At 45.6% G+C, this 57,671-nt stretch carries 48 protein-coding genes (2 of these 48 running past the window's edge); 13 read left to right on the plus strand and 35 right to left on the minus strand.

Annotation, left to right across the window (positions count from 1 at the left end; genetic code table 11):
- On the plus strand, positions 1–2,334 hold the 3' portion of the coding sequence (locus E2I14_RS08490; RefSeq protein WP_133327433.1) for a TonB-dependent receptor plug domain-containing protein. The gene continues 72 nt to the left of window position 1, outside the view; the window shows 2,334 of its 2,406 coding nt (coding positions 73–2,406); the start codon falls outside the window, past its left edge; its stop codon occupies positions 2,332–2,334.
- Positions 2,335–2,431: 97 nt separating this feature from the next.
- Here the strand turns inward: E2I14_RS08490 and E2I14_RS08495 are convergent, their stop codons facing one another.
- The 4 genes from E2I14_RS08495 to E2I14_RS08510 all read right to left on the minus strand — a co-directional run bounded on the left by E2I14_RS08495 (position 2,432) and on the right by E2I14_RS08510 (position 8,929).
- Entirely contained in the window at positions 2,432–3,424 is a 993-nt protein-coding gene (locus E2I14_RS08495; protein WP_133327435.1) for a glucokinase, read from the minus strand.
- A gap of 103 nt (positions 3,425–3,527) precedes the next feature.
- Positions 3,528–4,835 (minus strand): sugar MFS transporter, encoded by a 1,308-nt coding sequence (locus E2I14_RS08500; protein ID WP_133327437.1) that lies wholly within the window; start codon positions 4,833–4,835, stop codon positions 3,528–3,530.
- 208 nt (positions 4,836–5,043) lie between these two features.
- Positions 5,044–7,320 carry a beta-glucosidase family protein gene (locus E2I14_RS08505; protein ID WP_133327439.1) on the minus strand — a complete coding sequence of 759 codons (2,277 nt, stop codon included), beginning with the start codon at positions 7,318–7,320 and terminating at the stop codon, positions 5,044–5,046.
- Positions 7,321–7,912: 592 nt separating this feature from the next.
- Positions 7,913–8,929: a LacI family DNA-binding transcriptional regulator gene (locus tag E2I14_RS08510; protein WP_133327441.1), complete on the minus strand. Its 1,017-nt coding sequence runs from the start codon at positions 8,927–8,929 to the stop codon at positions 7,913–7,915.
- Between the two features lie 842 nt (positions 8,930–9,771).
- Here E2I14_RS08510 and E2I14_RS08515 point away from each other — a divergent pair.
- From E2I14_RS08515 to E2I14_RS08545, 7 genes are all read left to right on the plus strand, one after another.
- Entirely contained in the window at positions 9,772–12,771 is a 3,000-nt protein-coding gene (locus E2I14_RS08515; protein ID WP_133327443.1) for a TonB-dependent receptor, read from the plus strand.
- Positions 12,772–13,136: 365 nt separating this feature from the next.
- Positions 13,137–13,850: a SapC family protein gene (locus E2I14_RS08520; RefSeq protein WP_133327445.1), complete on the plus strand. Its 714-nt coding sequence runs from the start codon at positions 13,137–13,139 to the stop codon at positions 13,848–13,850.
- Positions 13,834–14,850: a cupin-like domain-containing protein gene (locus E2I14_RS08525; protein ID WP_133327447.1), complete on the plus strand. Its 1,017-nt coding sequence runs from the start codon at positions 13,834–13,836 to the stop codon at positions 14,848–14,850. The genes E2I14_RS08520 and E2I14_RS08525 overlap by 17 nt, the downstream gene beginning before the upstream one ends.
- A 56-nt stretch (positions 14,851–14,906) precedes the next feature.
- The gene (locus tag E2I14_RS08530) at positions 14,907–16,424 is read left to right on the plus strand and encodes a tryptophan halogenase family protein (protein WP_133327449.1); all 1,518 of its coding nucleotides are present in this window, start codon (positions 14,907–14,909) and stop codon (positions 16,422–16,424) included.
- A gap of 62 nt (positions 16,425–16,486) precedes the next feature.
- Positions 16,487–17,686, plus strand: a complete 1,200-nt coding sequence (locus E2I14_RS08535) for a cation:proton antiporter (RefSeq protein ID WP_206105607.1) — start codon at positions 16,487–16,489, stop codon at positions 17,684–17,686.
- 72 nt (positions 17,687–17,758) lie between these two features.
- Positions 17,759–18,475, plus strand: coding sequence for a DUF6445 family protein (locus E2I14_RS08540; protein ID WP_133327453.1), 717 nt, complete (start codon positions 17,759–17,761; stop codon positions 18,473–18,475).
- A gap of 33 nt (positions 18,476–18,508) precedes the next feature.
- The gene (locus tag E2I14_RS08545; protein ID WP_165967796.1) at positions 18,509–19,687 is read left to right on the plus strand and encodes a family 16 glycosylhydrolase; all 1,179 of its coding nucleotides are present in this window, start codon (positions 18,509–18,511) and stop codon (positions 19,685–19,687) included.
- On the opposite strand, the gene E2I14_RS08550 is transcribed toward E2I14_RS08545, so the two are convergent.
- Both E2I14_RS08550 and E2I14_RS08555 read right to left on the minus strand, forming a co-directional pair.
- Positions 19,684–19,914 carry a TIGR02450 family Trp-rich protein gene (locus E2I14_RS08550; RefSeq protein ID WP_227544671.1) on the minus strand — a complete coding sequence of 77 codons (231 nt, stop codon included), beginning with the start codon at positions 19,912–19,914 and terminating at the stop codon, positions 19,684–19,686. The two genes, E2I14_RS08545 and E2I14_RS08550, sit on opposite strands and share 4 nt — an antisense overlap.
- Positions 19,907–20,485: a YceI family protein gene (locus E2I14_RS08555; RefSeq protein ID WP_133327457.1), complete on the minus strand. Its 579-nt coding sequence runs from the start codon at positions 20,483–20,485 to the stop codon at positions 19,907–19,909. Before E2I14_RS08555 ends, E2I14_RS08550 begins: the two co-directional genes overlap by 8 nt.
- Positions 20,486–21,045: 560 nt before the next feature.
- Here E2I14_RS08555 and E2I14_RS08560 point away from each other — a divergent pair.
- On the plus strand, positions 21,046–21,423 hold the full coding sequence (locus E2I14_RS08560; protein ID WP_165967797.1) for a hypothetical protein: 378 nt from the start codon (positions 21,046–21,048) through the stop codon (positions 21,421–21,423).
- Between the two features lie 84 nt (positions 21,424–21,507).
- Positions 21,508–22,359, plus strand: a complete 852-nt coding sequence (locus E2I14_RS08565; protein ID WP_133327461.1) for a PA4780 family RIO1-like protein kinase — start codon at positions 21,508–21,510, stop codon at positions 22,357–22,359.
- Between the two features lie 11 nt (positions 22,360–22,370).
- On the opposite strand, the gene E2I14_RS08570 is transcribed toward E2I14_RS08565, so the two are convergent.
- The 12 genes from E2I14_RS08570 to E2I14_RS19970 form a co-directional block, all read right to left on the minus strand.
- A complete protein-coding gene (locus E2I14_RS08570) occupies positions 22,371–22,961 on the minus strand; it encodes a molybdopterin-dependent oxidoreductase (protein WP_133327463.1) in 591 nt (196 codons plus the stop codon).
- 25 nt (positions 22,962–22,986) lie between these two features.
- Positions 22,987–23,547 carry a sugar transferase gene (locus E2I14_RS08575; protein WP_133327465.1) on the minus strand — a complete coding sequence of 187 codons (561 nt, stop codon included), beginning with the start codon at positions 23,545–23,547 and terminating at the stop codon, positions 22,987–22,989.
- Between the two features lie 67 nt (positions 23,548–23,614).
- A complete protein-coding gene (locus E2I14_RS08580; protein WP_133327467.1) occupies positions 23,615–24,772 on the minus strand; it encodes a glycosyltransferase family 4 protein in 1,158 nt (385 codons plus the stop codon).
- Complete coding sequence (locus E2I14_RS08585) at positions 24,769–25,719, minus strand: NAD-dependent epimerase/dehydratase family protein (RefSeq protein WP_133327469.1); 951 nt, start codon at positions 25,717–25,719, stop codon at positions 24,769–24,771. The genes E2I14_RS08580 and E2I14_RS08585 overlap by 4 nt, the downstream gene beginning before the upstream one ends.
- A 76-nt stretch (positions 25,720–25,795) precedes the next feature.
- Complete coding sequence (locus E2I14_RS08590) at positions 25,796–26,710, minus strand: glycosyltransferase family 2 protein (RefSeq protein WP_133327471.1); 915 nt, start codon at positions 26,708–26,710, stop codon at positions 25,796–25,798.
- A 12-nt stretch (positions 26,711–26,722) separates the two neighbouring features.
- The gene (locus E2I14_RS08595; protein ID WP_165967798.1) at positions 26,723–27,991 is read right to left on the minus strand and encodes an O-antigen translocase; all 1,269 of its coding nucleotides are present in this window, start codon (positions 27,989–27,991) and stop codon (positions 26,723–26,725) included.
- A 7-nt stretch (positions 27,992–27,998) separates the two neighbouring features.
- Positions 27,999–29,126 carry a dTDP-4-amino-4,6-dideoxygalactose transaminase gene (rffA, locus tag E2I14_RS08600; RefSeq protein ID WP_133327475.1) on the minus strand — a complete coding sequence of 376 codons (1,128 nt, stop codon included), beginning with the start codon at positions 29,124–29,126 and terminating at the stop codon, positions 27,999–28,001.
- Entirely contained in the window at positions 29,123–29,857 is a 735-nt protein-coding gene (locus tag E2I14_RS08605) for a GNAT family N-acetyltransferase (protein WP_133327477.1), read from the minus strand. The genes rffA and E2I14_RS08605 overlap by 4 nt, the downstream gene beginning before the upstream one ends.
- Before the next feature lie 67 nt (positions 29,858–29,924).
- On the minus strand, positions 29,925–30,818 hold the full coding sequence (locus E2I14_RS08610; RefSeq protein ID WP_133327479.1) for an NAD-dependent epimerase/dehydratase family protein: 894 nt from the start codon (positions 30,816–30,818) through the stop codon (positions 29,925–29,927).
- Positions 30,811–31,722: a glycosyltransferase family 2 protein gene (locus E2I14_RS08615; protein ID WP_133327481.1), complete on the minus strand. Its 912-nt coding sequence runs from the start codon at positions 31,720–31,722 to the stop codon at positions 30,811–30,813. Before E2I14_RS08615 ends, E2I14_RS08610 begins: the two co-directional genes overlap by 8 nt.
- Positions 31,723–32,148: 426 nt before the next feature.
- Complete coding sequence (locus E2I14_RS08620) at positions 32,149–32,556, minus strand: hypothetical protein (protein ID WP_133327483.1); 408 nt, start codon at positions 32,554–32,556, stop codon at positions 32,149–32,151.
- Between the two features lie 44 nt (positions 32,557–32,600).
- Complete coding sequence (locus tag E2I14_RS19970; protein ID WP_133327485.1) at positions 32,601–32,963, minus strand: sulfotransferase family 2 domain-containing protein; 363 nt, start codon at positions 32,961–32,963, stop codon at positions 32,601–32,603.
- Between the two features lie 488 nt (positions 32,964–33,451).
- Between E2I14_RS19970 and E2I14_RS08630 the strand changes: the two genes are divergently transcribed.
- Positions 33,452–35,671, plus strand: a complete 2,220-nt coding sequence (locus E2I14_RS08630) for a glycosyltransferase (protein WP_133327487.1) — start codon at positions 33,452–33,454, stop codon at positions 35,669–35,671.
- Positions 35,672–35,786: 115 nt separating this feature from the next.
- On the opposite strand, the gene E2I14_RS08635 is transcribed toward E2I14_RS08630, so the two are convergent.
- From E2I14_RS08635 to rfbB, 17 genes are all read right to left on the minus strand, one after another.
- Entirely contained in the window at positions 35,787–36,923 is a 1,137-nt protein-coding gene (locus E2I14_RS08635; protein ID WP_133327489.1) for an acyltransferase family protein, read from the minus strand.
- Positions 36,924–37,209: 286 nt separating this feature from the next.
- Positions 37,210–38,250, minus strand: a complete 1,041-nt coding sequence (locus E2I14_RS08640; RefSeq protein ID WP_133327491.1) for an acyltransferase family protein — start codon at positions 38,248–38,250, stop codon at positions 37,210–37,212.
- A gap of 55 nt (positions 38,251–38,305) precedes the next feature.
- Entirely contained in the window at positions 38,306–39,865 is a 1,560-nt protein-coding gene (locus E2I14_RS08645) for a glycoside hydrolase family 130 protein (protein ID WP_165967799.1), read from the minus strand.
- 395 nt (positions 39,866–40,260) lie between these two features.
- Entirely contained in the window at positions 40,261–40,689 is a 429-nt protein-coding gene (locus tag E2I14_RS08650; RefSeq protein ID WP_133327495.1) for a hypothetical protein, read from the minus strand.
- A gap of 111 nt (positions 40,690–40,800) precedes the next feature.
- Positions 40,801–41,982, minus strand: coding sequence for an acyltransferase family protein (locus tag E2I14_RS08655; RefSeq protein WP_165967800.1), 1,182 nt, complete (start codon positions 41,980–41,982; stop codon positions 40,801–40,803).
- Positions 41,982–42,947 carry a GDP-mannose 4,6-dehydratase gene (locus E2I14_RS08660; RefSeq protein ID WP_133327499.1) on the minus strand — a complete coding sequence of 322 codons (966 nt, stop codon included), beginning with the start codon at positions 42,945–42,947 and terminating at the stop codon, positions 41,982–41,984. Before E2I14_RS08660 ends, E2I14_RS08655 begins: the two co-directional genes overlap by 1 nt.
- Before the next feature lie 13 nt (positions 42,948–42,960).
- Positions 42,961–47,004: a glycosyltransferase gene (locus E2I14_RS08665; protein WP_133327501.1), complete on the minus strand. Its 4,044-nt coding sequence runs from the start codon at positions 47,002–47,004 to the stop codon at positions 42,961–42,963.
- A 384-nt stretch (positions 47,005–47,388) separates the two neighbouring features.
- On the minus strand, positions 47,389–47,946 hold the full coding sequence (locus tag E2I14_RS08670) for a D-glycero-alpha-D-manno-heptose-1,7-bisphosphate 7-phosphatase (protein WP_133327503.1): 558 nt from the start codon (positions 47,944–47,946) through the stop codon (positions 47,389–47,391).
- A gap of 2 nt (positions 47,947–47,948) precedes the next feature.
- On the minus strand, positions 47,949–48,635 hold the full coding sequence (locus E2I14_RS08675) for a nucleotidyltransferase family protein (RefSeq protein WP_133327506.1): 687 nt from the start codon (positions 48,633–48,635) through the stop codon (positions 47,949–47,951).
- Positions 48,635–49,219 (minus strand): D-sedoheptulose 7-phosphate isomerase, encoded by a 585-nt coding sequence (locus E2I14_RS08680; protein WP_165967802.1) that lies wholly within the window; start codon positions 49,217–49,219, stop codon positions 48,635–48,637. Before E2I14_RS08680 ends, E2I14_RS08675 begins: the two co-directional genes overlap by 1 nt.
- Positions 49,219–50,244 (minus strand): GHMP family kinase ATP-binding protein, encoded by a 1,026-nt coding sequence (locus E2I14_RS08685; protein ID WP_133327510.1) that lies wholly within the window; start codon positions 50,242–50,244, stop codon positions 49,219–49,221. Before E2I14_RS08685 ends, E2I14_RS08680 begins: the two co-directional genes overlap by 1 nt.
- A gap of 122 nt (positions 50,245–50,366) precedes the next feature.
- A complete protein-coding gene (locus E2I14_RS08690) occupies positions 50,367–51,731 on the minus strand; it encodes an ABC transporter ATP-binding protein (RefSeq protein WP_133327512.1) in 1,365 nt (454 codons plus the stop codon).
- The gene (locus E2I14_RS08695) at positions 51,721–52,575 is read right to left on the minus strand and encodes an ABC transporter permease (RefSeq protein WP_133327514.1); all 855 of its coding nucleotides are present in this window, start codon (positions 52,573–52,575) and stop codon (positions 51,721–51,723) included. The genes E2I14_RS08690 and E2I14_RS08695 overlap by 11 nt, the downstream gene beginning before the upstream one ends.
- The gene (gene rfbC / locus E2I14_RS08700; RefSeq protein WP_133327516.1) at positions 52,572–53,117 is read right to left on the minus strand and encodes a dTDP-4-dehydrorhamnose 3,5-epimerase; all 546 of its coding nucleotides are present in this window, start codon (positions 53,115–53,117) and stop codon (positions 52,572–52,574) included. Before rfbC ends, E2I14_RS08695 begins: the two co-directional genes overlap by 4 nt.
- Positions 53,114–54,001 carry a glucose-1-phosphate thymidylyltransferase RfbA gene (gene rfbA, locus E2I14_RS08705; RefSeq protein WP_133327518.1) on the minus strand — a complete coding sequence of 296 codons (888 nt, stop codon included), beginning with the start codon at positions 53,999–54,001 and terminating at the stop codon, positions 53,114–53,116. The genes rfbC and rfbA overlap by 4 nt, the downstream gene beginning before the upstream one ends.
- Positions 53,998–54,900: a dTDP-4-dehydrorhamnose reductase gene (gene rfbD / locus E2I14_RS08710; protein WP_133327520.1), complete on the minus strand. Its 903-nt coding sequence runs from the start codon at positions 54,898–54,900 to the stop codon at positions 53,998–54,000. The genes rfbA and rfbD overlap by 4 nt, the downstream gene beginning before the upstream one ends.
- The gene (rfbB, locus tag E2I14_RS08715) at positions 54,897–55,964 is read right to left on the minus strand and encodes a dTDP-glucose 4,6-dehydratase (protein ID WP_133327522.1); all 1,068 of its coding nucleotides are present in this window, start codon (positions 55,962–55,964) and stop codon (positions 54,897–54,899) included. Before rfbB ends, rfbD begins: the two co-directional genes overlap by 4 nt.
- Before the next feature lie 537 nt (positions 55,965–56,501).
- Here rfbB and E2I14_RS08720 point away from each other — a divergent pair.
- Entirely contained in the window at positions 56,502–56,936 is a 435-nt protein-coding gene (locus E2I14_RS08720) for an EamA family transporter (RefSeq protein ID WP_133327524.1), read from the plus strand.
- 457 nt (positions 56,937–57,393) lie between these two features.
- A protein-coding gene (locus E2I14_RS08725) for an FmdB family zinc ribbon protein (protein WP_133327526.1) crosses the window boundary here: on the plus strand, positions 57,394–57,671 show its 5' portion. 46 nt of this gene lie beyond the right edge of the window; only the first 278 of its 324 coding nucleotides appear in the window; it begins with the start codon at positions 57,394–57,396; its stop codon lies off the right edge, out of view.

Genomic DNA, 57,671 nt, shown 5'->3' on the forward strand with positions numbered 1-57,671 from the left:
CTGACCCAAGCCGCTGATGAACCAGCAATCGATACGTCGGCCAATCAAGCAGTACAAACCGTTTCCATCATCGGTTCTCGTGCCAAAGTACGTTCGTTGTTTGATACCGACGTGCCGGTGGATGTCTTTAGCGCGCAAGATATTGAACGCGCCGCCAGCACAGGCGAATTGGGCCAGTTGCTGCAAAATTTATCTCCTTCGATCAATATGCCGCGCGCTTCCGCCAGCGGTACGTCTGACACAGTCCGCACGATTCAATTACGCGGCTTGGCGCCAGACGAAGTGCTGATTTTGGTCAATGGCAAACGCTGGCATGCCAATGCCACAATGGATCAAGAAGGTTTATTCCAAGGCACGGTTTCAGTCGATTTAAATACCATTCCAGTCAGCGCGATTGAACGCATCGAAGTCTTACGCGATGGCGCAGGCTCGCAATACGGTAGCGACGCGATTGCCGGTGTGATTAACATCGTGTTAAAGAAAGCCCCGCAAGGCACCGAAACCTATGTGTCCTACGGCGGCAATCACACTAATTTTGCGCCTCTGAACAAGAAGATTACCGATGGTCAAAATTTACAAGTCGGCGCCAATACTGGCCTAAAGATCGGTGAAAAAGGCTATGTGCGTTTTGGTTTTGATTACCAAAATAAAAATGGCACCAACCGCGCCGGACCTTCTGCCGATTCGTCTTATAACAGCACGCCTGCAGATACCGCGTTAGTTGGTCAAGTCTTGTTCAAATCCGGCGACCCGCAGCTCTACAACACCAATTTGTTTTACAACGCGGCGGCGCCGATTTCAAACGACTTAGAACTCTATTCGTTTGCCACATTTAACAACCGCCGCGCGTTCGGTGCAGGATTTTTCCGCTGGCCGGGTGACCCGACTAACGTGTTGTCGGTGTACCCAAATGGATTTGCTCCGGTGAGCGTCAATGAGAGCAAAGACTTTGGCGGCGCCTTGGGTGTACGCGGTGATGTGGGTGAGTGGAATGTGGATTTAAGCTTGCGTTTTGGTCGCAATAAATTCAGCTATGGCCTTGAACACAGCATCAATTCGTCGCTCGATGCAGCGAGTCCAACTTCGTTCCATTTAGCGAATTTCATCTCAGGTCAACAAGGCATTAACGCCGACGCACATCGCAGCTTTGACGATATTTTACCTACGCCATTAAACGTCGCCTTCGGTGCGGAATTGCAGCGTGATACTTACGTTACTGAAGCAGGCGATGCGGCCTCCTATGCCGTAGGTCCAAATACTAACGGCGTACCGGGCGCGCAAGGTGATCCAGGACTGCAGCCGTCTGACTCGGTTAATTTGTCGCGCACCAATAAATCGGTGTACGTCGATATCGACAGCGACTTAACCAAGTCATTGTTGGTCGGCGTGGCAGTGCGGTATTCGGCTATTGGCGATGCAGGCAGCAAGACCACCGGCAAGCTGTCAGCACGCTATAAATTTACGCCAGATTTCTTAATCCGCGGATCGGTGTCCAACAGCTTCCGTGCTCCTGAATTGGCGCAGATCGGTTTCCGTAACACGGTGCTTGGTTTTAATAGTGCCGGTCAATTGGCTAACGTGGCATTAGTTCCTTCGACCGATCCACTGGCGCAGCAACAAGGCGCAAGCAAGCTCAAACCAGAAACATCGACCAATGAAACCTTAGGCTTGGCATATCGCCTGAGCAGCGCTACCAACCTGACCTTAGATACGTATCAGATCAAAATTAAGGATCGCATTTCGCTCTCGAGCGCGATCAACACGACTGATCCAACCAATCCAAATCTATCCGCAGTCAATTTCCTGACCAACGGACTCGACACCACAACGCACGGCGTCGACGCGGTGATTCAACATGAACTGAAATTAGACGGTAGCAAATTAAACTTAACTGCAGCGGCTAATTACAATCACACTGCGTTGGATTATGTGCGCACCGGCGCCGGCGGCGAGGCGTTATTTACGGATACGACTTTGTACAATTTAATCCACGGAACGCCGAGCACCAAACTAGTGTTGTCTGCTGATTGGCACGTCGATCAATGGGATTTAACTAGCCGTGCGACCCGTTATGGTAGCTTCTCGGTCTTGGCTTACGATCCAACACTTCCGTCGTTTGAATTCACGCCAAGCTGGGTTTTGGACGTCGAAGCCAAATACAATTTGACTAAATCAACCTCCATCGTGGTGGGTAGTGGCAACCTTACTAATCGCTATCCAAATCGTCAAACCGACCCAGCGTATAGTTATTCTGGCGCGTTCCCGTATAACTTCGTGTCGCCAGTTGGTATGAATGGCGCTTATTACTACGCTCGTTTAAATTACAATTTCTAAACGTATTAACGTAGTTAGCTCGTAGCAAAAAGCCCGCATAACTGTTCAGTTTAAGCGGGCTTTTTACTTGAAGACTATTAAGCGACTAAATGATGAATCAAGCTCGCGCCAGCATCGCTGACAAGCCAATAAACGCGGGGAATTGTTCGCTAATAACGTAAGTAGGAATTTCCGCCAAATAGTGGGTAAAGCGTCCCTTGTTTTCAAACCGCGCTCTAAACGCTGATTCCGCAAAATAGTGACCCAGACGCGGCACGATTCCACCGCCGATATAAACGCCGCTTTGCGAACCCAGCGTAATGGCCAAATTACCGGCAACAGTTCCCAACATGCCGCAAAACGTATCAATCGCTTCGCGGCATAGGTCGCAGCTTCCGTTAAGTCCGTTTTCAAGAATCTCGGGCGGCGTGATCGGTAACGATGTGCGGCGGCGAATTTGCGTTAGCGCTTCATGAATCAAGACCAAACCCGGGCCGGATAAGAAACGTTCATTCGACACCGAGCTAAAGCGTTGACGGGCGAAATTCAATATCTCGACTTCGATATCGGTCGTCGGCGCAAAGTTGGTATGACCGCCTTCGCTATTCAATGCGACCCATTGCGCGCCACAAGGAATTAAGCCCGAAACACCCAAGCCAGTCCCCGGACCAACTAAGCCAATGGCCGCATTTTTTTGCGCTGCGCCGCCACCAATTTTAATTTTTTGCGTGTCCAATAAATACGGCAAGGAATGCGCTAAGGCAGTGAAGTCGTTAGTCACCGTCAACGCATCCCAACCAAACTGCGCTTGCATTTCTTGGATAGAAAAAGCCCAATGATTATTGGTCATCCGCACAACATCCGAATTAATCGGCGTCGCTACCGCGATTCCCGCGCGCTTAACCACTTCACCGCCGGCGGCAATGGTGGTTGGCAAAGTCAAATAAGTCGAAATCGCCGCACCTATCGTTGGATATTGTCCGCACTCTGCCACCCAAATCGCATCGGTCTTTCCGCTTTCAGTTTCCAGACAAAAACGGGCGTTGGTTCCACCGATATCGGCTAACAAACGAGAATGATTCAATGAAGAATTAGGGAGAGTACTAAACATGATGGAGTAATCGGAAAACGATGAACAAAACGTTGGAATAATACATAAAAAAATTTCCGACCAAGTAGATCACTACTGAGTCGGAAACAAGTGGGAGAAATACTTAAACTGCTTGCGTTACCGCGGCGCCAGCATATTCTTTGGCCGCTTTCTGCTTCGCATAAAAACCGTAGGATGCGATGCCGATATAACAAACTACTGGCACCCACAACGCTGCACTCAAACCGCTCATATCAGCCACGGCACCAGTGACCACCGGCACAATCGCGCCGCCGACGATACATAGGCATAAGAGGCCAGAAGCTTGCGGCGCTTGCTCGTTCAAACCTTCCACCGCCAATGAAAAAATCGTCGGGAACATGATCGAATTGCAAAAACCAACGGCCAACAACGAACCAGCAGCGACCATACCAAACGACATGCTAGAGACACCCGCCAAGGTTGCAGCACCAAGCGCAAACACGCCCAACATCAAGCCTGGATTAATCCGATTCAACAGGCCCGCGCCCAAGAAACGACCTACCATCGCCAAACCCCAATAAACGGCGACTAAGGAACCGGCTTTCTGCGCGCTCAAACCCAATACTGAACTTTGCATTAAATAATTGCTCATCGCGCTGCCTATCGACACTTCTGCCCCGACGTATAAGAAAATCGCCAGCGCGCCAAACATCAAGCGAGTGCGTTTAAATAAACCGGTGAAACTACCACTCGGGCCGTTCGCCTGCGTCGCAGGTGCCCAATGACGGCAAGTCCATGAAACGATCGCTAACAATACCAAAGCGCCGCCTATCATCATGAACGGGAACTGAATCACATGGCCCTCGGATTGACGCAGCGCCGCTAAGGCGTCTGGCGTCAACGTCGCGACATCTGGTGTCACTAAGGTGCCTGACAAAATAAAGGCAGCGCCAAATAGCGGACCAACTGCAGTCGCCAACGAGTTGAACGCTTGCGCCAAGGTCAATCGGCTATGCGCTTTGGCCGGATCGCCAACCACCGTCGCCAAGGGATTAACCGCAACTTGAACAATCGTGACACCCGCAGCCAAGATAAATAAGGCCGCTAAAAATGCGGGATAGCTGCCGTGCTGGGCCGCTGGAGTAAACATCAAGCAACCGCCAGCCATAATCGCCAAACCGAGCGTGACGCTTTGCAGATAACCAAGTCGGCTAACCAAGCGCGCGGCGGGCAACGACACGATGAAATACGCGCCGAAGAAGCAGAATTGAGTCAGCATGACTTCGGTGTACGACAGTGAAAACAACGCTTTGAGTTTCGGGATTAAGGTGTCAACTAACACGGTACAAAATCCGAAGGCAAAAAATAATGCCATCACAAGAATAATGACTTTGTACGCAGGTACTTTTTCAGCAGAACCGCTGACGGATTGGTGGCCGGATTGGGGCATTGTTGTCTCCTACTTTCTTAGTTTTTGTATGGTGCTGCGGATATTACGCTAAATGATTACGGCAAACTCGATGTTGTGCAGCGAACATTATGCTTTTTACTTATCGGTTGGTGCAAAACTTGGGATTTATTGAATTCCTATTTCGCCCTCAAGTTAGCGCACACGACTAGGGCACCCACTAGGGGTGCCCCTACCGATAACTGGCGAACTATTTTTTAGCTTGGCCGCGCACATCCAACGTTTGCTCAGGCAAGGTCACATTAATGCTGTGCAGCTTGGCTTTATTAGTAACTTCACCCGCATGTTCAGCTAACACGACTTTATAGGTTCCTGCCCTGATATGCCATTGCTTGGTTTTGCTATCAAACTTGGCCAACAAGCGCGGATCGACTTGCAAACTAACTTGCTTGCTTTGGCCTGGGTTGAGTTCGACTTTATCCCAACCGCCCAAACGTTTTGGCGCTTCCCACTGACCTTTGCCGTCTTGGACATAGACTTGCGGAACATCTTTACCGCTGACTTTACCGGTATTGGCGACGTTGAAATGGACGTGTAATTTGCCGTCTTTAAATTCGCTGCTTAGATTCGAATAAGCGAATTGGGTATAGGACAAGCCATGCCCGAAGGGAAATAGCGGTTTGAATTTTTTCAAATCAAACCACTTATAGCCAACCGCTGCGCCTTCCAGATAATTGACACTAAAACGTTTTTCTTCGTGCTTAGGATCGCCATCCAATACTGGGCGCGGTAATTGATTTTCAGATACTGGGAAAGTCGTCGGCAAATGGCCTGACGGATTCACAACACCAAACAAAATCCGCGCAATCGCTTCGCCGCCGCTCGTACCTGGATACCAGGCCTCTAAAACTGAGCCAACTTGATTTACCCACGGCATGGTCACCGGACCGCCTGTTTCTAGTACCACGACCGTTGATGGATTGGCTGCTGCCACCGCAGAAATCAAGGCATCTTGTCCGTCAGGCAAAGATAGATTCACTGCATCCAAAGATTCTGCCACCCATTGCGTTGCGAACACGATCACCACATCCGCACCCGCTGCTGCTGCGGCGGCGGCTTTAGGATCGCTACCGTCGTTATAAGTCACCTCAGCTTTTGGCGCTAAAGCACGAATGTGTTGCAGTGGAGACGATGGGAAGTAGTGCTTAGGGCCCGGCCAATCGGTCGGCTCTGCGCCCGGCACAGCGTTGCCGCCAATTGGGTACACCTGCGACGAACCACCGCCAGATAACACGCCCACATCAGAATGCGCGCCAATCACCACAATCTTGCGTGCGCTGTCAGCAATGGGTAACAGGTTCTTGTCGTTTTTGAGCAGAACAGTCGCTTCTTCCGCATCGGCGCGAGTTACTAAAGCATGCGCTGCAAAATCAATCGTGCCACCTTCGGTGACTGGGTGATCGATCACACCTTTGGCAAACATCGAGCACAAAATACGTTTCACCATGTCGTCTAAACGCGCTTGCGGCACAGCGCCATTTTCAACAGCTTCTCTCAACGCGCCCGAGAAATACGGCGTCACATCCAATTCCCAACCCGATTCTTGATCCAAACCATGATTGGCAGAAGCCACAGTGCTATGCACCGCGCCCCAGTCCGACATCACATAACCTTTGTAGCCCCAATCTTTCTTAAGCACTTCATTGAGCAGATAGTTGTTTTCACACGCATACACGCTGTTGACGCGATTGTAGGAGCACATTATCGAACCGGGATTGGCTTGTTCGATCACGAATTGCATCGCCAACAAATCCGACGCGCGCGCACTGGCATCATCAATCCGCGCATCGAGCACAAAGCGACCGGTTTCTTGATCGTTCATTGCGTAATGCTTCATGGTCGAGATGATGTGATTGGATTCAATCCCTTTGATTTGCTGGGCGACGATGGTACCGGCTAACAGCGGATCTTCACCGCCGTATTCAAAGTTACGGCCATTGCGTGGCTCTCTTAATAAATTGACGCCACCAGCGAGCATGACGTTAAAGCCGAACGCGCGTGCTTCTGAACCTATCATGGCTCCGCCTTGAAATGCCAATTCTTTATTCCACGTCGCCGCAGTCGCTAAACCGGAGGGCAAAGAAGTGGCGCGACGGGGATTATTTTTACCGCTGCCTTGGGTGGCTACACCCAAACCCGCATCAGTTTCGTATTGCGCTGGAATGCCTAAACGCGGCACGCCGTCAACAAAGCCCGCTGAGTTAGGACGCGCGCCCGGATGTTTTTTTAATCCTTTGGCGACCCAATCCGCACCAAAATGACCAAATACCAGCGTCAATTTTTCTTGCTGCGTCATTTGCGCTAGCAGCAACTCGCTGCGCTTGTCGGGACTTAGCGCGGTGTTGTTCCATTCGCCGGTGACGACAGTTGCGGCCTGCGGCGCGGTTTGAGCACAGGCAGGAGCGGACGACATCGCGCACACCAAGGCGCACGCAGATGCCAACAGAGTGAAATTAGTTTTTCGCATGGGATTGATACTCAGTTAGTTGATTGTCTCAAGTTCTTGATTAATTCAAGTATTCTTGCTGTTTTTTGGGCACATCTTAAATCAAGCAATAACACGCTGCGCTGTTTTGCCTTGTTGCCAAGAGCGTTTACCTAAGGGGAATCGCTAAGCGTGGGTGACTATCTTCACCAACGTCCCATGTTTTGCTGGTTTTGCGCTCTTTTTTATCCGTATGTCACACTATTTCGAAAACGTTTTCACAAACATAGAAACGTTTCCAATTCAGATTTACGGATACTAACTAGCATTTAATGTTGATGTCAAACGAAAATTTAAGGAATTCCAGATTTGGGACTTTTGATCGTTAAATATCGCCTCACGCACGACAAATCAGGGGGCGAATTACGCCTTGCTCATCGAGCTAAATCGCGCCATTGAATTACTAAAAAATAAATAATGTCAATCTTAGTTCGCGTAAAAGTGAAATGAATCGGACTAGACAAAGTTCACTGCGTCTTGCTCGGCAACTAAAGCCGGATTTAAGCCAAGTTATAACCTATAAAACTGCGACCAAGGTCGAATATTAACGATTGTCCAGCGACCAACGTGACAACTACTTTTTATCCACGTGCCGAATTAATGAATCGCGGTAATGCAAGGTAATCGGAAACTCGCGCGCCACAGGTAAAGTCGAGCCATAGCAGAGATTTAACACACATTGCACGGCGCTTTGCGTGATTTCACCCCAAGGAATATCGACCGACGTTAAGCGCGGCGCTGAGTATTCGGCGTTGGAAGTATTGTCGTAGCTGATGACGGAAATTTGTTCTGGCACCAAAATTCCGTGCTTTTTAAAGTAGGACAAGGCGCCCACGGCCATCTCGTCGTTAGCACAAAATAGCGCAGTAAAGGGTTGCCCCTTATTGATCAATTTTCCGGCAGAAATCCAACCGCCTTCGGGCGAAAAATCGCTCTCAATAATTTGGACTTTGCGCTTTGCAATGCCCAAGAGCTTGAGCTCGTCGAAGAAGCCTTTCATGCGCTCTGCACTGTCGGCAAATTTTGTCGGGCCAGCGATCACGGCAATTTCAGTGTGTCCATATTCAATCAATGCCCGCGCGGCCAAGGCGCCGCCTAGCGCGTGATCCACGGTAAAACATTGCTCCGAAATTGGTCGCAGAAAGTGATTCAATAAAACGATCTTGGATTGGCGGTCGCCATAGATTGCTAAATCTTCCGGCATCAAGGAATTGCTCATGGCGATGATGCCGTCGCAACCACGTTGAAATAGGAAATCCAGCGCTTCCAATTCTTGCTTGCGCTCGTCGCCTTGTCCGTTACCAAAACCAACCACCATATGTATTCCGGCGGCGCGCAAACCATTATCAATCGACTGCAAAATTGGGGTATAAAAAGTGCCCGTCAGTACCGGAATATAGACGCCTATCATCAGCGAATTACCGGAGATCATCGAACGCGCTAATTGCGATGGACGAAATTTTAATTCATCAATTGCGCGCTGCACTTTGGCCATGGTCGCCGCTGACACAGCGCCGCTACCATTGACCACACGCGAAGCGGTGCCAAGTCCAACGCCCGCCAAGCGAGCTACATCTTTAATCGTTGCCACGTCTATCCATTTCAACAAAAAAGTTGATCAACAAGTTGATTAAAACAAGGGTTCAGATGCGCGTCAATACACCCTGTGCAAACCATAATTTCAGTACATTTTGGTACTTTTATTGGTGCGCTTCTCGATGCGTTGCGCACTGTAAATGATCACCGTAGCAAACAATCCATCTCGCCTAGACTTTTTTCGCGCTTACGAGGGCTTGCGAGCGAAGTGAAGTATGCAGCTACCTTCATCATTGCTGGCCTCATTATGCGGATGGGTTTATCGACTAACGGGCCTACTTTAGCCCAAAATTTGTGTCCCACCGAAGCTAAAACAGCGACGACAACTTTGCTTTTCGCTTAAAAAATTAGCGTGAATAGTATCAGTCACTGAAACTTTTCGGAAATCCAAGAAACATTTATTTCATTAACCGTGAGCAAAAAAATAATTACTTTTCAGAAAAACAATAACTGAGATGCTAATTTGCTACAAAACAACAATTTTCCCCAATTTCAATAAATTTTCGTTTGACACTCTACACAAATAATCCCAATATCTGATCTGTTTCAACCAAATTGGAACCGTTTCCATGAAAAAATGAAAACGTTTTCAAATTTAAGGCATTGGCTTCACAAATCGGGCTGGTAAGCGCTAACAAGAAATTCACTCGAAGCATTGTTGAATTTTTGGGCCTTTATTTTTTAACTTTGCGGTGCATCCACTGCAGTTTATTTTTGCATAACTGAAAGGAGTATCTTGCAGCTAAATTTCGATAATCGAAGGTACAAAAGTAAGTACAAATCAAGCATGACACCAACAGCAATACAGATCAAACCATAAAAAAATCGGAGACAAACATGCATCAACAATCAAAGACCTTGCCATACCCAAAAACTAAATTACGTTTAATGAGCATGGCCGTAGCAGGCGCTTGTGCCGCAATTGTGGGCCAAGCATCGGCGCAACAAGCAGCAACAGACACTTCCGCAGATGCGCCTCAAACGGTGGTAGTGACGGGCTTACGCGCCAGTATGCAGTCAACATTGAATCTTAAGCGCGACGCTGACGGTATCGTGGACGGTATCGTTGCCGAAGACATGGGTAAATTCCCAGACACAAACTTAGCTGAATCGTTACAACGTATTAGTGGCGTATCGATCGATCGCAGCAACGGCGAAGGTCAAACAGTGACAGTGCGCGGTTTGGGTCCAGACTATAACTTGGTATTGTTAAATGGCCGCCAAATGCCAACGACCAACTTGGGAGACCGCGGTGGCCGCTCGTTTGATTTCTCTAACCTGTCACCTGATGCTATTTCTCAATTGCAAGTGTACAAAACAGGTAACGTGGACAACGCTGCTGGCGGCATTGGCGCAACGATCAATGTTGTGACTGCACGTCCGTTCGACAATCCGGGCATGCACTCAAGCATCAATATCAAAGCGATCGACGACAAGTCTGGTCAAAACCTGCCTGGTCCAATGGAATTTGGCAAAATCACACCTGATTTTTCTGGCATCTATAGCAATACGAGCGAAGATGGTCGATTCGGTGTTTCTCTGAGCGCAAGCTACCAAAAACGCGATTCAGGCTTCAATACAGCGGGTTCAACTAACGGTTTCCAAGGTCCATTCCTAGCATCAAATGCAACTAGTACAACGGATGGCCACGCTCTGGGAACAACAACTAATGGTCCAACAGGTAATTCGATTTACCTGATCCCACAAAACTTTGCTTACGGCCTAAACAGTGTTCAAAGTACGCGTCAAAATGATCAGCTGGTGTTTCAATTCAAACCAAATAACGAATTAACCACTACGCTGGACTTCACATATTCTGAACACAAAATCCATACGTTACACACTGAAGTCAGTGCATGGTTTAGCGCGTCACCGACTTCGGTCAGTACTTGGCCAAGCGGCAGCGTAGTCACTCCAACCACCTATACCGAAAACTACACTACACCGCAAGACGTGTCGGCTGCAGATGGCGACTACGCGACCAAAACTAAAAACGAATCCATTGGTTTCAACGCTGTTTGGAAATACTCGCCAAAACTGAAATTCACTTTTGACGCGCATCATTCAACAGCAGAGTCCGGCGCTGATAGCCCTTGGGGTAGCGGAAACGACATGTCAAATGCGAGCTTTAGCCGCACATTCTCGACAGTCACTTACGGTCAAACCTTGCCAATCCTGTCCATGCCAGTAAACCTCGCTGCCGCGCCGCTGCAAGCAACTGGTTCTTGGTTCCAAAATGCTTGGCAAAAAGCGAGTGTTAATCAAGCTCAGGTTTCTGGTAGCTGGCACGTAAACGAAGGCTCAAATTTGAACTTTGGCATCGGTCAAACTGATAACACCAACCACAATACGTTCTCGCAAGTTCAGAACAATAACTGCTGGGGTAACTGCGCTTTCCCGGCCGGATCGTTCCCTGCTAGCTTGTATCAATCATTCAGTTTGCCAGGTTACTTCTCCAACATTCCGGGTCATAATTCACCGGGTATTTTTGGTCAATTCTACGTTCCGAATTTTGGTCAGTTACGCGCTCAGACTGCTGCAGTCATGGCTGCAACTGGCAACATCAGTGCTGGTGGTGGCTATTTACCAAGTAATACGCCTACATCGGACAGTCAGATTAAGGAAAACACATCGTCAGCCTACGCTTCATACAGCACAGACTGGGATACAACGATTCCTTTCCATTCAAATTTTGGCTTGCGCTTCGAACACACCAAAGTAACTGCAACCGCGCTCGCACAACCAGCTACTGGCGTGACTTGGGTATCTCAAAACGAATTACCACTGACTTTAGGTGGCCAAGACTACTCGAATACCGATGCGTCCTACGGTAAAGTATTACCAGACGTGAATTTACAATGGGATCTACGTCAAGATCTGAAACTCCGCGCCAGTGTAGGTGAAACGATCGGTCGCGCTCGTTATGACCAGATGCAAGGAAGCTTGTCACTAGGCGGCACCGCTAGCACCTACTACGGTACAGCAAGTGTTGGCAATCCAGCGTTGAAGCCGGTTACATCTAAAAACTTGGATATCTCGGCTGAGTGGTATTACGACAAACAAAGCTTGGTATCCGCTGGTTTCTTCCGCAAAGTCTTGGATAACTACGCAGGCCAAGCGGTGATTAACCAATCCTTGTATGGTCTTCACACACCAGTTGGCGGTGCTTACTACAATGCCGCATTGGCTCACGGTTGCGGTGTTGCAGACACTAACTGTATCCGTAACTACATCCTGACTAACTACAACGGTCAACCGGGTGTTACCGCTACAGGCCCAGCTAACAACGCCGGCATTATTCCAGGTACGATCGCTGGACTGCCGACTGATCCGCTGTTGAACTTCCAAACAGACACTTATGTCAACGAAAAGACAGCTAATCTGAACGGTTTGGAATTCAACGTTCAACACATGTTCGCTAGCACTGGCTTTGGCGTTCAGGCGAACTACACCTATGTTCACTCCCCACTCAAATACAATAATAACAATCTGGATGCATCAACCCAGTTTGCGATTGTTGGTTTGAGTAACTCTGCGAACTTGGTCGGTATTTATGAAGACCAAAACTGGTCAATCCGGTTAGCATATAACTGGCGCGACACGTTCTTATCTTCAACAACTCAACCTGGCGGTGGCAACGGTCCGGTCTACACCAAGGCTTATGGACAGGTTGATACAAGCATTGGCTACTCAGTGAATAAAAACTTGAGCTTCCAATTCGATATCGTCAATTTGAACAATGCGATCCAAAAACAGGTCGGCCGTACAGATCAAGAAGTTGAAAACGTCTATCAAACAGGTACTCGTTACCTCGTCGGTGCACGCTACAAATTCTAATCGTCGGCTTACCGACAACGAGAGCAGCAACTGGAACCGGTTAGCATAGTGCAAACTAACGCTAACCACTAAAACAGGCCGTGAGAAGATTTCCTCTCTACGGCCTGTTTTATACCAAGCCCTGCTGTTGCAATGCCTACTCAACACTTCACGAACAAATCATGGTTGCAGTACAGGACACCTGTCGGGTACGATAGTGCCGATACTTCCAAGCAACAAATTTATCGGACTAATCTAACAAAGACAAACAACATTATCGCGAATAAGGCGGCGCATCCCCATTAAGTAGCGCTCTTGTCCAACGCCCTGGAAGTTCAACAACCCCAGCGATAAGTTGATATTCATTACATATACGGTGACCTACTATGCCTCAAGCTACTTTACTCAATAACATTGACCACAAAAATTTACGCATCATTACCAAACATGGCGCCGACTATGGCGACAATGTCGGTTTCACCAATACATTTCCAGCCGAGTTTCAAAACCTGCAAGCGCACTACCCTATCGTGTTCCGCGAACTCGATGAAAACAATTTCGACGCCATCGCTATATTGGGTCTTACACCCGATGAGAACCTATTTTTAGGCGCGCATGGCTGGGATGCCAGCTATATTCCGGTGATGATTCAACGTCAACCGTTTTTGATCGGTCAATCCGATGATCAGTTGATGGTGCATTTCTTTTCAGATAGCCCAAAAGTCAGCAAGAGCGCCGATGAAGGTGAGCCAGTTTTCTTGGAACACGGCGGCCCAACTCCTTATTTAGAAAACATTAACTCACTGCTATCTGCCATTCATCAAGGTATGAATGACTTGCAAACGTTTATCAAGACCTTGCGCGAGCATGATTTACTCGAATCGTTTGTGGTCGATATTGAACTCAACGATGGATCAAAGAGCCGCCTCGATGGTTTTTACACGATCAAATTATCGGCACTACAAAATTTAAGCGCCAGCACACTAGAGACAATGAATCGCTCTGGCCATTTGCAGTCGATTTACATGGTGATTGCGTCGATGAGTAATTTTGGTTCGCTGGTTTATAGAAAGAACCGCCGGAATGCAGAGCGCGCTTAAACCGATCCGCGAAATAACAGGCATCCGCCCGGAGCAATTAAACGACGACATCCTGGGCTCGACCGAGCCAGTGATTTTGCGCGGCTTGATTGCTTCGTGGCCTATCGTTAAAGCCGCGCAGAATTCGCAGCACGAAGCTGACGAGTATCTGCGCCGCTTTTACCATGATGCGACCCTCACCGTCATGCACGGTGAGCCAGAAATCGAGGGCCGTTTTTTTTATAATGAAGATTTCAGCGGCTTTAATTACGCCTCCTCGCGCGTTCGCTTAGACATGATCTTAGACGCCTTGCGCGAGGAAAGCAGCAAAGCTAAGCCACGTTCAATTTATGTCGGCTCCTCAGCGATCGATAATTATTTGCCAGGTTTTCGCGCCGAGAACAATCTCGCTGCGATTGATGGGTTGAATCCGCTAGTCAATATTTGGATAGGCAATCGGACCCGTATTCCAGCGCATTTCGACTTGCCCGATAACGTAGCCTGCATCGGCGCTGGACGACGTTGCTTCACCCTATTCCCACCCGATCAACTCAGCAATTTGTATATCGGGCCGCTCGATTTAACGCCTGCCGGACAGGCCGTGAGTTTAGTCGATTTTGCCCAACCTGATTTCGACAAATTTCCTAAGTTCGCCCACGCGCTAGAACATGCGCAAGTCGCTGAATTAGAAGCCGGTGATGCGTTATTTATTCCCAGTATGTGGTGGCATCATGTGGAAGCCTTGGATAGTTTCAATATCCTCATCAATTACTGGTGGCGTCAGTCGCCGAGTTACATGGATACGCCCTACAACACATTGATGCACGCCTTGCTGACCATGCGTGATTTACCGCCGCAACAGCGTGTGGCCTGGCAAGAACTATTCCGCCACTATGTGTTTGAAAGTAATGGCGACGAGGTGCAACATATTCCGCCATCGGCACGTGGTATGTTGGCTCCCTTTAATGATGACTCAGCCCGCATGTTAAGAGCAAACTTACTCAATAAAATGAAGCGCTAAAAATAAAGCGCCAGTTCAACAAAACATAAAAATACAAAAACACTCGGAGACCAGACATGACTCAACAACCAAGTTCGCCAGCCGCGACTAAGCCAATCCGCCGCGTCGTCATCGCCGGTGGTGGCACTGCTGGCTGGAGCGTCGCTGCGGCGATCAGCAAAGTGCTCGGTAAAATTTTAGATATCACCTTAATCGAGTCGGATGAAATCATGACCGTGGGCGTAGGTGAGGCCAGTATTCCAGCCATGTTAGCGTTTCATAATTTGATTGAGCTCAACGAGCAAGAATTCATGGCCGCTACGCAAGCGACCTTCAAGCTCGGCATTAATTTTGAAAACTGGCGCGATGTAAAACAAGATTATTTCCACTCGTTTGGTCACACCGGCATCGATCACTGGACAGCAGGTTTCCAACACTTTTGGCATAAAGGTGTCGAGCGCAAATTGGCCAGCGATTTTGGTGATTACTGCTTGGAATTAAAAGCCGCGATGGCCGGACGCTTCGCGCATTTGCCGAACAATAAACTAAATTACGCCTACCATTTGGACGCGACGCTATACGCCAAATATTTACGAAAAATGAGCGAATCGTTCGGCATTAAGCGCATGGAGGGCAAAATCAATAAGGTCGAAACGGATGCAGCAACCGGCCACATCACTTCGTTGCGCTTGGATTCGGGCGTTAATTTAGAGGCAGACTTTTTTATTGATTGCACCGGATTTCGCGCGCTATTAATTGGTGACGCGATGAAGGTTGGTTACCAAGATTGGTCGAACTGGCTGTTCTGCGACAGCGCGGTTGCAGTCCAAACCGAATCGGTCGCCGATGCGATTCCGTACACCCGCTCTATCGCGCACGAAGCCGGTTGGCAATGGCGCATTCCACTGCAACATCGGGTCGGCAATGGCTTGGTGTATTCCACCAAATACATTAACGACGAAGATGCGCAAAAAACCTTGCTGGCCAATATTCAAGGCCCGCTAGTCACCCAGCCACGTATCATCCGTTTTAAACCCGGTCAACGCGAAGCAACGTGGCGCGGCAATTGCGTCGCGCTGGGCTTATCGAGTGGATTCTTAGAACCCTTAGAATCGACTAGCATTTACCTCATTCAACGCAACGTTATTCGCCTGCTGCAAATGTTTCCGACCAACGGCATCAGCCCAACCGACGTTGCCGAATTCAATCGCCAAAGCGATCAAGAAATGGAGCACATTCGCGACTTCATTATTTTGCATTACCACGTCACCAATCGGCGCGATACCCAATTCTGGCGTGATTGCAGCAGCATGAGTATTCCGCCATCGCTGCAACATCGAATCGATTTATTCCGCGAAACCGGCCGCGTGTTCCGCGCTCCGAATGAGCTGTTTGCAGAGAATTCGTGGATACAAGTGATGCTCGGTCAAGGCATCATGCCGCAACAGCACCATCAATCCGCCGACTTAATGGGTGATGCGGAGTTGTCCGGCTTCTTAAATAATATTCGCTCCAACGTCAGCAAAACCGTGGCGCAATTGCCGCCGCATTTAGACTATGTAAAACGTTACGCTAACGGCCAGATGCGTAAATAAGCGCCTTAGAAGTTGTGGACTAAATAAAATTAAAAAGTAGGGAGATCAATTTGCACGCTGCGATGAGTACCACCGAGATTTTTTTATTGGCGATGCTGATAATTTTTACGATTCCTTATTTAATTTGGCGCGTGGGCAAAACCGAGTATTTCGCTCCGCTCGTCGTGGTACAAATCATTACCGGAATTCTGCTCGGCCCCGGGATTCTCGGCGCAATTTTCCCTACTTATTATCAGTTTGTTTTCAATCCAAACGTCATTCAATTATTAACAGGCATCGCCTCTTGGGCGGTCATGATTTTTGTCATGATCGCTGGAGTTGAGCTTGACCTGAGCAAGGCCTGGGAATATCGTCGGGAAGGCTCACTCACCGCCGCGTTAGCGCTTGGCACGCCGCTGCTATTCGGCTGCGCTGCCGCTGCAGTAATGCTGACTTACGACGGCTGGGTCGGTCCCAAAGGCATGACATGGCAATTTATTCTTGGCATCGGCATGGCATGCGCTGTCACCGCCCTGCCCATCCTGATCTTGTTCATGGAAAAGCTCGACATCCTGCGCCAACCGATAGGCCAGCGCATCTTGCGTTATGCCAGTTTGGATGACATCGCGATTTGGGGCGTGCTAGCGCTGATCCTATTGGATTGGACGCGGGTTGGTCGGCAGGTCGGCTTCTTGTTAGCCTTCATCGTCGCGGCCTATGTATTCCGCAAAATCATGATTCGACTGCAAGAACGCGATCGGTGGTATGTGATGTTTATTTGGCTGGCAGCTTGTGGTTTTGCTGCCGATTGGGCGGGATTGCATTTTATGGTGGGCGCATTTTTATCTGGCGCGGTAATGGATGCGAAATGGTTTAACCAAGAAAAAATGGACTTGCTACGCAACCACGTTTTGCTAGGAATTATGCCGGTTTTCTTCTTGAGTACTGGTTTAAAAACCAATTGGGCAGTTGGCGGTTGGGCGGTGTTTATCGCGGCAGGATTATTGTTAGTCGCCTCGGTCAGCGGCAAGCTAGTTGGAACTCAACTTGCTGGAAAAATCCTGCAATGGGAAAAAGGCGAAGCGTCCATTATCGGATGGCTGCTGCAAACTAAAGCCTTAATTATGATTATTTTCGTCAATATTTTGCTGGATAAAAACATCATCACCAACGAAACCTTTACTGCGTTATTGCTCATGGCTGTTGCGAGTACGATGTTGACCGTGCCTATGGTTGCGCCAAAATTGCAACGCATGCAGGCGTTGATTTCCAAAGCAAAATAATGTTGGGGATGACTGTGTAAAAGCGTCATCCACTTACCCAATAATCCCGTTCATAGAATGCATTCGGCCACCATGTTTAATCCCAAACCAACGATTCAACTCATCCCAATTGCGGGTCACACGCCGATTGTGATCATTGATGATTTTTTGCTGCATCCGGATGCGTTAGTGGCCGAAGCATGTCAAGCGCGCGATAAGTTCACCAACGCGCCGAAGAATGCATTTCCTGGGCTTGAATTGCGCATGCCGGAGTCGTTTTCATCTCGGCTCAACGATTTCTTCATTCAACATATTAGCAAGCTGCTTGGCGCAAGACGCAGCCTCAGCATGTTTAGCCGCCTATCCATGATCACGCTCGCGCCCGATGAATTAGCGCGCAGTCAACGCATCTGCCATCAAGATCAAATCAATGAATCTCCGCAACATTGCTTTGCTGCGTCAGTGCTGTATTTATTTAAAAATCCGGAGCTAGGCGGCACTAGTTTTTATGCCCCCAAAATCGATCAAGCGCGGATTAAGCAGTTGTACATCAACCCTTCTGCTTGGGATGAATTGCCGGAACAGGAAGCCACAGAGTTGTTCGGTACGAAGCCGCATTACATGACCGAATCTAATCCGTATTTTGAATTGCTTGGCAACGTCGAAGCTAAATGGAATCGGGTGATTTTTTATGACGGCTCGATTTTTCATTCTGGGCATATTACCAAACCCGAATTACTCAGCCGCGACCCTGCCCAAGGTCGATTAACGATTAATGGCTTCTTTACCTGCCGCAAAGCGCTGGGCTAATCCCAAATAGATGAAACTAAACCGATGAAAATTATGTTGATACAGAAACTGCAGCGCGCAAAGTTGTACACGGTTTTCCTTGCCATCCAATGTTTATGCTTAGTCAGTGCCTGCGGAGGCGGTGGCGGCGGTAGTGCACAAGCCGCACCGACCACTCCGAGTGCGCCTAATGCCCCAGCCACTCCACAAACCATTGCCGCGCCAACGATTACCGCCACTGCCGCGCAAAACGGCGCCGTGATTATTTCAATGAGCAGCACAACATCGGGCGCGGCGATTTACTACAGCACTGATGGAAGTACGCCAACAAGTAGCTCACTGATCTATAGCGCGCCATTGTTGGTAGCCAGTCCACAAACAATCCACGCGATCGCAGCCAGCGGCACAACAACTAGCAGCCTAACCAGCTATCAATTCACCAGCGCGATTGCTGCGGGCACCTTGGTATGGAGCGATGAATTTACCAATACTAGCGGATTAAACGCCGCGCCCAATCCAACGACTTGGCAATTTGAATCCAAAGCGGGCGGCTTTCAAACCGTCAACAACGAGCTTGAAGTCTATTGCGCGTGGGCCTCGCTAGCCTCTCCTTGCAATAGCACCCCAAATACTTATGTGGGTGCCACCGACGGCTATTTGCACATCATCGCGCAGCAACCTAGCAGCGGGGTGTACACCTCAGGACGCATTAAAACCGAAGGTCTGCTCGGCATTAATTACGGTCGCGTAGAAGCAATGATCAAACTACCCGAGGGCCAAGGTTTATGGCCTGCGTTTTGGCTTTTGGGTGGCAACATCAATACAGTTGGCTGGCCGGCCTGCGGCGAGATGGACGTGATGGAACACATTAACGCACCGACACCGGATTGGATTGCAGGCACCGTACACATGACGGGCGCCTCCGGCTCATCGGGAATATCAAGCCATTACGGCGCTTCCGTTGCGTCGTTTTCCGCATCGGGTTGGCATGCCTACGGGATGATTTGGAGTAAAGGAAAAGTACAGTTTTATGTCGATAGTCCAAGCAATATTTACGCGACGATTCAGGCCTCTTCCTTGCCTGCTGGCGCTGTTTGGCCGTTTGATTCGGGACAAGCGAGTTTTATTTTATTGAATCTGGCGGTGGGTGGAAGTTGGCCGGGCTCACCCAACAGCAGCACCGTATTCCCGGCCGAAATGCTGGTTGATTACGTGCGGGTCTATACCAATTAATCGGAAATCCAGCCTTGCCGCCATTTAGTTTCATCCTGAAGTTCACGCCAATGAATTTGGTGTGACTTCTTGGAATAGACCGCTTCAATTTCAAACAGCTCCAACGGCGCGTTTGGATCGTCGGGACGAATAATTTTCGAGATTAGAAAGTGTTTGTTCTTATCAATCGGCTTAACCGCAGTCCACTTGGAGAGCAACAATTTTGCCGGATTTAGTTTCCTAATCATCCTTAATTCCCTCAACACTAAAATACAAAGTCACCGCATCACTGACAAACGGCGTGTAACTATCCATCTTGTAATCGCTACGCAAAATTTTGGTGTAGCCGTTCGCACCGCACGCCTTTTTCAAATACAACAGCATGAAGCGGCAATTGAAATGCGTGACCTCAATCGTGACCGGCTTAGTGGTGTCTTTCACGGTCAAATTGCCTTCGATCTGCGCGAGTTGATCGTTATCGAAGATGAATTTGGTGGAGTTAAACACAATCTTGGGAAACTGCTGCGCGTCAAAAAACGACGAAGAACGCATGATTTTGTCGAACAATTCTGTACCGGTGCTGACCGAGTTAGCGTCGATTTCAATCATAATCCGACCGGTCTTGGCATCTTGGTCTAACTCGATAAAGCCGCTACTTTTATCGAACCGTCCGCGCTGGGCTGATAAGCCCCAATGTTGGTATTCAAAACTACTGAAAGTATGCGTCGGGTCGATGGCGAAGTGCTCGGCAGCGCTGGCCGAACCGGCACAGGCTAGCGCCGCTAATAATAGTAATTTCGCTACATTTAATGCTGACATGGGGATTCCGTACAAAAAATGTAATTTATTTGGGGTGGGATAATGCGTTGATGTTGCATCGTATCACTTTTTTGGATTAGGCTTGGGGAGGGGAAATTGGCTAGTCGCTTGGGATGAATTGTTCGCGTTGATCATCACTCGCTGAAATTATTTAGCAGCGCGGATAAATTTAAACGCTCAGTATCAGAGGTAGCCGTGTTCCTGTAGGGTGGGATTGTTGGCCGATACGCAAACGTCGTTACGCAAGCGCTGATTATGCTCATCGAAACCCTTGCAGCACCTCGGACAGCGCATCTATTTTTTAAAAATAATCGGCCGAAATAGTGTGAGGCAGATTGAGTGCAATACACCCATGTTATTCGCCTAATAGGTGAGATTTATATTTGCAGCGCTCTTCGTGTTAGATCAAACAAATAAAAACAAAACCGTTCAACCAATTTCAGTAAATGACCTACTCGATACTTCTAATAATTTTTTGGCTCGCACTTCTCTTAGCCGCGCAACAGCGAATCTGGCATATCGCCCTGCTCGGATTTCCGGGAGTGGTGCTGCACGAATTAATGCATTTTCTTGTCGGCTTAATTTTGTTCGCCAAGCCGACCTCATTTAGCTTAATTCCTCAGCGGGTAAAAAACGGCTGGCAGTTTGGTTCGGTATCGTTCCGTGGGCTTAACTTTATCAATGCTGCGCCTGTCGCCTATGCGCCGCTGTTGCTGGTTGGCGTGGCTTGGTTTGCCTTTCATCATTGGATGCTGCCCTTGTTTTTTGCGGGGCAATATTTCGTTTGGATCGCAGCTGGTTATTTAATTGCATGCGGACTTTTTTCGAGCATTCCGTCTTCAACCGATGTAAAAGTCGGCGGCATCTCGACCTTGTTTTGGCTTACTCTCGGCGCCGCTGCGTTCTACTGTCATTATTATTTGCACTGGCCAAGCTGAACTTTATGGGGTAAATGAATTCAACCTGTGAACGCGCACTGATTTATACTCCTTGCACTTGAACTCACAAACACCTAGCCATCAATGAAAACACCACCACGCTTGCAACCTTTGGTCGAAGAAGGTCTGATTGACGAAGTCATGCGCCAATTGATGAGCGGTAAAGAAGCGACGGTATATGTGGTGCGTTGCGGTGATGAAATTCGCTGCGCCAAGGTCTATAAAGAAGCCAACCAACGCAGCTTTCATCAAGCGGTGGCTTACCAAGAAGGTCGGCGAGTAAAAAATAGTCGCCAAGCGCGCGCGATGGAAAAGGGAACTCGCTTCGGTAAAAAAATGGCGGAAGAAGTTTGGCAAAATGCCGAAGTCGATGCGCTCTATCGACTCGCCGCCGCTGGCGTCACAGTCCCAACTCCCTATGTCTGCTTTGAGGGCGTGTTGTTAATGGATTTAGTCACCGACGCACAAGGCAACGCCGCGCCGCGATTAAACGATGTCGAATTTGATCACGACAAAGCACTTCAATTTCATGCCAAACTGTTGCGCGAAGTGATATTGATGCTCAACGCTGGCGTCATCCACGGCGACCTGTCCGAATACAATATTTTGGTCGATGAACAAGGCCCGGTGATTATCGATTTACCGCAAGCGATCGACGCCGCCGGTAGTAGTGTCGCAGCGAGCATGTTGGAACGCGACGTCACCAATTTGGCTAACTTCTTCGGCACCTTCGCGCCAGAATTAATCGGCAGTCAGTACGGCAAAGAAATCTGGAATTTATATGAAGCCGGAACCCTAACACCCGACTACCCACTCACCGGCAAAGTGCCAGCACCAACCGAGCCGGTCGATGTCGATGCAGTGATCAATGAAATCGAAGTTGCGCGCCTAGAAGAGGAAGATCGCATTCGACGCCAACTCGAGCAGCAAAGCTAATTTGCCACGCTTCAGCTATTAAGCACTTCAATACAATACAAACCCCAAGGACAAGCAAAAAACCGCTGGTTCAAGGGCTTAGCCGCCAACTCAGCAATACGATCCGCATCGTAAATCGCAAACAAAGGCCCAAATCCACCGATCGCCAACAGCTTGCCGTCCAAATGCGTGGCAACGATATAGTTATATTTCTTCGCTTGCGCCCATGTCACCTCAGGCGAATAGCCGTCAATCCCATGAAACACAATCCGCGTCGTATCACTCAACTGCGCCCCAGCGGCGGCAAGCACATCTAACAAACGCGGACCAGTTAATTGATGCGCGCGCTGATCGTATTCCATAGTTGGTTTGATGGTTTGCGCTGGCAACGTCAGCAATTCGGCTAAGCTAAAGGTATGTGCACGCTCAAACCCAATTGCAAATTTATGCATCAGTTGATCAGTAACCGGATTAAGTTTTTCCCGATTCACATGATCTATCGCACCAACAACCGTGAGCACAGTCTGGCCAGCCTCGGGCGCCTTATTCAAGGCATCTGCGGTATTGATCCGACTCGCTGCAACTAAGCCTGCAATACTTGTTAAGAACCGACGTTTATTCATTTCGCCCCCAATCAATTCACGACAATCAATGAGTCACGCCATCGCGTTGGATGACTTTGACAAACGTTAGAAAGAGAATCTTAATGTCCAAAGTAAAGCTGCGGTGTTCAAGATAGTACGCATCCAACATCACCTTTTGCGGAATCGGTAATTCATCCCGCCCATTTATTTGCGCCCAACCAGTCAATCCCGGTACCAAGGTATGCACTTGGTAGTTGGTACGCAATTCAATCAAATCGTCCTGATTAAACAAAGCCGGACGCGGCCCGACAAAACTCATATCACCGCACAAAATACTCCACAACTGCGGCAATTCATCCAAACTTGATTTACGTAAAAACGAGCCAATTGGCGTCAAATATTGATCTGGATTGGTGAGCAAATGGGTCGCTACTGCAGGCGTATTAATCTGCATGGTTCTGAACTTGGGCATGCGGAAAATTTTATTGTTGCGCCCTACGCGATTCGACCAATACACGGCTGGCCCGGCAGACGTCGCCTTAACAAAGACCGCGACCAATAGAATTGGTATGAGCAAAATTAGTCCGGCAGCTATAGCCAAAAGCAGATCAAAAAGGCGTTTCATCGTCATCTTTTCATTTAATTTAATCATCCATCAGCACAATTAGCGATCTCGAAACATTGCATGCGTTTTATTTATCGTTAGCGAACATGCGCTGATAAAACATCCGCATCTCGTTGACGATAATTGGCTGGCTAAAATAATCCGAAGCTCTTGTGCGTGCCTTCATTGCCAATTGCGAGCGGCGCTTTTTATCCGTCACAATTTTAAATAACGCGTCTTGAATTGCTACGACATCCTTCACCTCATGTAGCAAGCCAGTTTCACCGTTTTCGATGGCATCGGTCACGCCATATATGTTTGATGCCACCGCCGGCAGGCCAACTGCAGCGGCCTCAATGATGACCGAACCAAAACCCTCGCGGTAACTAGGCAGACAAAATATGTCCGCACTCGCCATATAATTTTCAGGTTCGGCTGTATAGCCCACCCTACGATAATTGGATAAGGCATCATTGTGCGCTAGAATTTTTTGAACTGCACAATCCATTTCAGCTTCGTCAGGACCAACTAACAATAAATAGGTGGTCGGCACGCGCAGCCATAAATGGGCGAACGCTTGAGCCAAATCCAATATGCCTTTGTCAGGATTCAAGCGCCCCAAAAATAGCAAAACAATCGCCTCTTCCGGAATCGCTAATTGTTCACGAATAGCTCCCCTTGCGACCGAATTAGGGCGAAACCGCTGCATATCCACACCGCAGACAGATCCATTTCCCAAGACGTGGATTTTATGGCTTGGGACAATCTTATTGTCGATCAAGAACTGCCTTTGAGAAAAACTATCGGTCAGTAAATTCGTCGCACATGCGGCAATCAACCGATCCAACATCTTCAACAACTGGCGTCCCAAACCAGTCTTATTGGCCCAAACCTGTCCGGTAAAAGTGTGGATGCGATTTGGCACGCGAGATCCGAATGCCGCCAACATTGCCAGCAAACCAGCTTTTGGCATCAACGAATGGACGGCGTCAAATTTGTGTACTTTAAAAATCCTATACAACCGCCACAAGGCACTCAAATCGCTGCGTAATGAAATCGGACGCGCAATGTTTACATCAATGATGCGAATGTGATCACCGATAATTAATGCGCCCTCTGCTGCGCTTTGATTGGCGATTAAGGTTACATCGTATTTTTCAGCAAGCATCTGAATATGCGCCAGCATAAATACGCGTAATGCAAATGGCACCGTAGCAACGATGCAAACTTTTTTGCGGGCTGTCATCGGTCGAACATCACTGGAATTGAGCTAGGAATAGAACGACGCGGAGTAAATCCCAAAACTGCATCGAGCTTATCCGTTGGGTAACTAGCCTTGTTAATTAAGGCGTTAATTCTATCTTGGGTTAAGGGTACCTTAATGACTAAAGAGAGCACCGCGACTAAGGCACGCAACGGTAATTCGGGAATACATAGGGTGGGCGGCTTTACGCCTGCATGCGTGGCCACGGCGTTGACGATATCGGCAAAGGAACAATCATTCGATAAATTAAAGACCTGTCCGCGTGCGCGCTCATCGGTTCCGCACAACATCAAGGCGTCAACCACATCGTCAACGTGAACATAGGTGGCAATTGCATCCCTAGTGCCAATATAAAAAAATAACTTTTTCTCAATCATTGTGATTAATGCCCGAATCGAGCCATTGCTCATGGTTGGCCCAATAACATTGGATGGCCGCAAAATAGAGTAAGAAAACAACGGCTCGGTGCTGGCAAACTGCACGATCAATTGATCCGATTCGGCCTTGGTGACTTCATATTCACCCACCGGCTGTAAGGGGGAAGATTCGGTAATTTGCACTGCCTTAGTTGCATTCGACAGGCCGCCGTACACCCCTACGCTACTTAACTGCACCCAATGCAACGGCGCTTGATTGCGCCGGAAATGCGCTCTTAACTCATCGAGCAAACGCAACGTTCCGTCAACATGCAAGGCCCGCATTGTCGATTCATCCGATAGTTGTCCAGCACAATGATAAAAAACATCGACCCCCTCAAATACGCCATCGAGTGCACTAGACGCATCCGTTAAGTCAGCTACGAAGTAAGTGTGTTGATCTGTGGTCTTGGGATGCCTCGACAATAGACGAAGCGAAGCACCGCTAGCTTGCAGCGTTCTTAGTAATACTGCACCGATAAATCCGGCCGAGCCCGAAATGCCGATAGTCATAGTTGGTTAGATTTATAGATGAAATTGTGCCCGAATGGAGTCTAGAGATCTCAGCACCCTTTTGCAACTCAGATAGCTAGCGAATTTTCACAGCGGGACCAACCATCGAACGTACTTTGATCGTTTCAACAAACTTACTCAATCTAAAATAAGCGATATTTTTAGCGAGGAATGAAAATGAATTCCAACTCAGTTTATGGTCATTTTTAAACGACATGGCAATATTGACTAACTGATGTGCATACAAATCAGCTCTGAATTGAGGGTATTGCTCAAAATAGTCGCTGACATGTTTGATGATAATGCCGTAGGACTTGGCGCGCCCCGCGCGGCTCGCCAAATACGCGCTACCCGACGGATTACAGCGGTAATCCAAATAAATCGTGTTGATATACGCTGCTACACCGCCATCAGCTACGAATTCAAAAGCAAAAAACCACTCCATAAACTCTTGTTTGAACTCGATCGTTTTACGCGCAGAGCGGCGATACATATAGGTACCGTGGGCGGCAATCGTACCCCAACGTGCCAACTGCTGCGGCGAGATAACTACGAGCGGAGCGGAAAATAATTTGCCTGTATCCGATTCATACGTTCTGTCATCGTTGAAATATCGGGAACGGTGAAACACAATATTGCAGTCTGAATTATTCTCCATAACGTCTACTTCAGCCTGCAATTTGCCGGGCAACATAATGTCATCGCCATCGATGTGAGCAACGTATTTGCCCTTGGCACGCTTATGCGCTGACATATAATTCTTCGCTGCACCAACATTAACTTTGTTTAGGAATAGCTTGAATTTCTCAGGATGGGCACACGCGATTTCTTCGATTATTAGCGGCGTACTGTCAGGCGAGCAGTCATCGGAGACGATAATTTCATAATCAAAATCAACCTGTTGATTGAGAATACTGTGCAAGCAATCGGCGATATAAGCCTCTTGCTTATAACAAGAAACAATCACCGATAATGTCAATTCTGGTTCCACAACATCACCTTATTATTCAGTTTTTTGTTGGATGCGAAGACTAAGTCGACCATAGACCGTGAGTCCAGTTAAGCAAACCAAAAAATATAAAAAATTAGAAAAAGCATAGATCACAAACACGTTTTCAACCTGTCCAGATCGAATCGCTAGCAACGCCAATCCCAAATACAAGCCCGTTTGAACAAATTCACCCAAAATGTAAAGTGTCGATTTTGCTTTAGCAACGATCAAAAATCCAATCACATAGGACAAAATTTTAAAAAAATCGCCAATCAATTGGTATAAAACATAGTTCGCAGGAATAACAAATTCCTTCGAAAAAATAATCAGAAATACGTAATAGCGCATTACATAGACAACCACCGCAATCACAATAAATGCTCCACCCACGCCAAGCAAATATTTCACAACGTGATTAAAGCTTTTTCTGCGATCAGTAATACTTGATAAAACAGGCATGTAATAGGCCGCCAAAAACATCGTAAAAAATCCAATGTAGACAGCAGACAAGCGCATCAAACTTTGCCATAAACCCGTTTCTTGCCATCCAAAATATTGAGCAATTAGACTTCTTACAAAAATCTCTGCCAGGGGCAGAGTCGCTAAAGACACCATTTGCATCGAGCTAAACCGCGCAATATGTTTAAAATCAAGGCGATTAAAACGTAGCTTAATTTTTTGCAAAAGATCCAAGCGCATGACAGCGATCAAGGAGGGGATTAACAAACAGGCATTGATCACCGCCAACCCAACTACTGCACCAACGAATCCATATTGCAGAATACAAAAACACGAAATCGGCAAACCAAGCGCCGTGCCCACAATACTAATTTTTGCGAACTTTACGGTTTCAGTTAGACCGTTGATAATCCCATTACAAAAACTCACCACACCGTAAGCGAACTGAATAAACGCCAAAAAAACAATCAAAGAACCATATTGATCAGTATCGAACAGTAGCAACGAAATCTGGCGCTCAAACAGGCTGAGCACCAAACAAACTAAAACAGAAAAAAGTAGGGAATAGGCGCCAGCACAAGATAAAAAGGTATTCAAGCGTGATGGGCTGCCTTTATATTCGGCGACATATTTGACAATGCCGTTCAATATTCCCCCGCCCGCTAGGACGCTGAGCACAGAAATCAAACTCATAAAATGACCGAGTCGGCCAAAACCTTCTGTGCCGAGAGAAACGGCAATCATCTTAATGACAATCAGCCCACTCAACATACGCGCAGCTTGCGCTGTCGCTGTTGAGGTGGAGGCTTTTAACCAGTTCATTAACGACTTAAGGTTTAAGAACAGAAACAACCAAACGACAAATTTCATCAATCTGGTCGTCTGCTAATTCAACATACAGCGGCAGGCGTATTAAATGATCGGCATATCGATCACAATTTATCAATTTGCGTCCGTCGTGCTTATCCGAATAATAAGGGCTGGTATGCAACGACAAATAATGAAATACAGCCAAGATTTGATGCTCTTTTAGTTTAGCAATAACGGCCGAACGAATATCGAGAGTTGGACAAATCAAATAAAACATGTGAGCGTTATTGGTTGCAAAGTCTGGCAACGTTGGCAGCAGCACATCACTGGGTAAATTTGCCTTCATAAAATTACCCCAATACCGCTGCCATACGCGCATGCGCTCGCGTTGGATCGATTCGAGGTGCTCTAATTGCGCGAATAAAAAAGCAGCCAATAAATCAGAAGGCAAAAATGAAGACCCAATATCCACCCAACCATACTTATCGACTTCCCCCCTAAAAAACGATGAGCGATTGGTTCCCTTTTCGCGAATAATCTCGGCCCGATGAATGTAGCGCTCGTCATTAATCACGAGCAAGCCGCCTTCGCCACAGACAATATTCTTCGTTTCATGAAACGAGAACGCTGCCAAGGCGCCGATTGACCCTAGCGGGCGGCCTTTATAGAACGAATCAACGGCCTGCGCTGCATCTTCAACAACGGGAATATTAAGCGGGGCAGCCAACTCCAAAATGCGATCCATATCACAGGCAATACCAGCGTAATGCACAACCACAATGGCGCGCGTACGCGGCGTAATCAATTTTGCGATTTCTTCAGGATCAACGTTGGGATGGTTCGGCAAGCTATCGGCAAATTTGATCGTCGCACCGCGCAGCACAAAAGCATTGGCGGTCGAAACAAAGGTGTAGGAAGGAATAATGACTTCATCGCCCGCGTGAATGTCGAGCAAGATCGCGCACATCTCTAGGGCATCGGTGCAAGAAGTGGTTAGTAGCGCCTTTTTAAATCCGTATTCACGCTCAAACCAAGCATGGCATTTTTTGGTGAAATCACCGTCGCCTGAGAATTTTCTACTGGCTAAAGCTAAGGAAATATTGTGCTGCTCGCTACCGGTGAGATACGGTTTGTTGAATGGGATCATGCTGAGAACCATTTATGAAAAGTATAAAAGCTGTACGATGGTTCAAAACCTTGCCGACACCACACTTTTTGTACTGAGTCGTTGGTCACTTGAGTTGAAACAATGATTTGTTGGATGCTATTTTCTACCGCCCAATTCTTCACTAACGAGACCAAGGAAGAATAATGGCCGTGTTTTTGAAAATCAGGATCAACTCCATTGAGCACGATCTCTGCAACGCGCTTGACGGGATCGATCACTTTAACCGTGATAAATCCGATCATCGCATCCGATTGGGAAAGCAAAAATACGACATCGGCAACGGCAGAATTTAGACAAGAATTGGCTGCCCAAGATGAGTACACCAAATCGCAATCCGACTTATTCAGACGTTGATCGGCGTGATAGTGACCTTTGTAATTGGTAAAAATTTTAGCGGCTAATTTTTCAAGCAACTCTGCATCGCCCGGAGTGGCAAGCCTCCAACTGCATATCTGAGGGAGCGTCAATTGGCTAGCAACGATTTTATTATTTGCAAAATAGACCAACGTATCCGTTAGAAAAAAACCAGCACGCTCCATGTTTTGCACGGAGTAGATATCGTCGGTCTTGATCCGCGCGATCAACAACTCGACCTGTTGAGTCTCACACCAAGTCAACACTTGCGATAAATCTTGTCCTGGCTCGATATTGATTTTGGCGGTGACTTTTCCGAATCGCTGATGATCGAGTTGCGAGAGCGTGATGTTCATCTTGTCGTTTTTATTTTATTTATTCGATTTGAGATTACTTGTAAACTGAATGAAACTAGTTTGCGATTTATTTAGGTAGATCAATCGCTGTCAATTCAAACCTACGCGGCGCAAAACCAAAATTCTGCTTGGCGTCATCATGATCAAAAACCATATTGGCATTCATCCGCTCCGCCATTGCGCCTGACCACTTTCGGTAATGCGGCAGAACGCGCACCAACTTCACGCCCAAGTTAAACATCCACAAGGGGATAGAGATCAAGCGCGGAGATCTGCCTAGCACCGCAAAAATCCGCTTAACCATGTCGCGATAGGTCAGTACTTCAGCACCAGAAATATTGTATCCACGGTTAGCAACAGAAGATGAGCGCAACGCGGCAAAACATGCCCCAGCGACATCCTGTGCATGAATCGGCTGACGCAGCCCAGAGGCATCCCCAAGCAACGGAAAAAATCCAAACCGACGAATGAAACGCGCGATCTCGCTAATATTTTTATCCAATCCAAATCCGTAAATTAATGTCGGCCTTAAAACCACCCATTCAATCCCACGCGTTTCGGCCCAAGCCTGCAGGCGCGCTTCGGATTCTACCAAGGACTTTGCTAAGTCACGCTCTTTTGGATCAGAAGAATTTTCTTTGGTAAAACAGCTAGTGGAAGAGAGCGCCACGACCCGCCGCGCGCCGTAAGCTTCAAGCATTGGGAAGTACTCGGGCAGAACCGCAATCGGCGCTAAGCAAATCCAAAAGGGTATCCAGACTTCAAAATTGTCCGGTTGGGCAACGCCGTCCCCAATCGTTTGCCATTTAACGCTGCCAGCAGGTCGCACGCTATTGCGCCGAGAAAAAGCGACAATCGAGCGATTAGCCTGCTCTAATTCCGGCAACAAGTAGGTGCCAACAAAACTGGTCGCGCCCAACAGTCCAACAACTTGCGAGCGGTGATCCTCAATCTCACTCATGTTTATCCTTTTTCGCAGCAAGAGAGTTCTTAAATTGCTGGGTTGGCTGCTGAACTGCAATTACTCCAAAGCGCAACCATACGCCGATAGAGACCAACCACATTAACGCACCAGGATATTGATGGCGAAAGAACTTGCGATAAAACCGTATCATTCCCTTATGCTTGTGATATTCGACGAAAAGCTTTTTATTATCACCGCAGACGCCTTGGGCATGGGTAATTTTTGCACTCGGCACAAACATAATCTTCCAGCCTTTTTGCCTAAAACGCATGCACCAATCCAAATCTTCGCAATGCAAAAAATAACCCTCATCCCATAGCCCCACGTCTTCCATCACGTCACGCCGCACCATCATGCAGGCACCAGAAATAGCCTCAACCTCGATCGGCTCAGTCGGCAAAGGCTCTTTGTGCATATGGAAATCGTAAAACAATTTCGGCCAGCGCTTGGCCAAATGCGAAAGACCAAAGCCCCGCACAAATGAGCGCCAAGGCGTTGGGATAGCGCGGCGACCGCCGGGCTGTTCGCTATCATCGAGATTAACCAGCAAGCCACCAACCATCCCCACCTGCGGCCCCTGCAATAAAACGTCCATAAGATTAACCAAGGCGGCAGGCTTAAACGTACAGTCGGGATTTAGAAAAAGAAGCACTGGCGCAGTGGTGCTATTGACACCTTGATTGCAGGCGGTTGCAAAACCTAAATTGGAGTTATTTCGAATAATTCGCACGGATGGCATCTCCGTCAACGGCACGAGGCTGTCATCTACCGATGCATTGTCAACAACTACTATTTCTTTTTCGAGTGGACAGTGTTCAAGCGAATCAATACAGGCTTTCAAGTGATAGCCTGCGTTGTAGTTGACGATAATGACGGAAACTTTGGGATTCTTTGGTCGCATGGGAGCGTATTTTATTTGGCGCGATATCGGCAGAATGGATTAGGGAAAAACTAGGATTTTTAAAAGAATGATGTTAACACCCGGGTTTAAAAGTGACCAAGAAACAATCGACCTGAATTGTCGCACTTTATTGCAAAAGAAATGTATTTCGTTTAGTCAAAATTCATCGCTTTTAACAAAATTAGACGAGGCGCATGGCCGATTCAAGCTAATTTAGATGTACTTTCAACCATAAAACCCTGTAACGCTAACTGCAAATAAACCATATTCGTTTGCGACTTGTAGCATTAACGTCTTTAACCTCTGGCATCTGAGCTTTGGGTAAAACCTGCGGTTAGAAGTTACCTTGAGTAGGTACTGTAAATGCAAACTTTTTAAAAAGCCGTAAAGACAGCGCGCAGCACCCAATATAAAATGTCGACGATCCTAAATTAGCGCTAGGCAATTAGTTTTAAAGTCGTCTAGTTTCTTATTAAAATCCGGGACGAGTTTCGCACGCCGTTGAACCTCTAAGTTGACTGCTGCGAGCAAGCGTAAATCTAACTGATTCATTCGCAACAACTGGTCGTAGATTTGGTCGCCACAAAGTGCCTTGATCTCGCTCAATCGATCTTCAAGATTGGATTTTTTGTTAGCGGCCACATTTTGTGGCTTATAAGTTAAGTCGAGCTTATTCCAAGCAGGATGTAGAAAGTATCGACCAACAACAAGACTTTCATCAAACATCTCCAACGAGCCAAGCAACGCCATCTTAAGAATTTTACTTCTTGCCAATTCCAAATCACTTTCTCCAGGAGGGCGGTAGTATTTACCTTGATTGGCCAGGATATTCACCTGAGCGTCATTAATTTGATGTGGGTGGAATTCAAGCAAAAATTTTAAAAATCGCCTAGGCTCATATTATGGGATGCGCTTTCTACTTCATTGCTAGGGTGCGGCAGCTTTCGATAATAATCATAAATTGAGCGCAGCCGATCTATTGGATGTCGAACGAAAACAATATCAAAAAAAACATACGGTTCATATTCAAAGATTTGGCCGCACAAATGGTGACTAGATACAGCAATAAGATTCTGCTTTTCATGCAGAAAATTGAAAAGCATACTTTCTGTGATTCTCCACGACGAACTATCGATCTCAATGCTGCCAAAGTCATGTTGAAAATTTCGTTCCAAAATCCAGTCTATTGTGCTTCCGGCATTTTTAAATATGTGATGATGAAGAAAAATTCGACGTGTCATATTATAAATTCTTTTAAGAAGTATATTAAATTAGCAATTTAGTTTTAAGACTTGGCTTGTCTAGAAGGAAAACAGATATTTAGATGCAGTCAATTATTACTTCTTTTACACTAACCGCGCTTCGGTTGGGTATCTTTATATATAGATCTATAGTCGTTAAAATTTCACATGGCAAAAAAAGCAAACCTGCAGAGCAATTAGTGTTTAAATCTCGTGACAACAAGCTTATCAACGATCACTGCCACCCAATTTTATAGTACAACTTCAAATCAATAATCTATCAATTTGTAAAAGCTGCAAGCCAAGTTCTTACTGCGGTGAGCCTGCCTCGCTGGGTCTAACGAGTTGTATCCAAATTCAAATACCCGATATACAGTGACTTATTTGAATATAATCATGCCTTTCATAGAACCGTGCCGGATCAGGTAACGATCACTAATGCATTCAATAATTAAACAATCGCCTTGTATATTTTTAGTTGAGGTTTAATGAACAACCACAATAAGCCTCACCTAGCCCGCAATACACCGAACAGATTTATCATAAAACTCAAATCATGGATACGAGCAAATGGTCGCGCCATTTACTTAGCACTCCCCATAACTGAGCGCCAGAAACTCTCCATCACGTTTTTAATTTATAGATTTGCTGGCCCTCTCTTCAGCGGCATGGTTCATTACGAAGTTTGGAAGCGCAGCCAAACCAACGGGCCGCTTGCAAAACTAACCACCGGAGTGATACCGCAAGAGGATATTCCATCCACACTACGAACTATAACGTTTGAGCACCATCAGGCGCCGCTCGTCTCAATCATTATCCCCACGTACGGCAATTTGCCGATCACATTAACCTGCTTGCGATCGATTTATCAAAATCTGCCGAAGGCAACCATCGAAATTATCGTACAAGAGGATTGCTCATCTGATCCGGAGATCGACCAACTCAGCAAAATAGCTGGAATTCGCTACATCAAAAACAGTGTCAATTTGGGATTTTTGCGATCCTGCAATACATCTATCGACGAGGCCCGCGGTCGTTATATTTACTTCCTGAATAACGACACAGAAGTAACCGAAGGTTGGCTGGATCGTATGTTAGACGTGTTCAAGGAATTTCCAAATTGTGGCATGGTGGGATCCAAGCTTGTGTATCCAGACGGCCGACTTCAAGAAGCAGGTGGGATTATTTGGAATGATGCTTCAGCGTGGAATTTCGGCAAGATGCAGGATCCTGATTTGTCAGGATTTAATTATGTTCGAGAGTGCGATTACAGCTCGGGCGCATCCCTATTAATCACACGCGAACTGTTTAATCGCGTTGGCAGATTTGATGAAAGATACGCACCGGCCTATTGTGAAGATAGTGATTTGGCCTTCGCCGTACGGGAAGCTGGCTATAAGGTCTACTACCAACCTGCGTCAGTTGTGATTCATTATGAAGGGGTATCGAATGGGACTAACACTTCAAGTGGCATCAAAGCCTACCAAGTAATCAACATTAAACGATTGCGAGAGAAGTGGTCCGCGACTTTAGCGACATTCCACTTCAACAACGGCGAGAGCGTTTTTCTGGCAAAAGGCAGAACTCGAACACGTAAAACTATCATGATCATTGATCATTATGTCCCGCAACCCGATCGCGATGCAGGTAGCAGGACAATGGACATGATCATCAAACTATTGAAAGAACACGACTTTGATATTAAGTTTTGGTCGATGAATCCTTGGTTTGATCCTCAATATACGCCGCGACTCCAACAAGCCGGCATTGAGGTGTTTTACGGCCTCGAGTACATGGGGAAATTCACCGATTGGGTAAGAGAAAATGGTAAATTCATTGACGTATTCCTGCTTTCAAGACCTGCAGTTGCTATTGAATTTATCAATCCCATTCGCGCATGCACCAAATCCAAAATACTTTACTATGGACATGACATCCACCACTTAAGAATGTATAGCCAGCTTGAGACTGATCCGAGCAATAAAAAAATAGCCAAGGAAGCGGCTGCGCTAGAACGACTTGAGACAGATATTTGGGTACGGGTTGACGTAGTCATGTACCCATCAAAGGATGAAACTGATTTCGTCGAGAACTACCTTTCATCGAATTGCAAAACGGAAGTTTCTGTTGTTACCCTGCCTCCATACGCGTTTGAATTTAAAGATGAAGTTGCTTCCACCTCCCCTAACGATCGATCGGATATTTTATTCGTCGCTGGTTTCGGACATCCGCCAAACATCAGTGCCGCTATCTGGTTTGTAAATAATGTTTGGCCAATTCTGAAGGCGAACCATCCAAACCTAAAACTTCAATTGGTCGGCTCAAATCCGTCACCGGAAGTTATGGCGCTAGCATCAAGCAATATCAACGTCCCGGGATTTGTCACCGATGAAGAGCTATTCAACTATTATCAAAATGCGAGAGTTGTTGTGGCACCGCTGTTATACGGCGCTGGGATAAAGGGTAAGGTAGTGGAAGCCATGTTTCATGGAGTTCCCGTCGTTACAACGCTAGCAGGTGCTCAAGGCCTCAGTGATGCCGGGCCCGCGCTATTAGTTAGCAACGATCCGAAAACACAGGCGTCGCACATTCAGAGGCTGTTGATTGACGATATTTATTGGCTTGAAATATCAGCAGCATCGTCTTCATTTGTGAAGGAATATTTTACGCATTCAAATGCTTGGAAGCAGTTGGAAAGAGTTTTGTAGACTGGCAACGAACACTTCGGAATTTTATTTAATTTGGCCACGGACAACGTGAAATGCACCGGAGTGGAAGTGCCGGTGCTAATTTATCGACTAGGATGGCTGTATATTCTTAGGTTTATTTTTTGAAAATTCGTACATTAATCGAGCCAATAGATCGAATTTTCATAATCGCTGGATTTTGAGACCAGTCTTTTGCAGTAAATTCCCTTCCAAGCTTTAATGCTGGCTTCTCAACCAAATACCAAGAAAATATTCCTAAAATTAGGGCTATGATCATAGAGACTATCTGATTGCCATGAACGCCAATATTGGGCAACGAAGCATGCACGCACTGCTGAACTAAGAAACCATACAAGTACACTCCGTATGACGCATCAAATGGCAACTTCAGATGCGCGACAGTAAATGGGAGTGAACCTAAATAAATTGAAGTATAAAAAAACGCCAAATAAAACGAAATGATATGCGCTCGATTTTCACTTAAACACATAACAAGTAACCATAACAGGGCGACCAATCGTATATCGAGGATGATGTTTTTTTTATTTACCGCAAACAGCACGCCTATCGAGAAGCATGCTGGCAAAAGGACAGCATCGGGATTTCGGGAAAAATAAGGTAAATAATGCGGTGCAAAGAAGGCGACAACAATTACGCTCAAAAAAATCAAGTTAGAAATAATGCGGCGAGAAAAAACACCAATGGCACAGAAAACCGCAACATATACATAGCAAACAAATTCAAAATTTAGAGTCCACAACGCTCCATTCAAGCCAAATTCGCTATCGTCAAGAACTGTGGGCAATTTCCATTGCAAGCGAAACAATCCTAAATTTTTAGTGAGGTAAGTCCAAGTAGACTTCTGAAGAAAATAATCGGGCAGTGAGCCGTTTGTGTATATTGGTCCGACGATGAGAATGGTGAATAGTAAGCATACTAATAGCGCAGGATAAATTCGAAATAATCTACGAGCGATAAACTTCATTGGCTCCGGGCGATTAATAATACTTTCAGTCACGAGAAGACCACTCAAAAAAAAGAAAAACTTAACGGCTAAAGAACCAGAATAGTCGAAATGCAATACGGAGAGAACCCAATCTTGAAGCGGCGGTTGCGGAGAAATGGGATACGCATGACCAACAATTACCGCGAATGCCGCCATCAGTCGCAGAAGATCAAAGTTATTGCTATTTTTAAAAATAGCAATCGACAATATATTTTTCGATTTCTTATTGCATTGATCGACAATCAAAATTTCGCATCCTGTTTTTTGTATTGGTGATTATGGCGTCAACTAGGACCAACAAATGTTGTCACATTGGTTACATCTTGATGGGTGCGTTAGCATTATTGTCGTTCACTTCAAAGATACTTTTCAAATTAGCATATCACCTGGCAGTAAGTAGTATAAAAGAATTCAAATTAAACTCGACTTATCCGCTAGGTTCAGCACTAACATCTTAAAGCTGAGAAATGCAACAGTGCGCAGTTCCAACAAAAAAATAACAATATAATATGACTGTTATGCAAAATCGCTATCAAACCAAATCTAACTTCAATAGCGCACCCCTAATCCAATTATCCAAATAAATAAATACGACAGTGATTATAAGAGTTACCGAAACCAAACTAATAAGTTGCGCCTTCAACGAATAAGAGTGCAAATTAGAAAATTCAAAAATCAATAAGAAAATTGGTAAATGAATAATATAAAGTGGATATGAAATTTCTCCTAGAATCTTGCATATTCGCTGGCAAAAACCACTGATTTCGATACGCGAAAGCAGGACTATTACGATCGGAGCGATTATAAAGGACCAGATCAGTGCTCGCTGGAAACCTTCCATGAAAAAGCCAGTAAGCAAAATCGGGATTAATAAAATGGGAAGAAACTTATTAACTACTAAACGGCGATTACTAAATTGGTAAAGAGCACAGCCAAGGAAAAACTCGGAAATTACTCTAGGAAATCCATATATAAAACTTTGAATGCCCCATCCTGGATTATCATTCTTGAGTAAAATTACAATTAGGCCGTAACATATGATAGTTGTGATTAATAGTGGATTCGGGGGATTCCGTCCAAATTTGGACAAGTAAATGTAATAAATAACATTTACGAAGAACTCAAAGAATAATGACCAAGCAGGACCATCAAACGGATACAAGCTACCAAAAATTATTTCGGATCCAAAAGGCCAACCCGTGTTATTTAAATACGGAAATCCTAAAATCCCCAATACAATTGAACCAACTAAATTGTTACTATTCACGATTAACGGCGCACCAAAAATTAAAGGTGAGAGCATTGCAAAGATTCCCAGCAGCAATCCAATGAAATACATTGGATAAAGTCGAACAAATCGCCGCCAAATAAACGCAAGGAAAGTCATTCCACCAGTAATCCGATCAAAGTAGCTATGCGCGATTATGAAGCCAGAAAGAATAAAAAATAAATCAACCGCTATGGAACCACCCTTTAGCCAATGCAATCCATTATGCTGAGTAAAATGGTAAGTCATCACAGCAATTGCGGAGATCCCCCTCAATCCATCAAGCAAGTCAAATCTAGATTTCATTTTAAATAGCTAAAGGTAATAATTTGTGTTTTAAGCGTTTCAATATGCTCTTTGATCAATGAAAATAAATTCGAGTAACCTTAAACGAAAGGTTTCGCGAGTCTTTACTCACACCAAATTGGGCTGGAACGATCGCTCGGTCTGCCGACATATCCATCTCTACAAAACCAGTATGGTCAAGAAGTTGAGCAATTTCAGGCCACAAAATTTCAATGCGAAACATGTCATCGCTAACAAATGTGCGTTTGGCCGCAATTTTTCCATTAATTGAAATAGAAATTGTCAATGGTTCATATTGCCCGGTCTTACTTGAAATGAATTGCGCTGGAGCCCAACCCTCCACGATGATAGGTTTACCGGCCATAGAATTACCTGCGTGGTCGGTTGTAGCCAAAGTTAAATGCGCTTTTGGCCCAAGCCAAGTGGATCGTTTACCAAGGTCGCCTTCAATTTCAAAGGAACCAAGCAAGACGTCTGTTGACTTGACAAGTGACCTCGACCAATCACTGTTCGCATCAAAACTGGTCATATCTCGCTGCTGTCCTAGGTCTAAAATCAGCATTCCGATTTGCCCATTTAAATTTTCCGCTGGTACCGGCAAATTCCCACCACCAAACCAGACTGCCCATTTTCCTCCACCAACAGCTATTAACGTCGTATCGCAAATTACCTTACTAAACCACTCGGAACGTAATTTGTTACTAATCAAACCCGTGGTACTTATTTTTTTCCAATGAATACCATCGGTAGATATCGCATAACCAATATTTCGTATCTCATCGGATGCTCTACCTGTATAGAACATATAAAAATACGGTGGCTGGTAAGCAATACTTGGCTCACCAAGACCATTCTCGTCGAATGAGCCACCAGCACCGATATCAAGTACTGGATTATTCGACAATCGAGTCCAATGTAACCCATCAACTGATTTTGCAATTCCCAAACGCTGCACACCAACACTATCCTGACCCAGATAGTAGAGATATAAAGCCTCCCCTTTTTCAATCACAAAGGGATCGCCCACACTATCGGAATCCCAAGCACCTGCAGGGCCGGTAGCCAAAATCGGATTTGGGTGTTTTTTGAAGTGAAAACCATCATCAGAAACAGCTAAACCAATATTAGCGATACCACGATCATTAATACCTTGATAAAAATAATATATTCTCTGAGCAAAGTAAATTGCAGTTCCATTACCTGCAATATATCCCGTATCCCAATCAGAAATGCTAGGTGCTAATACTGGATTACCCACAAACTTTTGCCAAGAAATGCCATCATTTGAGACCGCTACGCCAGTTCGCCAGAGCTTGCCATCAAAACCTGAATAATAGTTAAAATATTTATCCTTAAACTTAATAACCGACGGGTTTAAAACATCAGTGCTGTCCCACTCACCTATCACTCCTCTTTCAAGAACTGGGTGGTTGACTAAAGTATCTATTTTTACCGGAACAATGGACAACTGCTTTGTCGGAGCGGGTAGAACTGCATTGCTCGAATTTACCACCGGGGCGCCAATTTCCGTACTTCTTCGGCAAGATACAATTAGCATTAGTAATAAATAAATAACTGAGAATTTATAATTTTTAATATTTGCGGCTACATGCATAATTATCCATACCAGCCTATTAATATTCATTTAGTTTTAAACCGAAACCCACGTTATTTCAACAAGATTCATACAAAGTATTACATTAAAAAGCCGTAATGAATTAGGGCCGATCATGAAAGCTAAATATTATGAGGGAATAAAAACCTAAATGATTTACTGTCGATGCTATTGATAGGGATGCAGTTGAACAAAGCAACAATAGCAATATTTAATAAACATAATTTCACCAATTTATCATAGTTATCCTACGATTTAAATTGATGCCATTTTTGTTTATATCGGATATTGTTAACAATTTGAAATTTTGGAATGTAATATTTATAGCTGCCCGCACCTCCTGCTAGTAGCACTAGTTAAGTGAAGGTGCTGCAAAAATTACCAGCCTAAATTTATTATTTTGCAGGTACCACTTTAAACACACCGACCCGAAAAATCTTTCCCGTTGATACTTGTTTAATAACTACTTCTTTATCACCAGGCTGTGCCAATAAGTCGGGAGAAATTGCCGCAGTAATCAGCTTATCTTGGATAGACGTGGCCTTCGCAGGTTGCCCACCAAATAGAACTTGGGCTTCACCGAGACTTTGTTCACCATTAGTCTGAATCCACAATCCTACAGCCCCATCCGGCTGCTTATTAGGGAATTCGCCGACCATTGCAGTCTGTGGCCCCCAATCGCCCACTTTCACTTCAGCCACAGCCGCTGCTGGTTTTGACAAATCCGGCTTACTGATCGGGCTGTCATTTTTTTCACAGCCAGAGAGAATACAAAAAGCCAACAAACTTAATAAATTAACAAATAAAAAAGACGATTTCTTCATTTTTCCCTCAACATTTATAAGAACTATAAGTTGGATAGCGCACCACCCAACGACCGATATACCGAAAAATTGGTTACAACTTTACCCGCTAATGCAGCAATTTCGTGCGACTCATTTGCGGCCAAACTTTGTCAAATGAGCTGGCCAAAATTTAGCACCTTTGAACTTATCTGGGAGCGAATATCGTAAAAATATGTTCGCTCGTTTTTCAAAAAACACAAATAAACAAATAGACAAAGTAATTAATAATATTAGATAGCAATAAAAGTCCACAACCGGATAATTATTTCTTAGCCCATCAAAATACCTGTAGTAAAACTGATGAATAGGCAATTGCAATATATATATTGAATAGCTAGCCTCACCGAGCAAAATCAATGGTCTAGCTTTAAGTAAATTTATACTATTGTGTTTAACAACGGATAACGCGATTATGAAAATCAAAAAAAACGGCGAAAGAAAACTAGAACTAAATGCTAATTTAAATCCAACATAGCGCTCAATAAGGTACGGATAAGTCAATAAAAACCATAATAACCCAATTGAAATCGGCAGCACCGCAACCGAAAATTTCGCACTAATTTTTGTATGGTTTCGTATGAACCAAACTCCGCCCGAAACCCCCAAAAGGAAACTACAAAAATGGGATGGCGGAAAATAAAAGATAAGGTCGTGCGATGTCGAAGGAAAACCTGTGTAATAACCCATAGTCAGCGCAACCGAAAGCACAATCTGTGTCGCCAGCCATATAATTATCGAAATTATAAATAAGCGTGAAGTCGATACCTTATTCTGACTAATTGCTTTCAAAATAAACGGAAATGAGAAATAAAAAAACATCTCCGCAGATAAAGACCATCCTGGCGAATTGAGCTTGATTGGATATGGGGTAAGCCATGACTGGAGCAGCACTATGTCCAATCCAGCGGCAATGATGTCAACTTTCTCTCTTTGCAAATATAAAAAGACGATTGTCAAAAATAATGCCAACAAATAGACCGGCATGATTCTTGAAACACGAGCCCACCAATATGTCTTAGCGACAACCTCTTTTTTGTGGTAGTAGGATATTCCCATTACAAATCCTGACAAAACAAAGAAAAATGTGACCATTTGTGGTCCAGAAGTGAGAACGGCACTGAGTCCAGCGGCCTGCCCATAATGAAAAACAACCACAATCACAGCGGCAATAAACCTAAAAAATGTAAGCGCCTCTACGCGAGTCGAACTATCTTGTGACGATAGCGTTGACGATGACGACGACCTTGACGCCACTTGAATGGAACTCTGCACTATCGCCCCCCGTTGGAAACGTTTAGGGACTTGCGCCAATAAGCGAGCATATCTGCAACCGTGTCATTTAAGGGCACTGACTGTTGCCAGCCGGTGGCGGAGATCAAACGCGATGAATCGCCAAAAATAACTTTTTCGTCACTCGGTCGCAGCAATGTTGAATCAACTTCTACTGTAAAAGGAACTCGCGATCCGGCAATCACTAAGTCCACCAATTCCTGCATTTGATAGGTCTTGGCTCCGCTAATGTTATAGACCTCCCCGGGGACACCGTGTTGGGCTAACAATTCGAGGGCGCGAATTAAGTCGCGCACATCCGTGATAGCACGATGAGTGTGCAGATTCCCGACACGTAACACTGGTGGAATTTGACCCGCCTCGATACGAACGACTCGATTCGTAAAATCTGCGCAAACGTCACCAGTTTTGCGGGGGCCAGTGGTATTGAAAATCCGAGCACAAACACTACGAATGTTAGCATTGGTCCAGTACTGCAAAGCGAGTAGTTCAGTGGCAACTTTGCTCACACCGTATGGATGCAGAGGTCGGAGCGGATGGGACTCCTTTACCGGAATATCTTCGGCAGCAACTTCACCATATTCAGCGCTGGAACACGCCACAACCACTACGGGATCTATGCCAGAGGCGCGAATAGACTCATATACGTTGGCTGTACCCAGCACATTTGTATCAAGTGTTTCGATCGGCACTGACCACGAAAGCGCGGGGAAACTCTGAGCTGCCAACAAATAGATTATGTCAGGCCGATTTTGCTTAATTACTGCATCGACTTGTTCCCGATAGCGGATATCGCAGCGAACTAGCTTATCTTGAAATGCCGCATAATCACGACTATCAATAGTAGGGTTGTACTGGGTACCAAGTACGTTATGCCCTTGAGCGATAGCGCGTTCCATCAAGTAACTACCAACAAAACCTGTGGCACCTAAAATCAGAATATTCATATTTCTCAGTCCTTTATTTTTTTCTCTGCTGGGTTATTTTGAGACGTCTAGCCTCCACATCCGCATAGGGCGTTGGGTCTACATCCTCTACTACAATCTTCCAAAGTGCGTCTTCAGAGAATCGATCCCGAGCGAAATTTTGCGATGTTTGTGATGCGCATTCCCAAACAACATTATCTTGTAGCAATTCAATAACCTTTGCTGCAAAATCTTGAGGATTGTCTGCTACAAAAAGGAAACTCTCCGCATCAATAAATCCTTGTGCTCCAGCAGGTGAAGTAACACAAGGAAGACCGAAACGCATTGCCTCGACAACTTTTCCTTTCATCCCGCCACCAAATCGGAGTGGTGCAACTGACACGCGTGCTTTTTGGTAATAGTCTGCAAGAACATCATCGGTAACAAAACCGGTCACTGTCACGTCGGGACCAGCTAATCTCTTTACTTCCTCGGCTGGATTCGAGCCAACTAGATAAGTGTGAAGTCCGGGGAAAGTTGAATGAATCAGCGGAAGCACCTCGTTTACAAACCATACCGCCGCATCTACATTTGGTACATGTGCAAAGCCGGCAACAAACAGTAGTCCTGAGCGAATGGCAAGATTCGCCCATGGTTCGTGCGGGAATGTATCAAAGGCATAGACCGGAATAGTAAAACACCGAGCGCGCGCGGCATTGACCTGAATCCAATTTTTCACATAATTGGTTTCGCCTTCAGCGGGGTAGTACACGGTGTCGACGTCCGCCCAAATTTGCTCTTCCCAGACTTTAACCTTATTAAGTTCTGATTCAACAACTGGATCGGGATTTAAGCTGTATTGATCTGCTAGACGAAGATGGTGCACATCATGACCGTAGTATAGCAATGTCGCTTCACTGTATTTACGCAACGAGTCAACAAATTCTATTGATATATGCGGGCGGGAGAGCAACACGTAATCGATACTGGCTCCGTTACGTGCAATCCAATCTTCGAATCCATTGGCATATTCATCGCCATACATTACTTCAATCCCATGCTGTTGAAGCAACGGTGTATATATGGGATCGGGCCAAAGATTTTGTGGCCAGAGCTTCACTGACATGCCATTTTTTTGGAATAGGCACATAAACTGCCACATAGTGCGCGAACCGGCGTCACGATCAGGTTGTGGCACATAGTGGTCAATTACCAGCACTACTTTCTTCAATTGCGAACGATCACGTGCTAAAAATGGATTCTCCGCATTATAGAAATTTTCTCGCTCTAGGGTGCTGCGCCAGCGTTCTAAAAACTTACGCTGGTTTTCAATCTGATAGGCTTTAATTCCGCTATTGGTGTCCGTACCGTGAGAAATACCCTCATGATGTACAACAACAGATGCAGGCTGATAGAAAACTTTATACCCATCTTCTCGAATACGGAAAGCCAAATCGGTATCCTCGCAATACGCTGGAACGTATAACTCATCGAAGCCGCCGAGCTTCTGGAACAAGGCCATAGGTACCATGATCGATGCCCCTGATATATAATCAGACTCGTGCAGGTATGAATACTCTGACCGAGCTGGGTTATCCATACGCCCATAGTTCCATGCGCTGGCATCAGACCAAACAATTCCTCCGGCCTCTTGTTGTCTTCCATCGGGGTAAACCAGCCGCGACCCAACCAATCCAGCATTTGGGAAGCGATCGAACACATCGATCAACGCATCAAGCCAACCACTAGTAACCTCAGTATCGTTGTTTAGCAAAACCAAAAATTCCCCATTCGCCATAGTTAGCGCCTGATTACACGACAACAGAAATCCGAGATTCTTTGAATTATGATGGTATTTTAAATTAGGGACTGCGCGTAGTTCGTCCATCTCCAAGTCACCTGAAGCATCTTCAATTACGATTACCTCAAAACTTACGTTCGCACCAACGTGCTGTATCGAGCGAAGGCAATCAACTGTGTAGCCGAGTTTGCCGTAAGTAGGTATGACTATGCTAACTCTTGGATTCGACACCTTATCAAAGCTTAATCCTTGTAGCGATGGCGTCAACTTGTTAAGTGGTTGCGATGATCTGGTTGGTTGCACTTGTACCGCTCTACTTAACGGTATCACTTCCTTATTAACTTCATAAGTTTGGGGGATCACTTCAGAAAGATAGGAGTTTCTTTTAGTTGATATCCAGTGCTCGAAAGATGGGGTACCTCTAAAAGCAGCAGGAAAGGTAAAGTACAAGGCATTTTTTAGTTGAGCGCGTTTATTATCTGATACCGGCAGCAAACGGAAAACGAAGCGCAGCAGCCCATATGGCAAGTTACCATTACGTCGATCGAGAGAAGCAGCGCGCCGAAATTGGCTTGATACAAATCTCATTGGAGCCGTCAATCGCCAGGATGTTGAATTGCGAAGTTCGTTGTTCTGATTGTGTAAAACTGAATTCAAATGTTCGCACTGAGTAATATTCCTATCTAATTCGGCAATTCTAGTTTCGAGTTTTACTATTTCATGGTTAGATGCGATCAGTTGCCGTTCGCTCTCAAATAGGCTTCGCTTAACATCGACCAGCTGATTCGTAAGTTGACCAAGTTCCGAAACGCTTTGGGAAAGGCTACCAATTTGGTTATCACGCTCAGATATTAGTTCTAATAGCGCGTCGTGCCGCTCAACTGATTCATTTATTTGGTTATCACGCTTTGATATTAGTTCTAATAGCGCGTGGTGCCGCTCAGCTGATTCATTTATTTGGCCATCACGCTGTGATATCAGTTCTAATAGCACGTGGTGCCGCTCAACTGATTCATTTATTTGGTTATCACGCTTTGATATTAGTTCTAATAGCGCGTCGTGCCGCTCAGCTGATTCATTTAGTTGGTTATCACGCTTTGATATTAGTTCTAATAGCGCGTCGTGCCGCTCAGCTGATTCATTTAGTTGGTTATCACGCTTTGATATTAGTTCTAATAGCGCGTCGTGCCGCTCAGCTGATTCATTTATTTGGCCATCACGCTGTGATATCAGTTCTAATAGCACGTGGTGCCGCTCAACTGATTCATTTACAACTTTCCTGAGAGAGTTTACTGAACTGTCTACCTCCGCGAGTTTATCCGTAAGACTAAAAACTCTTTGGTCCCGCTCAGCGATTGCCTCGAGAAGCTCGTCAATATAATTATTTCGCTCGGACAACTCAATTAACTGACCACTTATCTTACTGTCACGTTCCGCAACTATGCGGTCTAGATTTACGATGTGCTCGCCGCGACTTATCACTTCATTTTGAAGAGAATCAATTAATAAATCCCGCTCAGAAATAACTTGATCCTGTGCCTGTGCCCATTTGGCGAAACCAACGTACTCTTTTATTAGATCAACTTTGTCACTATATAAAAACGATGCGCTCGGTGACGGTAATACTGTATTAGCACTCCCACATATAGCTAAAAAGTAAACAGGATCATTTAATGCACCCGACTTCTCCTTTAAACTCGTCCCATCATCGCGCCATACATTAAAAGCGTTATGCCCTCCTTCGATGGATTGGACCACCGAGCCTAGTAAAAGCCGCTGGCCATAGTAACGAATGGAGGGAAACTGATTCTTCAATAGATTATCGAATTCGTTGAAATCCAATTCTTTGACATGAAATTCATTTTGATCACTGCGCTCCTCAGCATATATAGGACGATTTGGAGAAGAAATAACAAGTACACCATCAGGACGGAGCACACGACGAATCTCCGCAATCATCTCAGCCTGCTCTAATAAATGCTCAATCGTCTCAAATGAGACCACAACATCAAATGTGGCATCACGAAAGCCCAAATCCGAAGCACTCCCCTGGCAAAAAGTTAGATTCTTTGATTTGTATGTTTTGGAAGCGTGTTCAACAGCCTCAATTGAAATATCTACCCCTACCACTGAGCGAGAAACATCCGACAGCATAGCTGAACCATAGCCCGCACCGCATGCTACGTCTAAGACATCTTTTTTTTCAACGATGTCCAATACTGAGGCATACCGATGATAATGCTCAAGCCTTATCCGGCCCTGCTCTGTAGGGATAAAGCGCTCACCTGTAAATTGCATTTATTTTATCTCCAAAACTAAATACATCAATTAGGAAACTAATTGATTGAATCGACGCACTAGATTTCTGCACATAAGATCTAGGTTTTCAAACAAGAAATAATAGTTAGACTTTCGAAAATAAAGGGCCAGTCAAACACATGAAGTTGAATCATCGCTAAAGTCATCTAGAGCGCGAATAATAACTTATGGGCGATAATTTGCAGTCAATTAAACGCAAGTAAAAATAAGAAAGAGTTATTTAATAAAAATCAATTTAGCTCACTAATTATCAATCCTAGATCACCGAACACGCCAAAACAAAATACTAATAGTAGAGTTCGAGTCTAGTCGCATTACCTAGAAATTTTTATTCGCCAATATTTGTCCCTTACTACGGTCACTTTAATTTTTAGTTTGAAGCGATTTGAGACAAAAATCAAAACTCAAGGTAGTCATATAATGATTGCTGCCCAAGTTCTCGGACGCATCAAGAGAAAAAATAACTTTCCCACTTACGCCAGCATTCCCTGCCGCCTCCATATCCGATTCCTTATCGCCAATCATGATCGACCGACTCAAATCTATCTGATATTTCTCAGCCGCTTTCAACAACATCCCTGGATTTGGTTTACGATCAAGCGACTCTTTCTTATACTCCCCTACTCCATGCTCGGCGTGGTAAGGGCAAAAATAAACATCAGTAATCGGTGCACCTTCTTCTTCAAATCGCTTTTTCATCCAATCGGTAAGAATTAAAAAATCCTGTTCGGTGTAATAACCGCGCCCAATTCCCGCTTGGTTGGTGACCACTATGATTAAATATCCTTGGCGCTTCGCCTCACGGCATAATTCGAAAATACCGTCAATAAAACGAAAGTCCTCGATCTTTGACGTATAACCCTCGTCGTGATTTATCACGCCATCACGATCTAAAAATAATGCTTTAGTTTTTAAGGACATTGCTAAACACCGGCTAACAAAGTTTGAGCGCGCTCATAGTCATCCGGCACACCAATATCAATGAATAAGCCTTGGGTTATAAATCCACTAAATTGTTGTTGCTTAATCGCGGTGTAAAAGAAATCAGACTCTAAAGAAAAGTTTTCACCCAGCGCAAATTGATCCAGCAAGTGTGTAGGTAGGACATAGCAACCAGCATTGATTGTGCCGGGACCCGACATACCCTTTTCCAAAAAAGAGGTTACGCGTCCATCTTCAATGAGTACTCGGCCAAAGCGACCAGTGTCTGGCACTTCGCGCACGACAATCGCCGGGCGGTGCGTGTTATTCCACAATTGCTCTAGATCGGCGACTTCTAGGTCCAAATAAGTGTCACCATTAAACACAAATGCGTGATCTGATACGCAGCGGCAGAGCGACGCTCTGACGGCCCCGCCAGTTCCTAGTGGTTGCGACTCAACCTCGTACACCAATTCCATACCCAAATACTGACTGCCAAAATGGTTGCTAATTTTATCGGCCATAAATCCTAAGGATAATACGACGCGCTCGAAACCTTTCTTAGCAAGTGACGACAGCAAAATTTCTAAGAAAGGACGCCCGGCTATAGGAGCCATCGGCTTAGGTAAGTCTGGCACGACCTCGCGCAACCGCGTGCCAAATCCGCCAGCCAAGACAATGGCTTCCATCAATTAGGCGCCTTGAAAATAGCATTTTCGACCAAGCCACACAAAATATGGCCTAGTACCAAATGCCCTTCTTGAATTTTAGGTGTATCTGAAGATGGCACTTCAAAAATATAATCGCACAGGTCACGCATTGGACCGCCGCGGTTACCAGTCATACCAATCGTGATAACGCCAAGAGATCGGGCCTCTTCAAATGCTCTCAAGATGTTCGGTGATTTACCTGAGGTGGAATATCCTATGAATACGTCGCCGGGCTTGCCGTGAGACTGGACTTGGCGTGAAAAGAGTTTTTCGTAGCCATAATCGTTACCCACGGCGGTTAGGATAGAAGTATCAGTAGTTAGCGCAAATGCGGATAAACCTGGACGGTCAAACGCAAAGCGACTGACAAATTCACCAGCGATATGCTGAGCGTCAGCAGCACTGCCGCCGTTGCCTGCCAATAAAATTTTGCCGCCTTGGTTCATGCAGTTAATACATGCTTCGGCGGCCTTTTCTACATTACTGAAAAGGGCTTTGTCTTCTAACATTGCCGCCATAACGCGCTGCGCTTCTGCTATTTGTGCGGAGATATAGCTATTCATCATATTTTCCAAGCCTGAGTTCCATTTTTAGTAAAGTGGCAGTTGCTAACCTGCCCCTCGTAGCGATTTAACGTTCTGATCAGATTCATACGCTTTTCAGGTGGGACAAAAAACATCATAAATCCGCCACCGCCAGCTCCTGATACTTTTCCCGCTAACGCACCAGCTTTGATTGCCTCGTTATAAATTTCGTCAATTAATGGATTTGATACGGATTTTGCTGAGCGCTTTTTATTTTCCCATCCTAACAACATTGAATCCACAATCCCTTTGAAATCGCCTTTGAGCAGACATTCTTTCATTACCATCGCTTCACGCTTAAGACCATGCATAGCCTCCATCGCATCATCGTGGCCATGCTTCATGTTATTGCTTTGATCTGCAATAATTTTTGCTGACTCGCGCGAGACACCGGTATAAAACAAGATTAGTGACGCCTCCAATTCGCACAGGATCCAATTTTTAATCCGCAAGGGATTAACAATCGTGCGCCCCTCCGCATAAAATTCCATAAAATTGAAACCACCAAATGTTGCGGAATACTGATCTTGGCGTCCACCCTGGAGTCCACAATCAACCCGCTCAATGTCAAAAGCAAGACTAGCAATTTTATAATCATCAAGAGGTAAATTTAATAACTCTGCAAACGCTTTAATTATCACTACAACTAATGTAGATGAAGACCCCAAACCAGAACCCACTGGTGCGTCACTGAACGTACTTAATTCCAATGGAATTTTCTTACCACCGTTGTATTCTTCAATGATTCTGTTATACACAGCTTTATGCAAATCTAGACGCCGATCTAACACCAATGGCTCATCAAATCCAAATAACAGGCTTTCATTTTTATCCGTGGCGTTAAACTTAATGATTGGATTTTCCAACGGGTGGATCACTGCATATGCATACCTGTCAATCGTCGCATTTAAAACATAGCCGCCGTGAACATCAGAGTAAGGTGATACATCTGTACCGCCGCCAGCCAATCCTAATCGCAATGGTGCCCTAGCACGAACTAACATATAAATCCTTTATATATTAAATAATAACCTCGGTGAACTGCTGAACTTTGCACGACCTAATATCATCGCTCTTTTTGATTGAGTGTTTTCCGCTATTAAACTCGAAGTAATAGTTCAGTAATCTAACTTTTCGCCAAACTTATCTTCACCATATCCAGTCCAATCAGCCCCATGCACACCGATGTAGCGTGCACTTTAATTACTAATGCGTCATGCAACCATTGGTGTTGAACATGCTCTTGCTGGGTACCATCGGCAATAGCCGGCGAAATACTGTAGTCACCCGTTGGCAAGCGCGGCAAACGAAACTCAAATCGCGCTGAAAAATCCGCGCCGGGTGGAATGTACACGGGCGTATTTTGGTAGGCCAAATAGGTGTTATCGCAAAAAATCACTTGTCCCAATCTATCCTTCATCTGAAACCCAATGATGGGACGACATAACTCTTGAACGGCCTGGCATTTTATTTCAAGCACCATTTTCTCTCCGCCGACGATCCAATTCAGCGGTGCGTACTCAGTATCTAAAATTTGGACAGAAACAATTTTGGCCCCACCAGCACCAAACCCTGCTTGCTCGTCATTAAAGTTAAAGACCTCGATGTCATTGCGCAAGTTAGATCCATTAATTAATGCGTCGCGCATATCTCGAGCAACAACAGCGGCTTTTTCCTCAATAACTTTTTCTTTAGTGCTCTCTATTCCGTTTATGTCTTGCGTCGTTGAATAGAGATTAGCCATGTACTGGGTCACGATTTCTTTTGGGATCCCTTGCGCAACAATTCGACCTTTTTGCAAAAGAACTGCTTGACTACACAAATTCACCACTGCACCTGTGTCGTGACTTACGAACAAAACGGTTCCATTTTGCATAAAAGCACGCAAAAAGCGCATACACTTTTGGGTAAAAAACACATCACCGACAGAAAGTGCTTCATCAATTACCAAAATATCGGCATCAACGTGAGCAATTACGGCAAACGCCAATCTAACCATCATCCCGCTTGAATACGTCTTGACAGGTTGTTCAATAAAATCGCCTATGTCAGCGAACTGAATAATTGCGTCAAATCGTTGATCGATTTCATGGCTACTTAAACCCAGCACTGACGCGTTCATATACACGTTTTCGCGACCGGTAAATTCTGGATTAAAGCCTGAACCGAGCTCAAGCAGCGCGGCAACCCGGCCATTAGTTTGGATAGTCCCCGTCGTTGGTGTTAAGGTACCGCAAATGATTTGTAACAGTGTTGATTTCCCTCCGCCGTTTTTACCAACGACTGCATAGGTCTCGCCCTTTTTAACCTCAAATGAGATATCACTGAGCGCCCAGAACTCGTTGAAATATTTCTTTACCGTGAGACCCAATAAACGTTGCAATCTCGGCAAAATAAATTGCTTAAGGCGGTTCCGTGGGTTTTCATAAATCTCATAGCATTTGCTAATATTGCTGATGCGTATTGCTATTTCATTGTTTTCAAAGGACATCAGCAAAGCCCTTCCTAGTCTTTTGAAAAAAAACATAACCAACCCAAGCGATCACGCAGGCAATCAATGTGTAGATTCCTAGGCCCATCCAGTTGGGTTGATTACCCCAAATTAAAACCTCGCGTGCCTGCTCAATAATGAATGTCAAAGGATTAGCAATTAGGTATGGACGCATTTCGACTGGTACAGCAGTAATCGGATAAAAAACCGGAGCTAAAAACATCAACATTGTTGTGATAATCGTTATCGTCTGCCCAATATCACGCAAAAACACGCCCAGCGCGGCCAAGAACCAGGTAAGCCCCATCGTTAAAATTACTATCGGTAAAATTACAAATGGAATAAATATCAATGTCCATTGCAGGTAACCGTTAAAGATAAAAAACGCTAATAACAAAACGGTCATACTAATTAAGCTATGAAATAAATTTGCCCCCAAGGAAACAATCGGCAAAATTTCGATTGGAAAAACGACTTTCTTCACATAATTCACATTATTTAAGATTAAGCTCGGAGATCGATTCAATGATTCACAAAAAAGAGTTTGAACGATCATTCCTACAAAAAGCACCACCGCAAATTCAGTCTTACTACCACTAGCTGAAGCGCCCCCCCAACGAGATTTAAAAATTTCAGAAAAAACAAAGGTGTATACCATCAACATAAAAACGGGATTAAAAAATGACCACAACAAACCCATGGCAGAGCCTTTGTAGCGCCCGATTACTTCTCGCTTGCCCATCTGAAAAATCAATTGTCGATGTTGAATTAAACTCTGAATCAACGAGGCAACCGAAGTAGGTTGCACTGCATGCGGGTTGACTGATCCTAGTTGTGAACTCATGAAAAACACTCAGCCTGCGAAATTGTCATGGCTTGCTTATCTTTTGCAGACAAAGCAGGCATCTCCTGATGCGGCCACTGAATAGCCAATTCAGGATCATTCCAAGCCAAGCTACGTTCGAACTCAGGTGCCCAATAGTCGGTCGTTTTATACAAAAATTCAGCAGAATCGGACAACACAACAAAGCCATGCGCAAAACCTTCTGGCACCCAGAACATACGTTTATTTTCTGCAGACAATTCAATACCTATATGCTTACCAAAGGTAGGCGAACTGCGGCGCAAATCTACTGCCACGTCAAATACCGTGCCTTGCACCACACGAACTAATTTTCCCTGTGGTTGCTGGATTTGGTAATGAAGTCCGCGCAGGACGTTCTTTACCGATCGGCTGTGGTTATCTTGGACAAAATTTGCTTTGCGTCCGATGAGTTCTTCAAACTTGCGTTGGTTAAAACTCTCAAAGAAAAAGCCACGGTCATCACCATACACCGTGGGTTCAATAATGAATAAATCGGGGATTGCTGTTGCTATTGCCTTCATGGGTACACTTTGTCCTCTAACAAACGCAGCATGTATTGGCCGTAGCCATTCTTTGCTAACGGTTGCGCTAATTTAGTTAATTGTTCTGCGTTGATAAAGCCTTTGCGGTAGGCGATTTCTTCTGGGCAGGCTACTTTTAAGCCTTGGCGATTTTCTATGGTTTGAATGAAATTGCTGGCTTCCATTAAGCTTTCGTGCGTGCCGGTATCTAACCACGCGTAACCACGGCCCATGATTTCGACATTGAGTTTTTTACGTTCCAAATAAATGCGATTGACGTCAGTGATTTCCAATTCACCACGCGCTGATGGTTTCAAATTGGATGCGATCTCGATGACATCGTTGTCGTAGAAATAGAGACCAGTGACGGCGTAATTACTTTTCGGCTTTAATGGCTTCTCTTCCAAGCTAGTGGCTTGTCCGTCGGCGTCAAAGGCTACGACACCATAGCGCTCCGGATCTTGGACATGATAGGCAAATACAGTTGCGCCTTGATCTTGCTGAGTCGCTGCTTTGAGTTGCTGCTCAAGATTATGACCATAGAAAATATTGTCACCCAACACCAAGGCAGTCGGGCAATCACCGATAAATTCTTTGCCGATGATAAATGCCTGCGCAAGTCCATCGGGACTTGGTTGCACGGCGTACTGCAGGTTCAGGCCCCATTCGCTGCCATCACCCAGCAACTGCTCAAAGCGCGGGGTATCTTGCGGCGTCGAGATGATCAGGATGTCGCGGATGCCGGCCAGCATCAATGTGCTGAGCGGGTAATAAATCATTGGCTTGTCGTAGACCGGCAGCAATTGCTTGGAAACTGCTTTGGTTACGGGGTACAAGCGTGTGCCGGAACCGCCGGCTAGGATGATACCTTTGCGTGCTTTCATGATTTTCTTTCGATAATTTCTGACAGCATTCGGGTTACGCCAACTTGCCAGTTCGGCAGCGTCAGATTAAAAGTTGCTTTCAACTTATCCGTATTGAGGCGCGAATTGGATGGCCTTGGCGCGGGCAATGGATAGGCCGTCGCTGGAATTGGTTTGATTGCGTCAGACTGCACCTTAATGTCCAATCCATTTTTACGGCCAAACTCAATGGCAAAGCGCGCATAGTCATACCAAGTCGTAACGCCAGCCGCGGCTAGATGATAAATACCTGCTTTCTCGGGCCGCTGCAGCGCTTGCGGAATGCACTGCGCTGTGACGTCGGCCAATAGCTCGGCACCAGTCGGCGCTCCAAATTGGTCATTGATAACATTAAGCTGGTCGCGCTCTTGCGCTAAGCGCAGCATTGTTTTAGCGAAGTTGCCGCCACGTGCAGCGCAGACCCAACTCGTTCTGAAAATCAGATACTGACATTCAGACGCGCGAATTGCTTCTTCGCCAGCTAGCTTAGTTTTGCCATAAACACTTAATGGAGCCGTTTGATCCGATTCCTGCCAGAACTGCTGGCCGCTACCATCGAAAACGTAATCGGTTGAGTAGTGAATCAACCATGCGCCTAAACGTTTGGCTTCATTCGCCAACAGCGCTGGCGCTAATGCGTTTACTTTGGTCGCTAATTCAACCTCGGACTCTGCTTTATCGACTGCGGTGTAGGCAGCGGCATTGACGATTACGTCAGGAGCGATGGTCCGTATCGTCGCAACGATACCTTCCAGATCGGCAAAATCACCGCAAAATTCTTGGCTGTTAGTGCTCAACGCAACTAACTCACCCAAAGGTGCCAGACTGCGCTGCAATTCCCAACCTAGTTGACCGTTTTTACCAAATAAAAGGATTTTCACGCGTTGCGCTCGCTGTAATTTTTAGCCACCCAATCACGGTAACTGCCTGATTGCACGTTTGCGACCCATTGCTGATTTTCTAGGTACCAATTCACCGTTTTGCGAATACCCGTATCGAAGGTTTCTGCTGGCTTCCAGCCTAGTTCACGCTCGATTTTGCTGGCATCGATGGCATAGCGCCGATCATGTCCTGGACGATCGGTGACGGTAATAATTTGTTCGCGATAACTTTTACCGTCAGCGCGCGGGCGAGCTTCATCCAATAGCGCGCACACGGTGTGGACGATGTCGATATTTGGTTTTTCGTTCCAGCCACCAACGTTATAGACTTCACCTAATTTACCTGCTTCCAATACACGACGAATCGCGCTGCAGTGGTCTTTGACGTACAACCAATCACGGATTTGTTGTCCGTCACCGTACACCGGCAACGATTTACCCGCTAAGGCATTCACTATCATTAGTGGAATGAGCTTTTCCGGGAAATGGAACGGGCCGTAGTTATTTGAGCAATTAGTCGTCAACACTGGCAGGCCATATGTATGGTGATACGAGCGCACTAAATGGTCGCTGGCTGCTTTGCTGGCTGAGTAAGGGCTATTCGGTTCGTACCGATTGGTTTCGGTAAATGCTGGGGCGTCTTTCGACAGGGAGCCATATACTTCATCCGTCGAAACATGCAGGAAGCGGAAATCTTGTTTAGCGTCAACCGGCAACGCGGACCAATAGGCTCGCACGGACTCAAGCAGATGAAACGTGCCAACAATATTGGTTTGAATGAAATCTTCCGGACCGTGGATGGAGCGATCGACGTGGCTCTCAGCAGCAAAATTGATTACAGCGCGCGGTTGGTATTGTTCTAATAATTTGGTAACTAATTTACTATCACCAATATTACCTTCGACAAAAACGTGGCGAGAATTACCGTCCAGCGAATTCAAATTTTCGCGATTTCCGGCGTAAGTCAATGCATCCAGATTAATAACTGTCTCATCGGATTGGGCCAACCAATCCAATACAAAATTGGAGCCAATAAAGCCCGCACCGCCTGTTACCAAAATCATTGATGTGCTTTCGTTCTAAACTCTACATTAGTGTGGATAACTATTTCAAACTTAAAGAAACAACTACCCGCAAAAAAATTAGGACAATTATAAAGGAATGTCATATTTCAAAACCATTTTTTGTTGCAAATCGATCATTTTCAACGATTTAATTCACTTTTCACATCACTTTTCGTCTACTTTATGCATCAAGTGTATGTCAGCAAAAATTGGATTCAAGCTCAAACAAATAACAACTATTCTTTTAAATTCAATTAATTAACTCTTCTTAAAAACACAATTTTTTCCGCGAGGCAAACCTTAACCGTTTATTTTGCCAGTGGCTATGCCCTATTTAGGGCATTTTAGGCTTGCCACCCTACATAATCTGCTACCAGTTGCAACAAAATGCGCGATTTTGTCAGATTAACGATGCAATATGTCAGTTAAACAATGTTTATTGTCGGCAATAAGAATGCCACGGCCAAAAATCGCGTTTTACAAAAGAGTCGATCAGACTTAACCTTTACTTTACCTAGCAATTATTACCGACCAATTATGACAATCTCCAACGACTGGTTTTACTGGGCAATTTGTTCCGCTATTTTCGCGGCGCTGACCGCCATATTTGCCAAAATCGGACTGCAAGGTGTTGATTCTGATTTGGCGACGCTGATTCGCACCTTCGTCATTTTTATTGTCCTGAGCTGCTTTGTCGCAGCAATGGGTAAATGGCAGAATCCGTTGCAGCTTTCGTTCAAAACATGGTTATTTCTCATTCTGTCTGGACTAGCCACCGGTGCTTCTTGGGTGTGCTATTTCCGCGCACTCAAAATCGGTGAAGCATCCAAAGTCGCGCCGGTCGATAAATTAAGCTTGTTGCTGGTTGCGATATTTGCCGTCGTCTTCCTCAACGAACGTCCTAGCTTGCGCGAATGGCTAGGCATCGGTTTGGTTGGCTTGGGCGTCTTTGTCTTGGGCTTTAAACGTTAGTGTTTTTTACATCCCTAGAGTTTCTTACCGCTTCGGATGCAATAATGGTCGCCACTTGAGATGAGTCTACGGAAAATTTCCCCCTCCCATCCCCACAACATCGCTGGTTAACGCCGCCATTTCATCGTCAGATGACCGTCATTACAATGTGTTGCAACTGAACAACTATCTAACTTTTCTTACACTATTTACTACATACGTTTTTGTAGCTAACTGGCCGATGAGGAAGGCGCTTACTTTTTTTAAAATTTCCTCCCCCCGATTTTCCTCCCTCTATAATTTTGTCGGCTTAGGCCTGATCAAAGAGCGTTATTTTTAATACATGAAATCAACGCCAGCCAAGTATTGTGCTTTACACAAACACTCAGAATCGATTCGCACAGAATCTGCTAGTAATATCGTATCCACAAGGGAAAACATTTATAATCACGGGTTTGATCCGTTGTCGAGATAAATAATGCCGATTTATGCTTACCGTTGTAACGAGTGTGGTTTTGCGAAAGATGTTTTGCAAAAAATATCCGATCCTCTACTCACCGATTGCCCATCTTGCGGAAAACCGGAATTTAAAAAACAAGTGACTGCTGCGGGCTTTCAGCTCAAAGGTTCGGGCTGGTATGTAACCGATTTCAAAGGTGGCTCGGGTGGCACGTCTGCACCTGCAACAGATAGTCATGTCAGCAGTTCTGCCAAATCCGATAGCGGCACCAGCAGTTCAAGTGAATCAAACTCGAG

It is taken from the genome of Sapientia aquatica (genome assembly GCF_004358105.1).
Taxonomy (GTDB): domain Bacteria; phylum Pseudomonadota; class Gammaproteobacteria; order Burkholderiales; family Burkholderiaceae_D; genus Solimicrobium; species Solimicrobium aquaticum.

Coding starts and splice junctions, on each gene's coding strand:
- E2I14_RS08495 (WP_133327435.1), bottom strand. CDS start 3,424: ATGTTTAGTACTCTCCCTAATTCTTCATTGAATCATTCTCGTTTGTTA.
- E2I14_RS08500 (WP_133327437.1), bottom strand. CDS start 4,835: ATGCCCCAATCCGGCCACCAATCCGTCAGCGGTTCTGCTGAAAAAGTA.
- E2I14_RS08505 (WP_133327439.1), bottom strand. CDS start 7,320: ATGCGAAAAACTAATTTCACTCTGTTGGCATCTGCGTGCGCCTTGGTG.
- E2I14_RS08515 (WP_133327443.1), top strand. CDS start 9,772: ATGCATCAACAATCAAAGACCTTGCCATACCCAAAAACTAAATTACGT.
- E2I14_RS08520 (WP_133327445.1), top strand. CDS start 13,137: ATGCCTCAAGCTACTTTACTCAATAACATTGACCACAAAAATTTACGC.
- E2I14_RS08525 (WP_133327447.1), top strand. CDS start 13,834: ATGCAGAGCGCGCTTAAACCGATCCGCGAAATAACAGGCATCCGCCCG.
- E2I14_RS08530 (WP_133327449.1), top strand. CDS start 14,907: ATGACTCAACAACCAAGTTCGCCAGCCGCGACTAAGCCAATCCGCCGC.
- E2I14_RS08535 (WP_206105607.1), top strand. CDS start 16,487: ATGAGTACCACCGAGATTTTTTTATTGGCGATGCTGATAATTTTTACG.
- E2I14_RS08540 (WP_133327453.1), top strand. CDS start 17,759: ATGTTTAATCCCAAACCAACGATTCAACTCATCCCAATTGCGGGTCAC.
- E2I14_RS08545 (WP_165967796.1), top strand. CDS start 18,509: ATGTTGATACAGAAACTGCAGCGCGCAAAGTTGTACACGGTTTTCCTT.
- E2I14_RS08550 (WP_227544671.1), bottom strand. CDS start 19,914: ATGATTAGGAAACTAAATCCGGCAAAATTGTTGCTCTCCAAGTGGACT.
- E2I14_RS08555 (WP_133327457.1), bottom strand. CDS start 20,485: ATGTCAGCATTAAATGTAGCGAAATTACTATTATTAGCGGCGCTAGCC.
- E2I14_RS08560 (WP_165967797.1), top strand. CDS start 21,046: ATGCATTTTCTTGTCGGCTTAATTTTGTTCGCCAAGCCGACCTCATTT.
- E2I14_RS08565 (WP_133327461.1), top strand. CDS start 21,508: ATGAAAACACCACCACGCTTGCAACCTTTGGTCGAAGAAGGTCTGATT.
- E2I14_RS08570 (WP_133327463.1), bottom strand. CDS start 22,961: ATGAATAAACGTCGGTTCTTAACAAGTATTGCAGGCTTAGTTGCAGCG.
- E2I14_RS08575 (WP_133327465.1), bottom strand. CDS start 23,547: ATGAAACGCCTTTTTGATCTGCTTTTGGCTATAGCTGCCGGACTAATT.
- E2I14_RS08580 (WP_133327467.1), bottom strand. CDS start 24,772: ATGACAGCCCGCAAAAAAGTTTGCATCGTTGCTACGGTGCCATTTGCA.
- E2I14_RS08585 (WP_133327469.1), bottom strand. CDS start 25,719: ATGACTATCGGCATTTCGGGCTCGGCCGGATTTATCGGTGCAGTATTA.
- E2I14_RS08595 (WP_165967798.1), bottom strand. CDS start 27,991: ATGAACTGGTTAAAAGCCTCCACCTCAACAGCGACAGCGCAAGCTGCG.
- rffA (WP_133327475.1), bottom strand. CDS start 29,126: ATGATCCCATTCAACAAACCGTATCTCACCGGTAGCGAGCAGCACAAT.
- E2I14_RS08605 (WP_133327477.1), bottom strand. CDS start 29,857: ATGAACATCACGCTCTCGCAACTCGATCATCAGCGATTCGGAAAAGTC.
- E2I14_RS08610 (WP_133327479.1), bottom strand. CDS start 30,818: ATGAGTGAGATTGAGGATCACCGCTCGCAAGTTGTTGGACTGTTGGGC.
- E2I14_RS08615 (WP_133327481.1), bottom strand. CDS start 31,722: ATGCGACCAAAGAATCCCAAAGTTTCCGTCATTATCGTCAACTACAAC.
- E2I14_RS19970 (WP_133327485.1), bottom strand. CDS start 32,963: ATGACACGTCGAATTTTTCTTCATCATCACATATTTAAAAATGCCGGA.
- E2I14_RS08630 (WP_133327487.1), top strand. CDS start 33,452: ATGAACAACCACAATAAGCCTCACCTAGCCCGCAATACACCGAACAGA.
- E2I14_RS08640 (WP_133327491.1), bottom strand. CDS start 38,250: ATGAAATCTAGATTTGACTTGCTTGATGGATTGAGGGGGATCTCCGCA.
- E2I14_RS08645 (WP_165967799.1), bottom strand. CDS start 39,865: ATGCATGTAGCCGCAAATATTAAAAATTATAAATTCTCAGTTATTTAT.
- E2I14_RS08650 (WP_133327495.1), bottom strand. CDS start 40,689: ATGAAGAAATCGTCTTTTTTATTTGTTAATTTATTAAGTTTGTTGGCT.
- E2I14_RS08660 (WP_133327499.1), bottom strand. CDS start 42,947: ATGAATATTCTGATTTTAGGTGCCACAGGTTTTGTTGGTAGTTACTTG.
- E2I14_RS08665 (WP_133327501.1), bottom strand. CDS start 47,004: ATGCAATTTACAGGTGAGCGCTTTATCCCTACAGAGCAGGGCCGGATA.
- E2I14_RS08670 (WP_133327503.1), bottom strand. CDS start 47,946: ATGTCCTTAAAAACTAAAGCATTATTTTTAGATCGTGATGGCGTGATA.
- E2I14_RS08675 (WP_133327506.1), bottom strand. CDS start 48,635: ATGGAAGCCATTGTCTTGGCTGGCGGATTTGGCACGCGGTTGCGCGAG.
- E2I14_RS08680 (WP_165967802.1), bottom strand. CDS start 49,219: ATGAATAGCTATATCTCCGCACAAATAGCAGAAGCGCAGCGCGTTATG.
- E2I14_RS08685 (WP_133327510.1), bottom strand. CDS start 50,244: ATGTTAGTTCGTGCTAGGGCACCATTGCGATTAGGATTGGCTGGCGGC.
- E2I14_RS08690 (WP_133327512.1), bottom strand. CDS start 51,731: ATGTCCTTTGAAAACAATGAAATAGCAATACGCATCAGCAATATTAGC.
- E2I14_RS08695 (WP_133327514.1), bottom strand. CDS start 52,575: ATGAGTTCACAACTAGGATCAGTCAACCCGCATGCAGTGCAACCTACT.
- rfbC (WP_133327516.1), bottom strand. CDS start 53,117: ATGAAGGCAATAGCAACAGCAATCCCCGATTTATTCATTATTGAACCC.
- rfbA (WP_133327518.1), bottom strand. CDS start 54,001: ATGAAAGCACGCAAAGGTATCATCCTAGCCGGCGGTTCCGGCACACGC.
- rfbB (WP_133327522.1), bottom strand. CDS start 55,964: ATGATTTTGGTAACAGGCGGTGCGGGCTTTATTGGCTCCAATTTTGTA.
- E2I14_RS08720 (WP_133327524.1), top strand. CDS start 56,502: ATGACAATCTCCAACGACTGGTTTTACTGGGCAATTTGTTCCGCTATT.